Origin of the sequence: Marinobacter sp. (genome assembly GCF_040882185.1) — a bacterium.
Lineage (GTDB): Bacteria > Pseudomonadota > Gammaproteobacteria > Pseudomonadales > Oleiphilaceae > Marinobacter.
Window position 1 is genome coordinate 57,672 of the sequence record NZ_JBBEBW010000011.1, and the last position, 56,219, is coordinate 113,890.

The 56,219-nt window shown below is 55.0% G+C and carries 53 protein-coding genes, 5 tRNA genes and 1 pseudogene (1 of these 59 only partly in view); 25 read left to right on the forward strand and 34 right to left on the reverse strand.

Annotation, left to right across the window (positions count from 1 at the left end; genetic code table 11):
* A protein-coding gene (gene purE / locus WEB64_RS07690; protein ID WP_368058443.1) for a 5-(carboxyamino)imidazole ribonucleotide mutase crosses the window boundary here: on the reverse strand, window positions 1-219 show its start. It extends 273 nt beyond the left edge of the window; 219 of the gene's 492 nt are visible here — the first part of the coding sequence; its start codon is at window positions 217-219; its stop codon lies beyond the left edge, outside the window.
* A gap of 188 nt (window positions 220-407) precedes the next feature.
* On the opposite strand from purE, the gene WEB64_RS07695 reads away from it, so the two are divergent.
* From WEB64_RS07695 to WEB64_RS07715, 5 genes are all read left to right on the forward strand, one after another.
* The gene (locus tag WEB64_RS07695) at window positions 408-1,361 is read left to right on the forward strand and encodes a hypothetical protein (RefSeq protein WP_368058441.1); all 954 of its coding nucleotides are present in this window, start codon (window positions 408-410) and stop codon (window positions 1,359-1,361) included.
* 141 nt (window positions 1,362-1,502) lie between these two features.
* Window positions 1,503-1,709 carry a hypothetical protein gene (locus WEB64_RS07700; RefSeq protein WP_368058439.1) on the forward strand — a complete coding sequence of 69 codons (207 nt, stop codon included), beginning with the start codon at window positions 1,503-1,505 and terminating at the stop codon, window positions 1,707-1,709.
* Between the two features lie 152 nt (window positions 1,710-1,861).
* Window positions 1,862-1,937: transfer RNA gene (locus WEB64_RS07705), tRNA-Val, on the forward strand.
* Window positions 1,938-2,006: 69 nt separating this feature from the next.
* Window positions 2,007-2,083: transfer RNA gene (locus WEB64_RS07710), tRNA-Asp, on the forward strand.
* A 16-nt stretch (window positions 2,084-2,099) separates the two neighbouring features.
* A tRNA-Val gene (locus WEB64_RS07715) sits at window positions 2,100-2,175 on the forward strand.
* Window positions 2,176-2,300: 125 nt separating this feature from the next.
* Here the strand turns inward: WEB64_RS07715 and WEB64_RS07720 are convergent.
* On the reverse strand, window positions 2,301-3,710 hold the full coding sequence (locus tag WEB64_RS07720; RefSeq protein ID WP_368061191.1) for a 3-oxoacyl-ACP reductase: 1,410 nt from the start codon (window positions 3,708-3,710) through the stop codon (window positions 2,301-2,303).
* Between the two features lie 444 nt (window positions 3,711-4,154).
* On the opposite strand from WEB64_RS07720, the gene WEB64_RS07725 reads away from it, so the two are divergent.
* Window positions 4,155-4,231, forward strand: a tRNA-Met gene (locus tag WEB64_RS07725).
* Between the two features lie 248 nt (window positions 4,232-4,479).
* Window positions 4,480-4,896 carry a fibronectin type III domain-containing protein gene (locus WEB64_RS07730; protein WP_368061192.1) on the forward strand — a complete coding sequence of 139 codons (417 nt, stop codon included), beginning with the start codon at window positions 4,480-4,482 and terminating at the stop codon, window positions 4,894-4,896.
* Between the two features lie 49 nt (window positions 4,897-4,945).
* Here the strand turns inward: WEB64_RS07730 and WEB64_RS07735 are convergent, their stop codons facing one another.
* The 4 genes from WEB64_RS07735 to WEB64_RS07750 all read right to left on the reverse strand — a co-directional run bounded on the left by WEB64_RS07735 (window position 4,946) and on the right by WEB64_RS07750 (window position 12,264).
* Window positions 4,946-7,507 carry a CHASE2 domain-containing protein gene (locus tag WEB64_RS07735; protein ID WP_368061193.1) on the reverse strand — a complete coding sequence of 854 codons (2,562 nt, stop codon included), beginning with the start codon at window positions 7,505-7,507 and terminating at the stop codon, window positions 4,946-4,948.
* Between the two features lie 52 nt (window positions 7,508-7,559).
* On the reverse strand, window positions 7,560-9,206 hold the full coding sequence (locus WEB64_RS07740) for a FecR domain-containing protein (RefSeq protein WP_368061194.1): 1,647 nt from the start codon (window positions 9,204-9,206) through the stop codon (window positions 7,560-7,562).
* Window positions 9,207-9,210: 4 nt separating this feature from the next.
* A complete protein-coding gene (locus WEB64_RS07745) occupies window positions 9,211-9,933 on the reverse strand; it encodes a response regulator transcription factor (protein WP_368061195.1) in 723 nt (240 codons plus the stop codon).
* Window positions 9,934-10,122: 189 nt separating this feature from the next.
* Window positions 10,123-12,264: a DNA topoisomerase 3 gene (locus WEB64_RS07750; RefSeq protein ID WP_368061237.1), complete on the reverse strand. Its 2,142-nt coding sequence runs from the start codon at window positions 12,262-12,264 to the stop codon at window positions 10,123-10,125.
* A gap of 187 nt (window positions 12,265-12,451) precedes the next feature.
* Between WEB64_RS07750 and WEB64_RS07755 the strand changes: the two genes are divergently transcribed.
* Window positions 12,452-12,784, forward strand: coding sequence for a BolA family protein (locus WEB64_RS07755; protein WP_368061196.1), 333 nt, complete (start codon window positions 12,452-12,454; stop codon window positions 12,782-12,784).
* A gap of 21 nt (window positions 12,785-12,805) precedes the next feature.
* Complete coding sequence (locus WEB64_RS07760) at window positions 12,806-13,432, forward strand: L-threonylcarbamoyladenylate synthase (protein WP_368061197.1); 627 nt, start codon at window positions 12,806-12,808, stop codon at window positions 13,430-13,432.
* A gap of 8 nt (window positions 13,433-13,440) precedes the next feature.
* On the opposite strand, the gene WEB64_RS07765 is transcribed toward WEB64_RS07760, so the two are convergent.
* From WEB64_RS07765 to WEB64_RS07810, 10 genes are all read right to left on the reverse strand, one after another.
* Window positions 13,441-14,082 carry a hypothetical protein gene (locus WEB64_RS07765; RefSeq protein WP_368061198.1) on the reverse strand — a complete coding sequence of 214 codons (642 nt, stop codon included), beginning with the start codon at window positions 14,080-14,082 and terminating at the stop codon, window positions 13,441-13,443.
* A gap of 118 nt (window positions 14,083-14,200) precedes the next feature.
* Complete coding sequence (locus tag WEB64_RS07770) at window positions 14,201-15,328, reverse strand: lipocalin-like domain-containing protein (RefSeq protein ID WP_368061199.1); 1,128 nt, start codon at window positions 15,326-15,328, stop codon at window positions 14,201-14,203.
* Window positions 15,325-17,541: an FtsX-like permease family protein gene (locus WEB64_RS07775; RefSeq protein ID WP_368061200.1), complete on the reverse strand. Its 2,217-nt coding sequence runs from the start codon at window positions 17,539-17,541 to the stop codon at window positions 15,325-15,327. Before WEB64_RS07775 ends, WEB64_RS07770 begins: the two co-directional genes overlap by 4 nt.
* Complete coding sequence (locus WEB64_RS07780) at window positions 17,538-18,254, reverse strand: ABC transporter ATP-binding protein (RefSeq protein WP_368061201.1); 717 nt, start codon at window positions 18,252-18,254, stop codon at window positions 17,538-17,540. The genes WEB64_RS07775 and WEB64_RS07780 overlap by 4 nt, the downstream gene beginning before the upstream one ends.
* A gap of 42 nt (window positions 18,255-18,296) precedes the next feature.
* The gene (locus WEB64_RS07785) at window positions 18,297-18,785 is read right to left on the reverse strand and encodes a DUF6231 family protein (RefSeq protein WP_368061202.1); all 489 of its coding nucleotides are present in this window, start codon (window positions 18,783-18,785) and stop codon (window positions 18,297-18,299) included.
* Entirely contained in the window at window positions 18,782-19,192 is a 411-nt protein-coding gene (locus WEB64_RS07790; RefSeq protein WP_368061203.1) for a YkvA family protein, read from the reverse strand. Before WEB64_RS07790 ends, WEB64_RS07785 begins: the two co-directional genes overlap by 4 nt.
* Before the next feature lie 91 nt (window positions 19,193-19,283).
* On the reverse strand, window positions 19,284-19,562 hold the full coding sequence (locus tag WEB64_RS07795) for a YebG family protein (RefSeq protein ID WP_368061204.1): 279 nt from the start codon (window positions 19,560-19,562) through the stop codon (window positions 19,284-19,286).
* 183 nt (window positions 19,563-19,745) lie between these two features.
* Entirely contained in the window at window positions 19,746-20,363 is a 618-nt protein-coding gene (locus tag WEB64_RS07800) for a TPM domain-containing protein (RefSeq protein ID WP_368061205.1), read from the reverse strand.
* Window positions 20,364-20,460: 97 nt separating this feature from the next.
* Window positions 20,461-21,231, reverse strand: a complete 771-nt coding sequence (locus WEB64_RS07805; RefSeq protein WP_368061206.1) for a YgcG family protein — start codon at window positions 21,229-21,231, stop codon at window positions 20,461-20,463.
* Window positions 21,231-21,848, reverse strand: coding sequence for a LemA family protein (locus WEB64_RS07810; RefSeq protein ID WP_368061207.1), 618 nt, complete (start codon window positions 21,846-21,848; stop codon window positions 21,231-21,233). The genes WEB64_RS07805 and WEB64_RS07810 overlap by 1 nt, the downstream gene beginning before the upstream one ends.
* Window positions 21,849-22,011: 163 nt before the next feature.
* Here WEB64_RS07810 and WEB64_RS07815 point away from each other — a divergent pair, with 163 nt between their 5' ends.
* On the forward strand, window positions 22,012-22,815 hold the full coding sequence (locus tag WEB64_RS07815; protein ID WP_368061208.1) for a flagellar motor protein MotA: 804 nt from the start codon (window positions 22,012-22,014) through the stop codon (window positions 22,813-22,815).
* Between the two features lie 30 nt (window positions 22,816-22,845).
* Window positions 22,846-23,913: a peptidoglycan -binding protein gene (locus WEB64_RS07820; protein ID WP_368061209.1), complete on the forward strand. Its 1,068-nt coding sequence runs from the start codon at window positions 22,846-22,848 to the stop codon at window positions 23,911-23,913.
* A 30-nt stretch (window positions 23,914-23,943) separates the two neighbouring features.
* Here WEB64_RS07820 and WEB64_RS07825 read toward each other — a convergent pair whose 3' ends face one another.
* Complete coding sequence (locus WEB64_RS07825; protein WP_368061210.1) at window positions 23,944-24,564, reverse strand: flavin reductase family protein; 621 nt, start codon at window positions 24,562-24,564, stop codon at window positions 23,944-23,946.
* Between the two features lie 108 nt (window positions 24,565-24,672).
* Window positions 24,673-25,074, reverse strand: a complete 402-nt coding sequence (locus WEB64_RS07830; protein ID WP_368061211.1) for a hypothetical protein — start codon at window positions 25,072-25,074, stop codon at window positions 24,673-24,675.
* 228 nt (window positions 25,075-25,302) lie between these two features.
* On the opposite strand from WEB64_RS07830, the gene WEB64_RS07835 reads away from it, so the two are divergent.
* The 5 genes from WEB64_RS07835 to nhaD all read left to right on the forward strand — a co-directional run bounded on the left by WEB64_RS07835 (window position 25,303) and on the right by nhaD (window position 31,093).
* Window positions 25,303-25,635, forward strand: coding sequence for a hypothetical protein (locus WEB64_RS07835; protein ID WP_368061212.1), 333 nt, complete (start codon window positions 25,303-25,305; stop codon window positions 25,633-25,635).
* Between the two features lie 85 nt (window positions 25,636-25,720).
* Complete coding sequence (locus WEB64_RS07840; protein WP_368061213.1) at window positions 25,721-26,323, forward strand: hypothetical protein; 603 nt, start codon at window positions 25,721-25,723, stop codon at window positions 26,321-26,323.
* Between the two features lie 75 nt (window positions 26,324-26,398).
* Complete coding sequence (locus WEB64_RS07845) at window positions 26,399-27,820, forward strand: acetyl-CoA carboxylase biotin carboxylase subunit (RefSeq protein ID WP_368061214.1); 1,422 nt, start codon at window positions 26,399-26,401, stop codon at window positions 27,818-27,820.
* Between the two features lie 22 nt (window positions 27,821-27,842).
* Complete coding sequence (gene oadA / locus WEB64_RS07850) at window positions 27,843-29,639, forward strand: sodium-extruding oxaloacetate decarboxylase subunit alpha (RefSeq protein WP_368061215.1); 1,797 nt, start codon at window positions 27,843-27,845, stop codon at window positions 29,637-29,639.
* Window positions 29,640-29,698: 59 nt separating this feature from the next.
* The gene (gene nhaD, locus WEB64_RS07855) at window positions 29,699-31,093 is read left to right on the forward strand and encodes a sodium:proton antiporter NhaD (RefSeq protein ID WP_368061216.1); all 1,395 of its coding nucleotides are present in this window, start codon (window positions 29,699-29,701) and stop codon (window positions 31,091-31,093) included.
* Window positions 31,094-31,312: 219 nt separating this feature from the next.
* Here nhaD and WEB64_RS07860 read toward each other — a convergent pair.
* Window positions 31,313-31,510 (reverse strand): annotated as a pseudogene (locus tag WEB64_RS07860) (hypothetical protein); the annotation flags it as partial.
* Between the two features lie 33 nt (window positions 31,511-31,543).
* Here WEB64_RS07860 and WEB64_RS07865 point away from each other — a divergent pair.
* The 3 genes from WEB64_RS07865 to WEB64_RS07875 all read left to right on the forward strand — a co-directional run bounded on the left by WEB64_RS07865 (window position 31,544) and on the right by WEB64_RS07875 (window position 32,566).
* Window positions 31,544-31,900 carry a hypothetical protein gene (locus tag WEB64_RS07865; protein WP_368061217.1) on the forward strand — a complete coding sequence of 119 codons (357 nt, stop codon included), beginning with the start codon at window positions 31,544-31,546 and terminating at the stop codon, window positions 31,898-31,900.
* Window positions 31,901-31,968: 68 nt separating this feature from the next.
* Window positions 31,969-32,181 carry a hypothetical protein gene (locus WEB64_RS07870; RefSeq protein ID WP_368061218.1) on the forward strand — a complete coding sequence of 71 codons (213 nt, stop codon included), beginning with the start codon at window positions 31,969-31,971 and terminating at the stop codon, window positions 32,179-32,181.
* Window positions 32,182-32,245: 64 nt separating this feature from the next.
* Complete coding sequence (locus WEB64_RS07875; RefSeq protein ID WP_368061219.1) at window positions 32,246-32,566, forward strand: cytochrome c; 321 nt, start codon at window positions 32,246-32,248, stop codon at window positions 32,564-32,566.
* 103 nt (window positions 32,567-32,669) lie between these two features.
* Here the strand turns inward: WEB64_RS07875 and WEB64_RS07880 are convergent.
* Window positions 32,670-32,746 (reverse strand) — tRNA-Arg (locus WEB64_RS07880).
* A gap of 86 nt (window positions 32,747-32,832) precedes the next feature.
* Here WEB64_RS07880 and WEB64_RS07885 point away from each other — a divergent pair.
* On the forward strand, window positions 32,833-33,537 hold the full coding sequence (locus tag WEB64_RS07885) for a TIGR04283 family arsenosugar biosynthesis glycosyltransferase (RefSeq protein ID WP_368061220.1): 705 nt from the start codon (window positions 32,833-32,835) through the stop codon (window positions 33,535-33,537).
* A complete protein-coding gene (locus tag WEB64_RS07890) occupies window positions 33,521-34,174 on the forward strand; it encodes a TIGR04282 family arsenosugar biosynthesis glycosyltransferase (RefSeq protein ID WP_368061221.1) in 654 nt (217 codons plus the stop codon). The genes WEB64_RS07885 and WEB64_RS07890 overlap by 17 nt, the downstream gene beginning before the upstream one ends.
* Here WEB64_RS07890 and WEB64_RS07895 read toward each other — a convergent pair.
* Together WEB64_RS07895 and WEB64_RS07900 are read right to left on the reverse strand one after the other, a co-directional pair.
* The gene (locus WEB64_RS07895) at window positions 34,137-36,980 is read right to left on the reverse strand and encodes an insulinase family protein (protein WP_368061222.1); all 2,844 of its coding nucleotides are present in this window, start codon (window positions 36,978-36,980) and stop codon (window positions 34,137-34,139) included. The two genes, WEB64_RS07890 and WEB64_RS07895, sit on opposite strands and share 38 nt — an antisense overlap.
* A 34-nt stretch (window positions 36,981-37,014) precedes the next feature.
* Complete coding sequence (locus WEB64_RS07900; protein ID WP_368061223.1) at window positions 37,015-37,314, reverse strand: hypothetical protein; 300 nt, start codon at window positions 37,312-37,314, stop codon at window positions 37,015-37,017.
* 382 nt (window positions 37,315-37,696) lie between these two features.
* Here WEB64_RS07900 and WEB64_RS07905 point away from each other — a divergent pair, with 382 nt between their 5' ends.
* Window positions 37,697-39,682, forward strand: a complete 1,986-nt coding sequence (locus WEB64_RS07905) for an SDR family oxidoreductase (protein WP_368061224.1) — start codon at window positions 37,697-37,699, stop codon at window positions 39,680-39,682.
* Between the two features lie 71 nt (window positions 39,683-39,753).
* On the opposite strand, the gene rnt is transcribed toward WEB64_RS07905, so the two are convergent.
* Window positions 39,754-40,410: a ribonuclease T gene (gene rnt, locus WEB64_RS07910; RefSeq protein ID WP_368061225.1), complete on the reverse strand. Its 657-nt coding sequence runs from the start codon at window positions 40,408-40,410 to the stop codon at window positions 39,754-39,756.
* Window positions 40,411-41,472, reverse strand: a complete 1,062-nt coding sequence (gene pyrC, locus WEB64_RS07915) for a dihydroorotase (protein ID WP_368061226.1) — start codon at window positions 41,470-41,472, stop codon at window positions 40,411-40,413.
* 201 nt (window positions 41,473-41,673) lie between these two features.
* Here pyrC and WEB64_RS07920 point away from each other — a divergent pair, with 201 nt between their 5' ends.
* Entirely contained in the window at window positions 41,674-42,582 is a 909-nt protein-coding gene (locus tag WEB64_RS07920; RefSeq protein ID WP_368061227.1) for an OmpA family protein, read from the forward strand.
* A gap of 7 nt (window positions 42,583-42,589) precedes the next feature.
* Here WEB64_RS07920 and WEB64_RS07925 read toward each other — a convergent pair whose 3' ends face one another.
* The gene (locus WEB64_RS07925) at window positions 42,590-43,516 is read right to left on the reverse strand and encodes a histone deacetylase family protein (RefSeq protein ID WP_368061228.1); all 927 of its coding nucleotides are present in this window, start codon (window positions 43,514-43,516) and stop codon (window positions 42,590-42,592) included.
* A 216-nt stretch (window positions 43,517-43,732) separates the two neighbouring features.
* Between WEB64_RS07925 and WEB64_RS07930 the strand changes: the two genes are divergently transcribed.
* Window positions 43,733-46,477: a GNAT family N-acetyltransferase gene (locus WEB64_RS07930; protein ID WP_368061229.1), complete on the forward strand. Its 2,745-nt coding sequence runs from the start codon at window positions 43,733-43,735 to the stop codon at window positions 46,475-46,477.
* Between the two features lie 27 nt (window positions 46,478-46,504).
* Here the strand turns inward: WEB64_RS07930 and rdgC are convergent, their stop codons facing one another.
* From rdgC to WEB64_RS07970, 8 genes are all read right to left on the reverse strand, one after another.
* Entirely contained in the window at window positions 46,505-47,434 is a 930-nt protein-coding gene (gene rdgC / locus WEB64_RS07935; RefSeq protein WP_368061230.1) for a recombination-associated protein RdgC, read from the reverse strand.
* Between the two features lie 65 nt (window positions 47,435-47,499).
* Complete coding sequence (locus WEB64_RS07940) at window positions 47,500-47,700, reverse strand: DUF2788 domain-containing protein (RefSeq protein WP_368061231.1); 201 nt, start codon at window positions 47,698-47,700, stop codon at window positions 47,500-47,502.
* A 27-nt stretch (window positions 47,701-47,727) separates the two neighbouring features.
* Window positions 47,728-48,504: a peroxide stress protein YaaA gene (gene yaaA / locus WEB64_RS07945; RefSeq protein WP_368061232.1), complete on the reverse strand. Its 777-nt coding sequence runs from the start codon at window positions 48,502-48,504 to the stop codon at window positions 47,728-47,730.
* 62 nt (window positions 48,505-48,566) lie between these two features.
* Window positions 48,567-48,803, reverse strand: a complete 237-nt coding sequence (locus WEB64_RS07950; RefSeq protein ID WP_368061233.1) for a glutaredoxin family protein — start codon at window positions 48,801-48,803, stop codon at window positions 48,567-48,569.
* A complete protein-coding gene (locus tag WEB64_RS07955; RefSeq protein WP_368061234.1) occupies window positions 48,803-49,552 on the reverse strand; it encodes a YciK family oxidoreductase in 750 nt (249 codons plus the stop codon). Before WEB64_RS07955 ends, WEB64_RS07950 begins: the two co-directional genes overlap by 1 nt.
* Window positions 49,553-49,689: 137 nt before the next feature.
* Complete coding sequence (locus WEB64_RS07960; RefSeq protein WP_368061238.1) at window positions 49,690-50,358, reverse strand: HAD-IA family hydrolase; 669 nt, start codon at window positions 50,356-50,358, stop codon at window positions 49,690-49,692.
* Between the two features lie 5 nt (window positions 50,359-50,363).
* The gene (gene ubiG, locus WEB64_RS07965) at window positions 50,364-51,137 is read right to left on the reverse strand and encodes a bifunctional 2-polyprenyl-6-hydroxyphenol methylase/3-demethylubiquinol 3-O-methyltransferase UbiG (RefSeq protein WP_368061235.1); all 774 of its coding nucleotides are present in this window, start codon (window positions 51,135-51,137) and stop codon (window positions 50,364-50,366) included.
* 53 nt (window positions 51,138-51,190) lie between these two features.
* Entirely contained in the window at window positions 51,191-52,531 is a 1,341-nt protein-coding gene (locus tag WEB64_RS07970) for a TRZ/ATZ family hydrolase (RefSeq protein ID WP_368061236.1), read from the reverse strand.
* Between the two features lie 217 nt (window positions 52,532-52,748).
* Here WEB64_RS07970 and mtnA point away from each other — a divergent pair, with 217 nt between their 5' ends.
* Window positions 52,749-53,774: an S-methyl-5-thioribose-1-phosphate isomerase gene (mtnA, locus tag WEB64_RS07975; protein WP_368061239.1), complete on the forward strand. Its 1,026-nt coding sequence runs from the start codon at window positions 52,749-52,751 to the stop codon at window positions 53,772-53,774.
* Window positions 53,775-53,826: 52 nt separating this feature from the next.
* Here the strand turns inward: mtnA and WEB64_RS07980 are convergent, their stop codons facing one another.
* Window positions 53,827-56,001: a carboxy terminal-processing peptidase gene (locus WEB64_RS07980; protein ID WP_368065552.1), complete on the reverse strand. Its 2,175-nt coding sequence runs from the start codon at window positions 55,999-56,001 to the stop codon at window positions 53,827-53,829.
* Window positions 56,002-56,219: the final 218 nt, after the last annotated feature.

The following is a 56,219-nucleotide window of genomic DNA, read 5'->3' on the forward strand; positions in this document are numbered from 1 at the left end:
TCCTGGCAGATGAGCAGCGCCGCCAGCTCCAGCTATGATGACCTTCAGGCCCCGGCCTGCCGCCGTTTTCGCGTAGTCAAACAGAAGGTCAGGTGTGCGGTGTGCGGACACCACGCGAGTTTCGTAGGGCACGCCCAGTTTGTCGAGCATCTCGGCGGCATGTTCCATAGTCGGCCAATCCGATTTGGAACCCATGATAAGGCCTACAAGCGGCTGCATAAGCGACAATCCCGAAAAGTTTAGAGAAAGCCCGCCATTGTATGGACTGCCCGGGATCCATGCAAATGGCTGGGGCTGGCTGGCATCTCGGCTCTCAATCCCCCGTGCTGCATTTGGTGGCATGAAGCGGAACCGGTATTATCAAGTCACCAAATTGTTCACGTCTATATCTATCCGAGGTTATTGAAATGGAACCCATTCGTCCTGATGACGATGAATTAAGGGCAGGCACTGCCCAGGCCGGTAGACCGGAAGAAAGAAAAGTCCAGCCCGAGCGCTCAGCCCCGCCTGCGCAGCCCCCCAGGAGACCGGAGAGGAAACAGCCTGGAAGCCCACCCCCGCCACCCTCCGGCAAAGGCTCAGGAAAGCTGGTGGGGCTACTTTTGGTGCTGTTGGTGCTAGCCGTTGCAGCGGGTGCGGGCATGGTTTGGCAGCAGACCCAGCGCCTGGAGGTATTGGAAGAGCAGGTGGAGGAAGCGGATTACTGGGTGCGTCAGAGCAAGCTCGCGCTGGCGCGCTTTGAGGGCGAGTTGACTGAAACCGGCGAAAGTCTTGAGCAAAGGGGCTCGACAACAGAACAAAGGCTAACCGAGCAAAACGCTCAGATTGAGACGGCCAATAGCGAGATCCGTAAACTCTGGGTGATTGCCAACGAGCGCAATAAGAAGTCGTTAGAAGAGCAAGCTGGACAAATTGCAGCCCTGAAGACCGCGTTGGAGGATCAGGCAAACACGGTGGCTTCGCTCAATGAGGTTCAGGATGGCGTTCAATCGGAAATTGGAACCCTCAATGAAGCAGTGAGCTCCCTTGATAGTAGGGTCAGCACCCTGGCAAACATCGATGACCGACATCAGGAACAGCTTGAAACACTGGCGGCGGAGATCAATGCGCTCGACACCGACGTGGAGCGAAGCCTGCAGCGGTTCCGGCAGGAGCAGGGGCTCACCATAGAGGGTATCGAAAGCCGTTTGAGCGCCTTGGAAAGCGCCCAGAAAAGCGTCTCTGAAGCGGCGCCGCGGATTAACAAGGCAGAAGCAAGGATTGCCAACCTCGAGGAAACCATTAAATCCATTGATGCCTCCCGCGCTCAGTTAACCTCGCGCCTGGTGCGCTTGTCCGAACAGGTGGATGCTTTGCGGTAGCCGTTCAAGAGAGATGCCCCGGCTTGTAATGCTCGCAGTTCTGAGATTATTTATCAGCGCTTCGTTGAGTTTGTCGAGACCGAAAGGCGCAGCTAGACTGGTCATAAATAATGATCTATAGCCAATCGAGAGGCATCAGATATGTCATGGAAAGATAGAATCGAAGCACAACTCGCGAAGCTTCGTATAAGGCTGGACGCCTTCAATCAGTCGCTGGCTTATAAAGCATTGCCGGAGGATCGAAAAAGTCGGGTAGGCAAGCTTTCGCTAGAGCAGAAGGCGTCGGCGGCGGGTCAGAAAGGGCGCAATCTAAGAACAGTAAAAGGTGGCAGGCGGGCGAAGCAGTAAACAGCTTGAGTAAAATCCAACCAGCCAAAAGCTTTGCTTGGTCATCCTGCTGAAAAAAACCGGAAAAGATTTGACAGCGGGGGCCAAATGCTTAAAATGCGCCTCTCACTTGATCAAGACAGCAGTGCACAATTGATCAGGTAGCTGGAAGTGGGTGGTTAGCTCAGCTGGGAGAGCATCGCCCTTACAAGGCGAGGGTCACTGGTTCGATCCCAGTACCACCCACCATTTTCAGCCTTCCGAACTTCCCCGGTTCGGTTGAGTGTTTGACAGGCCAGCGTGCCTTGAGAACGATGCGGAGCGGTAGTTCAGTTGGTTAGAATACCGGCCTGTCACGCCGGGGGTCGCGGGTTCGAGTCCCGTCCGCTCCGCCATTTTTGATGTCCCCCAGGGTGGTTAGCTCAGCTGGGAGAGCATCGCCCTTACAAGGCGAGGGTCACTGGTTCGATCCCAGTACCACCCACCATTTCGCATTGCATCCTCTATCAGTCGTCGTTCAGCACCTTTTCGTGGTGCTATTTGCGTGCGCGCAAAAAAAACTCCGATGCTAACCGGAGCTGAAGGTTTGCTTAAGGTTCTAGGCAATCAGGATCAGCGTCCGACCAGCGACTGACCACAAACTCTGACGGTGTTGCCATTCACGCCCGCTGAGGTGGGATTGCAATACCACGCAATGGTTTCTGCAACATCGATTGGCAACCCGCCTTGTGAGAGACTGTTCATGCGTCTTCCTGCTTCGCGAATGGTAAAGGGCATGGCAGCGGTCATTTGGGTTTCAATGAAGCCCGGGGCGACGGCATTGATGGTTCTGCCATCTTTCAACTGTTTCGCCAGTGCCTCGACATACCCTATAACGCCACACTTCGACGTAGCGTAATTGGTCTGGCCAAAATTGCCGGCAATCCCGCTGATGGATGATACGCAGACGATGCGGCCATTTTCCCGCAACAGCTCCCGATTGGTCAGCTCCTCGTTGATCAACTCCTCAGCGGTCAGGTTAACGGCAATAGCCATATCCCAGAAGTGTTCCGGCATGTTGCCCAGGGTTTTATCCCGGGTGATTCCGGCATTGTGCACAATGATATCGAGCCCACCGAAGTGTTCTTGCACGAAATCTGAAATAATCTGCGGCGCCTCAGTTGTTGTGATGTCGCAGGGCAGGGCTATGCCTTTGATCCGGCTGGCCACGATTTCCAGTTGTTCCATCGCGGCCGGTATGTCCAGGGCGATGACGGTGGCCCCATCCCGGGCAAGAGTGTCGGTGATTGATTCGCCAATACCCCGTGAAGCGCCGGTGACCAGGGCTACCTTATCTCGCAGGGGCGCAGCCGGGCTCACAGCGTTGGTCCCCTTGGCGGATTTGGTTATCCGCACAAACTGACCAGAGACATAAGCGGATCGTGGTGACAGGAAAAATCTGACCGTTGAGTCCAGCTGCCCGCTTGCCGTCGGCGCCATCCATATCAGGTTTGCGGTGGCTCCCTTTTTGCCAACTTCCTTGCCTACGCTACGGACAAACCCTTCCAGCGACCTTTGAGCGGCTGCCTGGGCGGGGGTTTTACAAATGGCTGGATCAAGCCCAATGACAAGCACGCGGCCATCGCTGGCGAGCTGGCGGATCGTCGGGTGAAAGAAATCATACAGCGCCCGCAACTGTAAAGTATCTTTGATGCCGCTGGCGTCGAATACGAGGGCCGAGAACTTCAGGCGCAGTTCAGTTGTCAGGTCCAGCGGGATGGCTTTAGTACCGGCGCGGGCTGAGTCCGTGAGCCTCGCGGTGTTACTGGCATGATGAAGCATGGCTGCGCTGGCTGAGAGAGTGCTGCCGAGCTCCGTGATGGCTTTGCCGCCCGAGGCACACCCGATGAGAATATTCCCTGCAGTGAAAGGTTGATCAGTTCGGGTCCAGCGTTTTAGAGGAGTAGGCGATGGCAGTCCCAAGGATTGGGCAGCGGTTTTACCCAGCGACGTGTTGACGAGTTTGAGGTACAGGTCTGACATAGGGAAATCCTCTCCTCCTCGCGCCGCAGCGCGCTTGTTTGGACCAGCATGGCGACAGCGACGCTCAATGTTAGTGAGAGGTCTCGAAAGTCGCTGGCAGCATATGGATTAACTCGGTGCACCGGGCACCGGGTTAGGGATGCCAGTGAGCAAATACACTAGCCTTATTAGGAAAAGCCCTCATGATACAGACAAAAGGCTCCATAATTACAGGAAAAACCTTCTTTCCCGTTGACTTAGCCAGGATCGCTCCGTAAGATGCGCGCCACGTTGATCGAATGAGCCAGCCAGAGCCTTCGGTACACGAAAAGTTTGTTGCGGGGTGGAGCAGTCTGGTAGCTCGTCGGGCTCCCCACTCACGAAAGCCGAAGGGAGTCACCGACCTTCGGATTATGAGGCCGACTCTTCAGGACCTCAGATGATAGAGGTGAACACAAAGTTTGTTGCGGGGTGGAGCAGTCTGGTAGCTCGTCGGGCTCATAACCCGAAGGTCGTAGGTTCGAATCCTGCCCCCGCTACCATATATTGAAGGCCGGTCTATGACCGGCCTTTTTTATTGCAGTCGAGTCAAAGCTTTTTCCTTAATCTGGTCATACCTACCCCACTTTAAACTCCGTTTTATTCTCAACGCCGCGTCAGTTAGTTTTAACTCAGTTTCACAATGACAATAAAATGACTATTTTAGAACAATAATGGCGACGTAATACACGCAAATAATCGAGCGAATTTTGTAGACTCACTACAATTCGACGATTATATGGTGTGAAAAATGTTGAAATGCGGCAGTAAAAAATCAGTGACGGTATTGGCTGTGGTATTTATGACAGCTTTACTGACCGCATGTAATGAGGGAACCTCAGGAGGTACGCTCGAGTCAGCCGCGGGAGGTTCTACGAACAATTCTACAAGTATCTCGCTGATCGCCAAAGAAGCTTCTCTGAGCTGGAATGCACCCGCTACGCGAGTGAACGGCGAAGGGCTCGCAATGGGGGAGCTGCAGGGATACGTTATCCTCTACGGGAAAGAGTCTGACAATCTATCCCAGCGAGTTGAAATCGCCAGCGCGAGTACAATGGATTACATCATCAGCAATCTGGACCAGGGCGAATGGTTTTTCGCCATTCAGGTGATTGATGTCAATGGCTTGGTGAGTCCCCCCTCAGAGATTGTTAGTAAAACAATATAACGGGTTTCGAATTTAGTCTTGCAGGCTCGAGTGCCCAGGGAAGGGCGCGTCAAACCGGATTGATTACCGGTAGTTTGATGGTAAACGCCGATCCAGCGCCTTCTTCCGATACGACATTAATTTCTCCCCGGTGCTTCTCGACCACCACACTGACAAATGAAAGGCCAAGGCCCGCACCGTGATTTCGTGAAAGCTCACTGCTCTTCTGGCGTCGGAAGCGGTCAAACAGATGAGGTATTTCGCTCTCGGCAATGCCTGTTCCCTCGTCACTAATTGTCAGACAGGCCTGGTGGCCAGCCTGGAAAGCCTGGATCATAATGACTGAGCCGTCAGGGCTGTACTGGACTGCGTTGGTTAGCAGATTGATGACGGCACGCTCCAACAATTCCGCATTCCCGTTTAGCCAAAGGTCTTCATGTCCAAGTAGTTGAAGACGAATACCTTTCTCTGCAGCCTGCTCGCTAACGCTGTCCCTCGCATTCTCGACGATGGCCAGGAACTCGCATTCGTAAAATCTCGTTTCGGTGAGCTGTTCAGCCCGGGCAAGCTGAACAAACTCTTCTGCCAGCTGGTAGCTTCGGCGAGCCAGGCGCCCCAGTTGATCCAGTTGTTCCGGCTGTATCTCTCCAGGCCTTCTTTTCAACTGCTCGATTAAAGCAAGCTGCGACACCAGGGGCGAGCGCACGTCGTGAGAGATGAAGTCGATGGCTTCACGATGTTGTCGCTGCTGCTCTCGCAGTTCCGATATGTTCGATATATTTGCAATGATGCCGCTTTGATTGCTGTCTGGCAGTTCAAAGGGTGCCAAGTGAATGAGAAAATCCAGACTCCTCACTTGTAAATCGACGGTCCGGCTTTGGGAGAGCGTCAGCGTTTCAGCTACCGTTTCCGTCCAGGCCGGAGATTCTCGCGGGTCGTGGCCATGCAGCAGCCGGACCAGAGACATGCCGATCAGGCTGGGACGTGGTTCTCCAAACCATTCTTCGATGTGCCCATTGACGAATTGGATGATGCCCAGTGAGTCAGTTACTACGATGCCGTCCGGCATCTTCTCAAAACTGCGGCCGATAAAGGCTTGCATGCTGTGTAGACGTTCAGTCGCGAGCCTTACACGCTCTATTCGGGCTGAGATGTTTTCGCGCCTCGTGTGAGAATCGGTCTTGCCGGGAGTGACCGCCAGCGCGAGCCGCTGCAGGTAGCGCCTGTTAGCTTCTCTGGTCAGACTTGCCGGTAGCATCAGGCCGAGGTGGTAAATGCGCTGGCCGCGGGTAAACTTCAGCCAACTTTGACTATCAATGTGCGTCCAATGCCCCTGTACTAATGCCGCTGGTTGATCAGCCCTGGTCAGTTGTCGTGCAGCCAACACTTCCTCGTCCACGGATAGCCACCAGCCTTTGGCTTCAAGCAGCGTGCTCAAGTGCTCCAATAATTGCGTCGGGTTGCGCTGAGAAGGCTCTGCCAAATGTAGCTGATGTCCTCGACCGAGTTCATCCAGTTGACGGTTGAGAAAACGATTGGTCATCGCCAGCCGGCGGGCGCTCCAAAGCGGAAAGGCCATCAGCGGAACCAGTAAGGCGTTTGCCACCGGCAACCACAGCTGCATCCCGACCAGCAATGTGCCAAATGCCAGGGTTATCCCTGCCAGTGTTCCGGCGCATAGCAGAGCTGTCCTTGCAGGCCGAAGGCGAGGCATAAAATAGGCTAACAGCAGGATGACAGCCAGGGGTAGTAGCCAGGTGGCAACGCTGTCTACAGGCCGGACCAGCTTGTCGTTGATTAACGCTGAATATCCGTTGGCGTGAAATTCCACACCGGACATCGGAGCGGTGAGCCCCGAATACGGCGTGGGCAGAGTGTCTCCCAATCCTGCAGCGGTAGCGCCAACAAAGACCGTTTTGCCTTCGAAAGCGCCAGCCTTCGCAGAGCCTGTTAGCACATCGGTAAAGGAGTAGGTGGGTATGGTCGGGTCATGCGCTGGCGGTGGTACCATGACAAAATCATGGCGAACATTGATATAGGGGGCGACGGTTACGTCACTGGGCACCTGTCGGAGGTTCGAATCCTCACCCGAGGCCGCGGCTGCAGCCGAAGCCAGGCTGGGCCAGGACTCCTCTCCCAAGCCATTGAACAGGTACAGGCCTCGGGCCAGGCCGTCAGCATCAAGTTCCACGTGAGCGTGCCCAATGCCCGCAGCTACCTCAAGTAGCGCAGGCACTGGCAGTTTTTCAGCCATCAAACTGCCTTCGGGCGCGGTGGACAGGTGCATGGGCAATACGGCATTGCCGTGAGCGACCAGGGCTGCTGCAAGTTCAGCATCATCGGAGGAGGGTTCGGGGAAGAGCACGTCGTAAACGATAGTGCGGGCGCCTGACTGATCGAGTTTCCTGATCAGCTCAGCGTGTATAGCTCGCGACCATGGCCATCGTCCCAGGCGTTCAAGACTTTTGTCGTCAATGGCAATGAGTACGACTTCGTCCGACAAGGCGCCTGGATAAGCGGCGATCAGGCTGTCGTACAGCCAGAAATCCAGGCGCTGGGGCAGGGAGGTTGTCTGCAGGAGCAGAAGCGCTGCGACCAGCGGCAGGGCGAGTCTCCAGGATGTGTGTTTCAATGAGTGCCAATCCGGCGTCATGGGCGCTGCTTCATTATTGTAGAAGTCTGGATTACTCGATAAACAACTCCCTGCCCGGTCCCCAGCGGCTTGCGAGGGGCCCGTCAGAAACTGCCTTCACCCGCACAAAATAACGTCTACCGGGAATCAGACGCAAGGCTGCGGTGGTATCGTCAACACTGGCCTCCTTTACAATTCGCTGGAAATTTGGGTCTTCTGATAATTGCAGCAAATAATCGCTGGCGGTATCAACCTGTTGCCAGAGGATGCGAACCTGGCTGTCAATATAATTGATATTGATGATGTTAACCGGTGGCAACGTGCCGTTGACGATGAGTGTCCGGGCGTTGCTGGTGGCTACGGAAGTGCCGCCGGCCTCCGTGACGACTCGCCAGTAATACTGCCCGGGGCTCAGTGGTCTGGATGGAACAGCGCTTTCATCGGGCGCCCATTCACTGGTCGCTACAAGCTCTGAGAAGGCATCGGTTTTTGCAATCTCTATACGCCCCACTTCATTTTCACCACGATAAGTCCAGGTGAATTCCGGCATATCGTCATCCACTTTGGCGCCGGGCGCTGGTGAGAGATTGTTGGCGGCCAGGGCCTGTAACTCTATATCCACGGTCTGATGGCTGGGTAAGCCTGCGACACCGCGATCAGTAATGGCCGAGACCTGTATGTCGTAACGGCCGTTGTCCAGATAATCCAGGGTAAAATCCGGCTCAGAAGTTTGTGTGCGAGTCACCCTATGGCCGGTTTCCGCGTCAAAGATATCCAGTTGGTGCCGAGATGCTCCATCGGGCGTCCAGCCAAGCTTGATCGGAAGACGTCGAATGCTGTCGGGTAACCGAGTGGTTTCGGGTACCTGGGGGAGGCGGCGGATATCAACCGTGCTGCGGGCCATAATGTTTACAGTTGCGCTGTAGCCTGCCGGAACACTTCTTGTTTTGCCTTTGGGACCAAACATCACCATGCCTTCACTCACTTGAAGTTGAGTGATGCCAGGCGCGCTTTGGATCGCAAACGCCGTGCCCCGGACGGCTGCGACGGCAGAGGGGGTTTCAATTTCAAATCGTGAACCGCCTTCAACCAAGGGTTCAACTTCCGTACTGACTTCGCCGCGTTCGAGTCTCAGGCGAGTATCCACCATACCTGTACGCCCAAACTGGGTGAGCCGGTTGAATATCAGTTGTGAGTTCTTTTCAATCCTCAGGAGTGACCCGTCCGCCAGGCGAATGGTCGCTGAACCACTCTGGGTAGTTATTTCGTCTCCAGCCCGTAATAGCATTTGCGCTTGTAATGGCGCCCGATAGCCGGAACTCGGTACACGCACCTGGCCCTGGCCGGTGACGGCCATCACGGTGGCGGGCTCGGGTTGGCGTTTCAGCCAGTGCAAGGGAATACGAATGGCATCGCCAGCCCTGACCGTCCGGATATCGGAGATACGGTTGTAGTTAGCCAATTGCAGGGCCGTTTTACCGCTTTCCAGAAGTTCTAAGGCCGCCTGTTCGAAATTTTCATCCGAGCGCAGACTGTAACGCCACTCTGGTGCCGGGGATGAGTCCGAATGAGCCGTGGCTCCTTGTGAACCCAGCGTAACGGAAAGTTCCGCTGAAACGGAGCTGGCTGTCAGGCACGTCAAAGCGAACAGGGAAAGAGCAACAAGTACCCGGGAATAGCGGGCGACTGACACGTTCATTGAATTAATGGGCTTCGAGTCGATCTGGATCTGCCGGTGTACTGACCAGCATGGCTTCGAGCCGGTAACCCCGTTGATAGATGGTCTTGATCCGGTAGCCGTTCTCCGGGTTCAGGCCAAGGCGTCTTCGCAGACGGCTCATATGGGTATCTACGGTGCGGGTATTGATATCCCGGGTGACGCCCCAGACTCGTTCAAGCAGCATTTCACGGGTCAGCAGTCGGCCCTGGTTCTGGAACAGGAAGAGTGCGAGGTCGAAATCCTTATCCGTCAGCGTTAACACCTCACCGTTCAGCTTGATGGTGCGCTGCTGGGTATCAATCCCGAACGCTCCGAAATTCAGCAGTTCTTTTTCGTTCTCAGGATTGATGCGACGTACCAGGGCTTTGATTCGTGCCAACAACTCGGCAGGCCGTGCGGGCTTTGCAAGGTAGTCATCTGCGCCGGCATCAAGCGCCTGCACGATATCCTGTTCACTGTCCCGCTGGGTCAGGAATACGACTGGAATTGGCCAGTTAAGCTGGGCGCGTACCGAACGCAGAACGTCAATGCCTGTCATGTCGGGGATTTGCCAGTCCAGTATCAAGAGGTCATAGCTGCGGTGCTGCACAGCGCTCATGAACGACTGGCCGGTCTGAAACGTGTCACATCGATTGCCAGGTTCAGCGAGTATCAACTGAATGTTCCGGGCCTGTTCAAGTTCATCTTCCAGCAGTGCGATACGCATCTCAACTCTCCTGCAACCGTGGTCAAGCCCGGTCGTGTTAACTACATAACAAATCGGGCTTCCATAACCCGCACTGCATTGTGACAAAACGGTAAGCCTTGTTCAGTGTTGTTATGTAGATTTCCGTAACGAATCACACTGTTGAAGTCATGCCTTTCAGACGCTTACACGGCTGTTCTGGAAGAAAACCTAAAGATCGGGCTTGCCGTTTTTGTCGCCTACTGTTTGTCGGCAGCCGGGATAATTACTGCAGCCCCAGAACCAGCCTTTTTTGCTCTTTCTACGCACCAGAGGAGAGTAGCAATGCGGGCAGGGTACGGGCTTTTGGTTGGTGCCGTCGGTTGGCGGGCCATCTTCGAGGGGGCGGGTGCCTTTGCACTCAGGAAACCGGGTACAAGCGAGAAAGGCGCCGAATTTTCCGCTTCGCTGCAGCATGGGCGCCCGGCACTTCGGGCAGTGGATGCCGGTATTGCTTTGGGGGGAGGCCGGGCGCTCGCGGGCGTCCTTGAGAAAGCCGGAAATCTGTTCCTTGAGTCGATCAATGAACTGGCGCGGGTCAGCGTCACCCTGACGGATGCTTTCCAGAGTGGCTTCCCAGAGAGCGGTCATATCCGGCCGATGAATGGCGTCAGGCAAGGCCTCAATCAGCACTTTGCCTTTTTCGGTGGCTTTGATAAACCGGCTGTCGCGATAGAGATAGTCCCGCTTGAACAGGGTTTCGATAATGCTGGCCCGGGTGGCTTCGGTTCCGAGCCCGTCAGTTTCTCGCAGGGTTTTTCGGAGCGCAGTATCGGAGACAAACCTGGCAATGTTGGTCATTGCAGAAAGCAGCGTTGCGTCAGTAAAGTGGCTCGGCGGCTTTGTTGTCCGCTCCTGGACATCGGTGGATTCGCAGAGTACCGAGTCGCCTTTCGACAGCCGTGGAAGCGGTACCTTATCGGTCTCGCGCCCGTTTTCCCGTTGGCGTAACTCCAGGTTCTTCCAGCCGGGCTCAAGCACGGCGGTTTCGGAAGCACGAAAGCCATGTGGTCCGATCGTCAGCGCCAGCTTGCCCTCCCGGTGGATGGCCTCCGGGCAGAACTGCATAAGATAGTAACGGCTGATCAGCTCATAAATGCGGGCCTCTTTCGGGCTGAGTGCGCCTGATGGCCGGGAGCGTGCGGTGGGGATTATGGCGTGGTGAGCGTCAACCTTTTTGTCGTTCCACACTGTGGACCGGCGAGTGAGATCCAGAGACTCTATTGGCGGCGCCAGTTCAGGGGCCACCCGGGCGATGGCATGGGTCACAGCCCTACTTTGCTCGAAATGCCCTTCCGGAAGATAACGGCAGTCTGACCGCGGGTAGGTGATCAACTGATGTCGCTCATAGAGGTGCTGGGCCGTATCGAGCACTTCTTTGGCGCCCATCTGGAACAGGCGTCCGGCTTCAATCTGCAGCGTTGAAAGTGAGAACGGCAGCGGCGGTGGCTCTTTTCGGTCCCTGAAGCGAGCCTCGGTGATCCGCCCTGGCCGCCCTGTCACTTCATTGGCGATTTGTTCGGCGATGTCCCGGCTGAGCAGGCGGTCTTCTTCGTCGAGGTGATCACGAAATTGTTCATCCGGTAGCCACCGGGCCTTGAAAGCCGGCGCTGTCTCCGATTCCATATCCCGACAACGGGCGGTCAAGCGGAAAAAGGGTTTGGGCTCGAAGTCGCTGATGGCGTTATCACGGGCGACGACCAGGCCCAGAACCGGCGTTTGTACCCGGCCGACCGAGTAAACCCCTTGCTCTCCCTGCTGTCGGTAGCTGAGGGTATATAACCTTGTCAGGTTGATGCCGTAGAGCCAGTCTGCTCGTTGGCGCGCCAGGGCAGAGTGGGAGAGGCGTCGGAATTCGCGGTTATCTCGGGGCGCTGTTACCGCGCGTCCGACGGCTTCGGGCGTCAGGTCATTGATCAGCACCCGTTCGACCGGGCACTTGGCGCCGAAGTAACGGATAACTTCGTCCACCAACAATTGGCCTTCGCGGTCGGGATCACCGGCGTGTACGATTACCTCGGCTTTGCGAATCAGGGAAGCCAGTACATCCAGCTGTTTGCGGGCGCTTTCCCTTGGCATCAGTTTCCAGTGATCGGGGAACACCGGCAAGTCACTCAGGTTCCAGTGTTGCCAGCGCGGGTCGTACTCCGCAGGTTCTGCCGGCTCCAGCAAGTGACCAATGCACCAGCTCACTACCACGGCGTTATTTTCGGGGCCGCAACGCAGCCAGCCCGGGCCTTTCTGTATGGGGCCGGGCAGGGCGGCAGCGATGGCGCGCCCGAGGCTGGGTTTTTCGGCGATAAAAAGACGCATGTTTCGGGTATCACAGAGTGCTTGGGGTGAAGGACGATGGCGAATCGGGCCTGCGCTGTCAAGCAGTTGGCCCAAGGGTGGTGTACACTGGAGCCAACGCCGCTGGTGCGTTGGAGGCCCATGAATGAGGTGCCACTGACAGGATTTCGCATCAGATTCTAGTTGGTCACAGGAGCAGGGTTCGGTTATGTCGATCAAGCAATCGATAGAGCAAAAACTGACAGAAGGTTTCCCGGTGGTGCATCTGCAGGTGGAAAATGAGAGCCACATGCACAGTGTACCGCCAAACTCGGAAACCCATTTCAAAGTCACGCTGGTTTCTGGCGAGTTTGAAGGTACCGGCAAAGTTAAGCGGCATCAGACGATTTACAAAGTGCTCGCTGCTGAAATGGCTGGCGGTGTTCATGCATTGGCATTGCACCTTTATACCCCCGATGAGTGGGTGGCCAGACAGGCCCCGGCTCCGGATTCTCCGAACTGTCTTGGTGGTTCAAAAAGCGACCCGGCCAATCAAGCCTGAATAGAAACAACAGGAGACGCTATGAGTCAGTTTTTCCAGATTCATCCTGAAACACCCCAGAAGCGTCTGATAAATCAGGCGGTTCAGATCCTTCGCCAGGGCGGCGTCATCGTTTATCCGACGGATTCCGGTTACGCTCTTGGCTGCCACCTTGGAGACAAGGCAGCGGCTGATCGCATCAAACGCATCCGTCGTCTGGACGACAAACACAACTTCACTCTGGTGTGCCGTGATCTCTCTGACGTGGGTATCTACGCCAAGGTGGATAATACCCAATACCGCCTCCTCAAAACGTTCACGCCGGGGCCTTATACCTTCATTCTGGATGCCACCAGCGAAGTCCCGAGACGGTTGCTGCATCCCAAGCGCAGGTCTATAGGCTTGCGGGTGCCGGATAACGCAATTGTCCAGGCGCTTCTGGGCGAGTTGGGAGAACCCATTATGAGCAGTACGTTGATACTGCCGGATGAAACCGACCCAATGGTCGATCCCTACGACATTCGGGGAACCCTGGAACATGAGCTCGATCTGATCATCGATGGCGGCTTTTGCGGAATGGAGGCAACGACAGTCGTGAACATGTGCGGCGACGTACCGGAGGTGACCCGGGTAGGTAAGGGTGACCCAACGCCGTTCCAGCTCGGGTAATTAATCGTTCAGGCATGAGTATTAAGGTTGAACGCATAGTTGCGCTGCTGGCCAGCCGCCTCGATACGTTCAGCGCTTAATGTTTGTCGCAGGCTGTCGTAACGGTGCACCAGATCACCGAGGCCGTTGAACTGTTGGTTGTCGCTTACCAGAGTGTCGAGCAGGGAGTTGTTGACGCCGTACGCCTTATTGAGTTTCAGGGCAGTGTCGACAAACGCCAGCGTGGGCTCATTGACGCTCAGACGCCCGAACGCTTCTTTAAAACCTTTGTTGTTGTTAAGGTCCTGTTCGACTTGCAGACGGAGGTTCTCGGGTATTCGGGCGTTGAGGCTGAGTTTTCCGCCCTCGGATTTTTGCACCGCCAGCCGTGTTGCCGGATTTAAATTATACTCGGCAAGCTTGTGCCGCAAGGTTTCCCGGACAAAGGCAGAATCCTGCCCCACATCCGATTTGTAGCTGTCCATCGCAAGTCTTGTCGATGCTTTCGGGCGCACCCCTCCGTTCAGAGTGACGCTGTCATCGTTTTTGCCAACGGGCTCCGGCTTCGACCCGGCCTGAGCACCTTTCTGTGCAGGTTGGACGGCGCTGCGGCTCTCCGCCGTCTGCTGAAATCCGGCACCTAAACGCGCTAATGATGAAAGTAATGACACCGCGATGCTCCTTCTCGATTGACCCGGTTCGCCACCGGAGCCGACGTTTTTTCAACGCTCTGCAGAAGGTTAAGCATGATTGATGCCATCGCTGCGCTGTTGGTAACTGGCGTACTTTTTATTCCTGATAGCCAGTCAATTCCAGGTAGCCGACCCCCTTATGAGTCCCCTCCGCTGAGACCGGGCTCTCCCAGTAAGGGAAAACGCCATTGTTCCAGTAATCTCCGGGGGGCACGGTCACGGTGATGTCCAGGCCTTCAGATGGAATGCTCAGTTGCCATTGCTCAGGCAGACTGCCGGCGCGGGTATCGCGAAGACGACCGGGTTCCAGTGATAACTGGTCGGGGGTCAGCGCTCTGACCTCGCCCGTCGGGCTGACCCAGGTGCCGGATTGATAGAAACCATCGCGCTCTCGAAGTCGGAACGCCATCACTTTGGCGCCACTGTCGAGGTGAAGCGCCAGCCAGTCCCAGCCGTCCTGGTCGGCCCTCAGAAACTGGCTGCTCCACTCACGGTCAAACCAGCCCTGGCCGGAAACGGCGTAGGTTTCGCCATCCAGGGTGACGTCGCCCTCAATCGCCAAATCAACAAAACTGAAATACATGGAGCCCTGACCATCGGCGGACTTGGTGCTGAAGCCGTCCTGGCCATGACGCACGATGTCGCGGCGGGGAGCAATCAGCAGGTTGTAGCTCCAGTTGTCTTCCGTCACTGTCAGTTGCCATTGTTCTTTGGACCCATCGACCTCACGGAGCTGCCAGTCATCAAGCCAGACATTAAACGGTTGTCCGGTGGCCCCGGCCTGCCTCGTACCGCCTCGGGCCAAACGTTCGCTGAAGCGGTGTTCGCCGTCCACAGAGACTGCTGCGTGGCTCATCCAGGCCGCGTTCATGTTCCAGTCCGTTTGAGGCTGGTCAACACTAGCAGCAGCTTTTAGGCCTCGACGGAATTGAGTCCACTGCAATCCCAGGGAGCGGCCATCCGCCGTCTTCAGGTTGGCCGTGAGATACCACCACTCAATGCGATGCTGAGGGTGGACGCCAAGGTCCTGAGGTAATGAAATGACGTCATCAACTGAAGGCTGCCGGAAGTTATCTGATGAAGTTTCGCCCAGCCCCGCAAATCCGGCGTCCGGCGTGGAGGACGAATCTGAACAGGCTGACAGCAGAATGGTCAGGGCCATCAGAACGGTCGGCACGACCCTTGAGATTGATATGACAGGTACGACAGCCCGGTTATTTATCATCCACGCCTCCCGGCCTTCAGCGCTATTTGCGGCGCCAGCAGGCTGGCCAGTATGAGTCCTATCGTAAGGCATAGTCCCAGGATGACTAGCCAAAATACCGGGAACATTGCCATAGGAAGCGTCCAGCCGAAGGCCAGCGGATTAATGCGGGCGACCAGTACCCAGGTCAGAAAGCTACCCAGGGGCAGCGCTGTGACACCGACGGTACCGGTCAGTAGCGTACTGTGGCGCATCAACCAGAGTTTTACGTGACGCTTCTGCATGCCCCAAAGCTGGAGTTTCTGATAATACTGCTTGCGAGCGCCAAACATGGTGAGCGCCATCAGTAACAGGGCAAAGCCTGCGAGCGCGAGTGTCAGCGCGCTGATGGCCCGGGTGAGAGCAAAGGTCTGGTCGAAGATGGTTACCGCCAGGGTGCGGATTTCCGAGTTGTCCCGGATGGTCAAGCCAGGGCTGCGCCAGGCCTGTTCGATCTGCTGCTGAAAAGCCTGTATGCCACCGGAGGCCAACCTGATGGAAAAGCTGAGGGAGGAGTAGGGGGCCTCTGGCGGCCAGAGTTGCTGACTGATCAGAACTTCACTTGCCGGTCGGCCGTAGTCTGCGTAGATACCTGCAATCGTTCCGGTGTAAGGGGACTGCCGGGACTGCCCGATATCAAAGGTAAGTTGCTCGCCAACCGTAAGCTGTTCCCGACGGGCCAGTTGCTCATTTATCAATATCTCGCCCGCGGCCACGGCACGCCAGACGTCGCCGGGTGTTTCTTGGGTACTGGCCAAAAACGTCCAGGGCTGCAACAAGGGAGAGGCAGGATCGACTGCTGTAATCTCCACGGAACCATAAGAGGTCTGTGCTTCACCTCTTAGGACGCCATGGCTAGCCTTTACAGAATCCAGGCTGGTCAACGTCGCATTGGCGCTTGTGAGGTCAAGATCTGGTGGTGCCTGCAGGTATACGTCTCCCTGCAGACGTTGATCAAGCCAGTCATAGAAGGTGTTTTCAAACGTACCGACGAGAGCATGGACGGCAATAACGGTAGCGGCCGCAAACTGTAAGGCCATCAAAGGCAGTGAGAGCTGGCGGATCATGACGGCCAGCTCGCGCCAGGACCATCCGGTTAACGGTTGGGTGCAGGTTTTGGCGAGTTGATTCAACAGCCAGGGCAGCAAAAGTACCGTGAGCCAGCCGAAACCCGCCAACGTCAGGCCGATGGCGACAAACTGCCAGGCCAGCGAAGCCGATAACAGACTCGAGCCCACCCCAATCACCAGCACAGCTGAGGCCACCAATACCAACAGGCGATAATTGGTTTTCAGCTTAGCGAACAGCACGCGATCTGCCACTGCCCAGATCATAACCAGTATCAAAACCAGCAACGGCGCCAACCAAGTCCACCAGGTCGTTTGCTGTGCGTACAACCTGACTCCGAATAACCCTGACAGCGCCTGGTCGAAACCCTGGCCAAAGCCGTTCGCCAACACTTGGCCAAAAACCAGTCCCAGTCCGCCACCGATCGCAGACAGTACGGCCAGCTCAATAATCAGGTGGAACTGTAGCCGCCCTGGGGTCACCCCGAAACGATTTAATAGCGCCAGGGAAGCCTCACGTTGGGCCAGCCCCAGCAGAAAGACGCTACGCACCAACAAGGCCGAAATTAACAGGACCAGGGCACAGAGCGCATCCAGGTTCAGCAGAAAACTGTCGGCCAGTTGGCCAGCTCCGACACCGCTGAATAGGCTCGCGATGCGGTATGCCGAAGGTAAGTCAGAATACTCCCGGGGGGCGAATAATGTCAGTCTTGTGGGCCATTGGCCTGCGGCCAGCTTTTCAGCTTCGCCAATATCAACAAAGGCGCCGGAGTTTCCGGAAGGACTCTCTTGGGGCACGTCACTAAAGCAACGGAGCGACAGGGCGTCAATACCAATAACCCGACCTTTCGGCGCAGGCCGTTCTACGGTTAATTGCGGACTGACGCAAAACCCTAAACGGCGCAGAGTGACAAAGTCCTTTACGGTCACCGGGCTAGCATCCTCGCGAACTACGCTGAAGCGTTCTTGCAGTGCCGCATCATTGCTCGTAAAACTGGCTCTGGCCTGTTGAGAGAGTTGCCAGACGCCGCTCCAGAGCGCCGTAGCCACTATCAAAATCAGCAGCAATGCCAGCAGCTGCCAGGGATGGCGACGGTAATGACTCAGCAGGGCACTGGTAAGGTTCACTGGCCACCGTCGCTGCCATCGCCTGGAGTGCCAGAACGGTCTGCGGGGATATCCGCACGGGCCAAACTGGCCAGCGCCAGAATGTCATCACAGCGCGCGGCGAGGGCGGGATCATGGGTGGACAGCAACATCGGGCAACCGGTCTCGTGTTGATGATGAAACAGAACATCGGCGACCTGAAGAGCCGTTGCCCCGTCTAGGCTTGCTGTAGGTTCGTCTGCCAACAACAGCCCCGGCTGCATGGCAAAAGCCATGGCAAGCGCCGCCCGCTGCCTCTGACCACCGGAAACCTGATTGGGGAAACGGTGTCCGAGCTTTGCCAGACCGAGGATGTTCAGCCAGTGTTCGACGTCGACGTTCGTCTTACCCGCAAGTTGTGCGCGCAAGCGGATGTTGTCGCCGAGGGACAGGGTAGGCATCAGGTTGTCATCCTGAAAAACGGTGGCTATGCGCTTGCCGCGAAGTTCTGACCAGCCCGCCGCATCCTGGTTGCTGGCGGATTCGCCAAACAGCCGGATATCGCCGTCATCTGCAGGTTCGATACCACTGAGAATATTGATCAGAGTGCTTTTGCCGCTGCCCGAAGGCCCCATCAATGCCATTGACTGCCGATGGGTGATGGAAAAGCTCAGATTGCTGAGAACGCGAACCTGTTCGGTGCCATCGATATAGCTTTTGGAAAGATCGCAAACATCAACGACAGAGTCCGGCACGAACGTTTGCCTCGCTTCGGGAATTGGGAGGTGTAAAGTGCATTACCAACGGGCTTTATCCCACATTTCCGGATTGGCCCAATAACGGGCGTTATTCCAGTCCCGCTTGTGATTGTAATTGGCGATGTTATAGACATAGAGCGTTTGGGGTGGACTGCCGTCGAAATGCTGGAGGCGCTTGAAACCCAGGCCGATAAAATCACGAAACTTCCAACTGTCCGGGTCCGCCACTAATACTGCTATCTGATGAGTACCAAAATTCCTCAATTGCCCAAGCAATAAAGCGCCTTCGACTTGCGGTAAGTTATCGAGAGAATCTGTGATCAGCGCCAGGTCGACGGCATGGGATAATGGAAACCCGTCATTCGGTCTTTCCGCGTCCAGTTCAAGCAGAACGGTCCGGGCATGGGTTTTTCTCCAACTTTCGCCGAGCATTCGAGCGCGATCACCGCAAACCAGCAGCGTTGTCGGGTCACAGGCGTTGACCAGGCCCGACAACACCTCTTCCGGCCTGGCAATGCTGGCTGTCATGCACCGACGCTCCCGCCGTCCTGTTGCGCTTTCCAGACTTCATAATCGTGGAGATCGGATTCCACAATGGTTAAACACGCTGCAAGTATGGCGGCATCATCCAGGAAACCAAAGCCGATAATCAGGTCCGGGATCAGGTCAATCGGGTTCAACACATAGAGCAGGGCACCGGCGATAGCGGCAATGCTTTTCCAGGGTACCGCCCGGTAATTGCCTTTCCAGTAGTCCCTGAGCATCGAAAACATCACGCGGATGTCACCGATAAAGCGCCGCAGTGGGCCCTTCTGGCTGGCTTTGGCCTCAATGGCCTGTTGTTTCGACAGCACTCTTCCGAGACCGTCTTTGTCTATATCGCCGGACCGGGCTTTCAACTCGGTCTCAGCTTGTTCTCTGGTAATCGTGGCCATAGGGCTCTCCTAGTGTCTATACGCCCTCAATCTACCATATCGATCACTTCATGCTCACGGAGCCAGCATGAATACACCGTAACCTGAAACTTCAGGCCTGCTCCTCTGGCGCATTCAGTACAGATGGTTTCTTGAAAGCTTTTTTGAATAGTTCGGCATGTTCGGCGATCGCCATGGCACAGGCTTCTGCCGTTTCTTCATCAATTTTTTTAATCTTGGCTTGCAGGAACACGCTGATTTCTTCCGACAGTTCAAGAATCCGGTCTCTGGCATCTGCGTCGGCTTTGCTTGAGAAAATCATGGTATCCGGATTTTTCAACGCCACGTCCAGCCCGTCCTTTTCCGAGTAATACAAGGTTTGTACCGCCATGCAGCAGTTACTCCTGAATAGTATTCGTTAAATTACTGTTTGGATATACAGTATGACTTGGCTGGCTTTGTCCATCAAGGGGCGAGCACCTGCTGGCCCCCTATGATGAGTAAACGCGGGCTGAATCGAGTCCGGAAAACAAAACCGAACTAGATGGAAACCGAACTAGATGGAACTGCCAGTTCAGGACAATACAATCAGATGATTGGGTAGCTCATTGCGTTCGTGAGTAGCAGGCACCGCAGTTTTAAGATGCTGGCCGCAGGCTTCAATGCAATTCAGGAAACCCTGGAGAGTCTCGCCCTGTTTCACTTTTTGGGTGAAGGCGGTCACGATGCTTTCCCAGGTGGCGTTATCAATGCGGCTGGAAATACCCTGGTCCACCAGGATTTCCACGTACCGCTCGGCTTCTGAGACGAAAATCAGCATACCAGTGCCGCCTTCGGTGTGATGAAGATTCTGTTCCAGGAACTGGCGTCTCGCCAGATTGGAGGCGCGCCAATAACGTACCTGCCGGGGTATGAGTCGAGTGTTGATGGCCGGCAGCCTGAATATCAGGCTAAGCACCGCAAAGGTCGTCCATTGGACCAGCATCAGCACGTCGGCACCGAACCAGCCAAGAAAATAATTCAGCACTCCCGGCACCAGCAGTGCGAGAATCCCCGCCCAAAGTAGCGGGATATACGTGTAGTTATCAGACTGCGAGGTCAGGACAGTCACCAGTTCTGCATCAGTGTCACGCTCTACGGCGCTTATAGCAGCGGTGACCTGACCCTGCTCTTGTTTGCTCAATAATGTCATGGGTATCGTTTCTCTCTATTGGGTAGCGGGCTACTTCGCAACGGGTTACTTGGCTGCGCGCTGTACTTGATTGTGTCGGCGGTATCGAAGGGCTGGGCTACCAGCCGCCGGAAGCACCACCGCCGCCGAAGCCACCACCTCCGCCGCCGAAGCCACCACCACCGAAACCGCCGCCACCACGGCCACCCATGCTGGCGCCCAGCAACGCACCGCCTAACAGAGCTGCTGCACCGCCACGGCCACCTCGGCCCCTGCCGCCGCCGACAAAGAAAATTACGGCCATCACGATAATGAAGAACAATGAGGCCAGACCAAGGCTTGGTTTCTCCCTGGCCTGGTCTCGGGAAGGCTGGGCGGGAACTGCCAGAGGTTCGCCTCCCAACACCTGAACCATTGCGGCAGCGCCATTCATAATGCCGCCACTGAAATCACCCTGGCGGAATGCAGGTGTAATGATCTGATTGATGATGGTGGCGCTGTTAGCGTCCGTCAGTCGACCTTCTAACCCGTAGCCAACTTCTATACGCACCGTGCGTTCACTCTCTGCCACTATCAGCAGGGCGCCGTTATCCTCACCTTCCTGTCCAATTCCCCAGTGGCGTCCAAGCTGATAGCCAAAATCCTCAATGGCATTTCCCTGCAGGTCCGGCAAGGTGACAACGACCACCTGCTCAGTAGTTGCTTCCTCGTGTGCCTGGAGCATCTGAGTGAGTTGCGACTCGGCGGCTGCATCCAGCATATTAGCCTGGTCGACGACGCGTCCCGTCAACTCGGGATATTCCGGGCCTGACTGGGCCAGAGCGACCTGACTCTGCAGCAACAACAGGCAGAGAGCGGCAAAAATACCGGGTTTCTTGAAATAGCTCATCAAAACTCCACACTTGGTGCATTTTCGGCATCCTCTGCGGTCGCTTCGAAGTTCTCACGCAAGGGCATATCGCTGTACATCAGGCTGTGCCAAAGCCGGCCGGGGAAGGTGCGGATCTCGGTGTTGTAGCGTTCGATGGACTGGATAAAATCGCGCCGGGCAACAGCGATGCGGTTTTCCGTGCCTTCAAGCTGAGACTGCAACGCCAAAAAGTTCTGGTTCGACTTGAGGTCCGGGTAGCGCTCTGAAACCGCCATTAAGCGACTCAGCGCGCTGCTCAGTTCCCCCTGCGCTTGCTGGAACTGTTGCAGCTTCTGAGGGTTGTTCAAAATGCTTTCGTCAACCTGAATAGACGTTGCTTTGGAGCGCGCTTCAATTACGGCCGTTAGCGTCTCTTGCTCCTGGGCTGCGAAACCTTTCACGGTTTCCACCAGATTGGGGATCAGGTCGGCGCGTCGCTGGTACTGGTTCTCAACCTGGGACCAGGCAGACTTGACCTGTTCGTCGTAGGTGGGGATGTTGTTGATACCGCAACCGGACAAGAAGGCAGCCAGCATCACAAGAAGTGACAGTTGCCAGTAAATCCTTTTCGGTGACTGAGTCATTTTGGTTCCCATGAAGTCGGGTTTCCTGAAGGTAAGTGACTGAAAAATAGATGATGGACCGCTAGAATCGGTATTCAGTATTGATGGTGCCGAATTCCGAGGTTTCAACCGTGTTCGCTTATCGCAACCATGTGCTACTGTTTCAGTCTGTTTCCGGGCTAAACGGTGGTAATTGATGAGTAATCCCAAACACACGCTTTTCTGGATGACGCTGTTCCTTGCAGTGGTTCTTGTGGTCTGTGCTTTGATTTATGGCCCGCTCCAGACAGCTTTTATGGCGAACTGGGTGTTTAACCTGCTGATTGTTTGTGTGCTTATCGTAGGTATTGGCCTGACCTATCGCCAGGTGTTTGTCCTGTTTCCCGAAATGCGCTGGATAGCCCAGTTTCGCACCGGGCACTCCGGTCTCTCCGTACTGCAGGAGCCGAGATTGCTCAAGCCTCTTGCCCGGCAACTGGGGGACGATTACAAGAAGGATCAGTTTTCGCTTTCAACGATGTCTCTGAGGACGGTGCTGGATGGCATTCATAGCCGTATGGATGAGCAGCGGGAGATCACCCGTTACTTTATCAGCTTATTGGTTTTCCTCGGGTTGCTCGGCACCTTCTGGGGTTTGTTGGGCACGATAAACTCGGTCGGCGCAGTGATTGTGAACCTGGACATGAGCCAGGAAGATTTCGGCAAGGTATTTGCTGACCTGCAATCCGGGTTGTTAACGCCGCTGGAGGGCATGGGTACCGCGTTTAGTTCATCTTTGCTGGGTCTCGGTGGGTCGCTGATTCTGGGCTTTCTGGATATCCAGGCGGGCCATGCCCAGAACCGGTTTTACGACGGTCTGGAAGAGTGGCTGACCGGCGTCACCAATCTGATCGATAACGTTGGCAATCGCCCCGATTATGACCCTGAGGCCCGTGAGGAGCTTGCACGCCTACTGGGTGAAAACCAGGAGTTGAAAGACCAGCTTGCGAACAGGGAATGACATAATGCTGAAGCTCGGGAATAACCGCTCATGATCGGTTCCAAACGACGTAGCCGCAGCAATATCAATGTCTGGCCTGGTTATGTAGATGCGCTGTCAGCCTTGTTGATGCTGGTGATCTTCATGCTGCTGGTTTATGTGGTGAGCCAGCTTTATCTGTCTCAGACGCTTTCAGACCGCGAATCGGAACTGGCACGCCTGAACCAGAGCCTCGCGGAGATATCGCGGCTGCTGGGGCTGGAAGAACAGAAAACCGACGCCCTGGAAGAGCAAATGGTGTCGGTTCAGAATGATTACAGCGACAGCCTTTCGTTGACGGCAACCCTGCAGGAGGAATTGAATGAAGCCGACGCCCGGGCGCTGCAACAAAGGTATGATGCCGAAGCCCAGAATAGGCGTATTCAGGAACTGTCCTCTGCCATTGGTGAAACCGGAGATGCGTTGGAAGAGCAGGAGATGCTGTCGGTTTCTCAACGAGCCATCATAAAACGCCTTTCAGATCAGATAGCGGCACTTCAGGGTCAGCTCAACCGAATCAGTAAGGCATTGGAGCTGCAAGAGGATATTTCGGCCGAGAAAGACGCCAAACTGGCTGAAATGGGTCAGCGGATTAACATGCTGCTGGCAGAGCGAATAGACGAGCTTGAGCGCTATCAGTCCGAGTTCTTTGCCCGCCTGAGAGATATTCTGCAAGCGAACGAGAATATCCGGATTGTAGGTGATCGCTTCCTGCTTCCTTCAGAGCTTCTTTTTGCGTCAGGTTCGGCCAGCCTGGGCGAGGCAGGTAAGTCAGAACTGGACAAGCTGGCAAACGTGCTGCTTGATGTCGTGGAGAAGATTCCCGAGGATATCGACTGGATACTCAGAATAGACGGGCACACGGATAAGGTGCCCATTAATACCCCGGCTTTCCCGACCAACTGGGAACTCTCAACCGCTCGCGCCGTGGCAGTCGTTCGCTATCTGGCAGAGAAAGGTGTGCCACAGGATCGTATGGCGGCTGCGGGTTTCGGAGAATTTTTCCCCGTCGCCACCGGCAATTCGGAGGCGGCGCTGCAGACAAACCGGCGCATCGAAGTCAAATTGACAGATCGATAACCTGAACCCGGATGTTCCGGCCCAGCCTTCCTACTTGGGGCGAAACATCCGGAAACGCTGCTCCTCGCCAAACGTGAAGTAGTCGGCGGGCCCACCACTTCGCATCACAGGCTGGGCGGCAGCGGTGTCGTAAACACCGTTTTTCAGGTACTGATTGTCAATATGCACGCCCACCACCTCGCCAAGGGTCAGCCAGGTATCGGCTTTGCGACCATCTACACCCTGCAGTTGAATAATCTGCGTCACCCGGCATTCAAATGCCACGGGACTTTCCTGCACATAGGGTACTGAAATAACCCGCGGTTTCGCCGGTGTCAGTCCTGCCAGCGCAAACTCGTCCACGCTGGGATCGACCATGGCGCAGGTTTCGTTCATCGCTTCCGCAAGTGGCTGGCTCACCAGGTTCCAGCAGAATTCCCCGGTGGCTTCCACATTACGAAGCGTATCCTTGTAGCCGATACTTGAAAAGCCAATAATAGGAGGTATGTAATTGAATGCATTAAAAAAACTGTATGGCGCCAGATTGAGAATACCGTCCGCATCCCGGGTTGAAATCCAGCCGATGGGCCGGGGGGCCACCAACGCATTGAATGGATCATGAGCCAGGCCGTGGCCTTTGGCCGGTTCGTAGAAGTGAGTGTCGGTAGTCATATATTCGCCTCTGAAAGGATGACAGTGTAGCGGAGACGTCGTGCGCAAGGGGCAGATCGTCGACAAACAGAAAATAGTGGCTACCTGGCAGTTGGAGTTAGGCAATTATTATTGTTGCGTCCGCATCTCGTTCCAAATATTGAATTCGCGCTTACTGACGCGCAAGTCGCGGTCTGCATCCATGAGGTCAAGGATGAGGGCGGTTCTGGTTGATGCTTCCAGACCTCGTTCCTCAGCATTTTTCACGCATTGATCCCGGCCTTCAAGCTCACCTTCGGACAGATAGCCATCTTCATCCTGATCCATACAATCGAATCCCTGCAACGCTTCCTCGTGCAGGGGGTCCACATCGGTTTCGAAGTCCGTGTGCTTGGATTCGTCAGGGTGGAACAGGTATTTGTCTTCTGATTCCTTCTCGCCCGAGGGCTCTGGCTCAGCGAACGCTCCCTGAGCAACGGCCATGACGCAGGATAAAACAAGATAATGCAGAGTGTGTCGCTTCATATTCATGGGTAAATCCTGAGGGGCTTGCGCCGTTTAGACCGTCGCGCATAGAATTTATCAAACGGCATTTATCAAATCGTAATTATCAAATAATCATCATAGCTACATGATAACGCGACCGGACACCTCAATAAAAATGACCTGGTCGTAATCCACCCTTTGGCGTTTGCGCGGCTGCGAACGGGATGGTAATTTACTCAGACTGGCCTGAAGTGGGCAAATAAAGGTAAAACCATGAGTTTTCGGCTCGATGACAAAATCAACCTGACACGCAACCTCGCTGCGTTGTTGGCGTTTGTCTTTGTGGTCTGGACAGCCGGAGCCCATGCATTTCCTGCCTACGAAGACACATCAGCGTCCTCGGTACTGGTCGACTGGCACGGACTTTCAGACTCTTCTTCCGACGGTTCATCCCCCATTGGGGATGCGCCATTACAACTGTTCAAATCCGAATTTCCTCCTTTAAACCTCACTTCTCGCGCACGGGTGCAACTGGCCTTTGACGGACCACGTTTAAGGTTGATCAGTTATCCAGGCCTGTCTCAGGGGCCTCCCTCCCTGCTTTAGAACATCCATAACATCCCGGGCTTCCCATGCACTGCATTTTACAGGGAAGTCTTGGTTAGATGATCTTTAGCAATGAGGAAATGCCATGAGCAATCCATTACGTGTACTGGCGGCCAAACCACTGAGTGGTGTATTCCGGCTCGCTTCCCGTCCCGATAAAGAATCCGTTACCGGCGATGATTCAGCGACAGAGTTGCTGACAGATTTTATCAGCAACAACCCGCTTACTATTCGATCGGCTATGGGGCTCCAGGAGGTGAAAGATAAGCTTTACACCTCTGGCGAGACATTTGCTGTTGTTATTAATCGCAATGAAGAGGTCGCCGGAATATTGGCCTTGAAGGATCTGATTGGCTCGTGGCCCCTGAGTCTTGCGAACCAACGAGGTAGTTCCATCGCCGATATCACGGCTCGGGATGTTATGCGTCCAATCTGGAGTTTGCCCGCGATCACCCACAGCCAACTTCAGGACCTGAAGATTGATGAGCTGGTGGCGATATTCAACGAAATCCACACCGACTATCTGTTAGTGACTGATGCCAGTGCCGCTGGTGTGAGTGAAAGGTTTGTTCGCGGGCTGTTGTCCGCCGATGAGCTTGGCCAGCAACTTGGCATTCAACTGAATCAGGACCCCCGTCCCGAATCATTCTCAGACATCGTTCACGCCGTCAGGGGAAAATCTGGCTAGAGCGCTCAAAACCGCAATCAGCTTATGCCGGTTGCGGTTTTCTTCCTGTTCGACTGTTAACTGTAGGTAGAATCCATGCCGATCAAAAAAGTACTGATCGCCAATCGTGGCGAAATTGCGGTTCGTATAGCCCGAGCCTGCAAAGAGCTGGGTGTCCGTTCAGTCGCCGTTTTTTCAGAGGCTGACCAGTATTCACTGCATATAAAGAAAGCGGATGAGTCGTACCGCATCAGCAAAGATCCGCTCAGTGGTTATCTCAACCCCCATCATCTGGTGAATCTTGCGGTGGAAACCGGTTGTGATGCGTTGCATCCCGGCTATGGTTTTTTGTCCGAGAACGCCGAATTAGCCGCTATCTGTCAGCAGCGAGGCATTACGTTTATAGGGCCTTCGGCTGAGGCAATCACCGCCATGGGTGACAAGACGCAGGCGCGTCAGACCGCAACGGCCGCCGGTGTGCCGGTCACGCCCGGCTCTGATGACAACCTGTGCGATGTAGAAGATGCCCTACGCCAGGCTGAGAAAATTGGTTATCCGATCATGCTCAAAGCCACTTCAGGTGGCGGCGGAAGGGGAATTCGTCGCTGTGATACGGAAAAAGAGCTGCGCCAGAACTACCAGCGAGTGATCTCCGAAGCGACAAAGGCGTTCGGCAGTGCTGAGGTGTTCCTTGAAAAGTGCATTATCGAACCGCGCCATATTGAGGTCCAGATCCTGGCTGACAGCCATGGCAACGTGGTGCATCTGTTCGAGCGGGACTGTTCCATCCAGCGGCGTAACCAGAAGCTGATTGAAGTGGCACCATCCCCCCAGCTCAGTGAGGCTCAGCGGGAATCCATTGGTGAAATGGCGATCCGCGTAGCGCGCCAGTGCGGTTACGTCAACGCCGGCACCGTAGAGTTTTTGCTCGATCACGACGACAGTTTTTATTTTATGGAGATGAATACTCGAGTGCAGGTGGAACACACCATCACAGAGGAGATTACCGGTATAGATATCATCAAGGCGCAGATTCGCATCGCTGCTGGAGAGCCTCTCTGGTTTGGTCAGGAGGACATCAGCTACCGTGGCTTCGCCGTGCAATTCCGGATTAATGCAGAAGACCCGCAAAACGGCTTTCTGCCCAGCTTTGGGCGCATCAGTCGCTACTATTCTGCCGGTGGCCCGGGAGTGCGTACCGACGCTGCCATGTATACCGGTTACGAGATCCCACCTTACTACGATTCGATGTGCGCCAAGCTGATTGTGTGGGCGCTCGAATGGTCGGAACTGGTCGCCCGTTCCCATCGGGCACTCAGCGATATGGCGATTTACGGCGTGCAAACCACCATTCCCTACTACCAGCAGATACTGAACCACCCTGACTTTCAGGCAGGCACGTTCAACACCGGGTTTGTCGAGCGTAATCCCCAGTTGCTGGAGTACAGCAACAAGACCCGACCCGAATCCATTGCCACGGCAATTGCCGCAGCCATAGCAGCGCAGGCCGGCCTCTAATCGAAATACTGGAGACCCTTTAATGAAACACCGAAAAATTCACATCACTGACGTTATCTTGCGGGATGCTCACCAATCCCTGATTGCCACTCGCATGCGCACGGAAGATATGTTGCCAGCCTGCGAATGGCTCGACCAGGCTGGCTACTGGTCTCTGGAATGCTGGGGCGGCGCGACTTTTGATGCCTGTGTGCGATTTCTCAAGGAAGACCCCTGGGAGCGGTTGCGGACCCTGCGAAAGCACCTGCCCAATACCCGACTCCAGATGCTGCTGCGGGGCCAGAATTTGCTGGGCTATCGTCATTACGGAGATGACGTGGTGGAGGCGTTTGTCGCGAAAGCTGCAGAGAATGGCATTGACGTGTTCCGTATTTTTGATGCACTGAATGATGTGCGTAACCTGGAAACCAGCATTCAGGCGGTTAAGAAGGCTGGCAAGCATGCCCAAGGCACGCTCTGTTACACCGTCAGCCCGGTCCATGACACCGATACGTTTCTGGTCCAGGCAAAGGCTATGGCAGACATGGGGGCTGACAGCATAGCCATCAAGGATATGGCTGGATTGCTGACGCCAGCTGTCACCGCGGAGCTGGTCAGTAAACTGAAGTCAACACTCAACCTGCCCGTATTTTTGCATTCCCACGCGACCTCAGGCATGGCGCCCATGTGCCAGTGGGCGGCCCTGGAACCCGGGGTGGACCATATCGATACCGCTTTATCGGCGTTTGCCGGTGGTACCAGTCATCCGCCTACGGAATCCCTGGTGTCGGCATTGCACGATGCCGGTCATGACACCGGCCTGAATCTGGAATTGCTGGACAAGGCCACTCGTTACTTCCGGGAGGTGCGTAAGAAGTATCACCAATTTGAAAGTGACTACAACGGGGTGGATACGTCGGTGCTCTTGTCTCAGGTGCCTGGAGGCATGATGTCCAACCTGGCCAACCAGTTGAAAGAGCAGGGTGCCCTGAACCGTATTCAGGAAGTGTTCGAGGAAATTCCCCGAGTGCGTAAGGACCTCGGCTATCCGCCTTTGGTGACACCCACCTCGCAGATAGTCGGAACCCAGGCGGTCATTAATGTGCTGGCAGGAAAGCGCTATGACACCGTTACCAACGAGGTCAAGAAATATCTCCAGGGTTGGTATGGTGCGGCGCCAGCGCAGGTGGATGCAGAGTTGCAACGTCGGGCCGTGGGGAAGGAAGATCTGATCGACGAGCGCCCGGCCAACCTGATTCCGAGAGAGCTTTCCGAGCTGCGCAAGGACATCGGAGATCTGGCTGAAAGCGATGAGGATGTGCTCACCTACGCCATGTTTCCGGATCAGGCGCGTGCCTTTTTACAACAACGCCGTGATGGCACCTTGCAGCCAGAACCTCTCGAGCCCGTTGCCAAGGGGCGGTCCGCGGGCAGCGTTTCCACTCAGTTCCAGATTACTGTACATGGCGAGAGCTACGATATCCACGTCACTGGCGCTAACCCAGTCAGCGAAACCGAACGTCGTTTTTATATGACAGTCGATGGTGTACCTGAGGAGATTCACCTGGCATCCCTGGGAGACACCTCGGAAGGTGCCCGCTCGGGCGGTCGTGCAAGAGCCTCCGGCGAGGGTCAGGTCACCACCAGCATGCCGGGCAATATCGTTGATGTACTGGTGAAGGAAGGCGATCAGGTTTCTGCCGGGGACCCCGTACTTATCATCGAAGCGATGAAAATGGAAACCGAAGTCAAGGCGACGATTTCGGGTGTGGTTAAAGCCGTCAATATTGCGAAGGGGGACCGTGTTGCCCCCGGCGAGAGTCTGATCGAAATCGAATAACCTCACTTCCCCGGGGCGCTTTGCCCCGGGCTTTCCGCTTCTTTGGGAGTATCTTCTCGATGAGAGTAATTGCTGTGCTGTTGACGGCGGTGTTGTCGTTGGCGCCTGGGCTGGTATGGGCAGCCCCGGACTTGAATCTGGTTTCACATCCCATCGGCTACGCCGCCATCGCGATTTTCGTAGTCGCTTATATTCTGGTGATGTTGGAAGAAAAGATTCATCTCGCAAAATCCAAACCGATGCTGATTGCGGCGGGGCTGATATGGATTCTGGTGGCATGGGCTTATCGTGCGGCGGGCGCAGATGGAGAAGTGGAAGCTGCCATCCGGCACAACTTCCTTGAATACGCTGAGTTGTTCTTCTTTCTTCTGGTGGCCATGACCTACATTAATGCGATGCTGGAGCGGGGTGTTTTTGATCAATTGCGTATCTGGTTACTGGGTAAGGGCTATGGGTACCGCCAGTTGTTCTGGATCACTGGCGTACTGGCGTTTTGTATTTCACCTGTAGCGGACAACCTGACGACGGCGCTGATTATGTGCGCCGTGGTAATGGCCGTGGGGCGGGAGAGCGCAGCATTTGTATCGCTTTCCTGTATCAATATCGTTGTAGGAGCAAACGCGGGTGGCGCCTTCAGTCCATTTGGCGACATCACAACACTAATGGTCTGGCAAAAAGGCATTCTGCCATTCCAGGACTTTTTTCGGTTATTCCTGCCGGCGGTGGTCAATTTCCTTGTGCCTGCGGCTCTGATGCATTTTGCATTACCGAAAGGTAAACCGGCCCAGCCCGAAACTTATAATAAGGTGATTCGTCCGGGTGGGCTGGTCATCTGCGCGTTGTTCCTGGCGACGATTGCCACTGCGATCTCCTTCCATCAGTTCCTTCATATTCCGCCTGTCTTTGGCATGATGACAGGGTTGGGTTACCTCAAACTTTTCGGCTATTACCTGAAGCGGCACGAGGAATACCACTGGAATGAAAGTTATGAAACACCTCCGGGGGATCGCTCTGAAAGCCGGGTTTTCAATGTGTTTTCCCATATTGCCAGGGCGGAATGGGATACGCTGTTCTTTTTTTATGGGGTGATCATGGCTGTGGGTGGACTGGGCTTTATAGGCTACCTGGGCATGATGTCAGCAACACTTTACGGAGATCTGGGCCCCACATTTGCTAACGTGATGATCGGTGTGATCTCCGCGTTGGTGGATAATATACCGGTGATGTTTGCGGTACTGACCATGAACCCTGCTATGCCGGATTACCAATGGCTTCTGGTCACGCTTACAGCTGGAGTTGGCGGTAGTCTGTTGTCGATCGGGTCGGCAGCCGGAGTCGCGCTGATGGGGCAGGCGAGAGGACAATACACGTTTCTCAGCCACCTGAAATGGACTCCGGCCATCGCCCTTGGTTATGCTGCGAGCATCGGAGTGCATCTTTTGATTAGTGGCTGAGGTTGTTCAGTAAGCGCCATGTTTCTGATGTCCCATCTGGCTAATTCGCAGTAGGTCAACGAATTAGCCAGATGGGACACTAATTACGTGGCGCGATTGATTAAAAAAGCTGAAAGAGTGCAAACAACTCGCGAAGCCTGGCCGCAGGAGAGGCTTGGCAACGTAAATCCCGTCAGGGTGAAGATGTTTTGGCCTGTATTACCCCTGCATTGGTTCCGATCAAAGCATTTTTTTCAATTGACCGTAGTCTCCATCGGTACGAAGTATCAGCGTAACGTCGTTATCGTTCCGATTACGGAAGAGCCAGCCATGGTTGCCGGTGAAGGCAGCCTCAAACTCGCCCTCATCTTCTGAGACGCCCCCGCCTTTTTCATAGGAAACAGACTGTCCGCCACCATCACCGTGAGTATCAAAGTTGGTAGGGGAGCAGGTCACAGGAGCAACAGGCTTGTGATTCAGTATCTTATTTCAGAAGCCGTGCTGTTTCGAAGTCCGAATGTGCGCCATGCAGTTGCGACCACGGGAGAGTTCCGGACACGAGAAAATAAACTGGAAGTTCTGGCGCTGCCCCTGAAAGGTGCGGGGCTATTGATTGTCGGTCAAGGTAATGCTATGCCTTCAGCCAGTGAATTGAGTTCGGATTTGAGTTCATCAGGTGCCGTCGGGCTGCCCCGAAAAGAAGGCGTCGTGGCAAAGGATGCATTCAATACCTATCATTGCCGGGACAGACCGGTAAAAATAACAAAGGAGATTCACTATGCCACTGACAGATTCTACTCTGGAAGATGCTTCAGTGTTGGCCCATAAGACCGGTAAAAGCTTGGCGGTGTCAACCCGGTGGCAGGAGTTGATGTCTCCATCGATGGCGGCAAAACGTGGAAGCCGCCCGTTTCCTTGGGCCGGACATGGGGCGTTATGCCTGGAGGCCGTTTGTGCTGGCAACTGACCTGAGCTCCGGCGAGTACCGCATCGTCAGCAGGGCTACCGACACTGAAGGCAACACTCAGCCAGCTAATTGGACTGAAAACGAGCGCGGCTATGGCAATGCCAGTTGGACCGATCATGGCGTCACCATAACCGTTAGCTGACGTATATCTCCCTCGCTGAAGCCGTAACTGTGGCGGGTGCTACTGATATTATTAAGGAATTTCTATGGTTTTACGTATCTCTCTGGTTGCTGCTTTGTTAGCACTGCCGGTTACTGTCGTTTTTGCAGATGAGAAGTTTGAAGCCGGGAAAAAGGTCTTTGTGGAGCAGGCTCAGCCCTCATGTACCGTTTGTCATGCCCTGAGTGAGGCGGGCTCTACCGGCAATATCGGGCCTAGCCTCGACGAACTCAAACCCAGCTCGAAACAGGTAGCCGACGCAGTCAGAGGAGGCGTAGGTATCATGCCTGCGTTCGAAGATAGCCTTACCGAGCAACAAATAGACGCTGTGGCCTACTATGTGGAAAAGGTAAGCACTTCAGAGTAACGCGTCCAGGGATAGTGCTCCGAGCATTGTGTTGCAGAAGATCATACACAAGTCGGGTTCAAGGAAGTTTGCTTCGACGAGAGGTTTGCGGGGTTTGACGCAATGGTGCCCCAGGCAGGACTCGAACCTGCTACCTTCCCCTTAGGAGGGGGACGCTCTATCCAGATGAGCTACTGGGGCAATTTACTTGCAGCGGCGGTATGATAGCGATACCCGCCGCCTGTCTCAAGGCGTGACAGCTGTTTGATATGGTATTGTCCTGTTTTATGGCCCCTACGTACCCTGTAATCAGTGTGATTATTCCTGTCTGGCAGGAAGCTGCAACCATTGTCGCCACCCTCCAAGCTCTGAAATCGGTTAGACACTCCGGGCATGAGGTCATTGTGGTTGATGGTGGCAGTGATGATGGCACCTGTGAGCGGGCTGCCCGTTATTGCGACCGTGTGTTCGTTGGTGAGCAAGGCCGGGCGGTTCAAATGAATAAGGGCGCAGCGGAAGCCAAGGGTGATGTGCTGCTGTTCCTTCACGCTGATACCCAACTGCCGTCGAACGCCGCCGATCGTCTGGGTGAGTTCTTTCAGAGTTCCCGACATTGGGGCCGGTTTGATGTGCGTCTCAGTGAGGAAAGAGCGCTATTCCGGTTGGTTTCCTGGTTGATGAATCAACGCTCTTGGCTGACCGGCATCGCGACTGGAGATCAGGCGATGTTCGTGCGACGCTCCACTTTCGAGGATCTTGGCGGCTTCGCGAACATACCTCTGATGGAGGATGTCGAATTCTCAGGCCGGTTAAAACGGGTTTCCCGACCTTACTGCATCTCCGATCCGGTGGTCACTGACAGCCGCCGCTGGCAACGCGAGGGGGCGTGGCGAACTATCTTGCTGATGTGGCGACTGCGTTGGCGCTATTGGCGCGGCGAGTCCCCCGATCAACTTGCAAAGGTATACCAATCCGATGTCCGAAAACCCTGAATCGAAAGTCCTATTGATCCAGTTTGCCAAATGGCCAGAGCTTGGCCGGGTTAAAACCCGTCTGACTCCGGCGCTGGGCGAGCAGGGCGCTTTAGCAGCGCATCAGCGCCTGACCCTGGCGGTTCTGGACAACTTGTTGGTAACAGGGCTGCCGGTGCAATTCTGGTGGGATCGACCCCTGACGGAGCCGCCAGCGTCGGCTCTGCCTGTGCTAGAGGAAATCCATAGCGGAGGCGCCGTGCAACGTTTTCAACGGGGCACGGACCTCGGAGCGAGAATGCAACAGGCGTTGGCGACGGGACTGGAGGATCACCATAAGGTACTGATTATTGGTAGTGATTGCCCCGCGGTGGAGGCCGGTTACGTGGCGGAAGCTGTGGCGGCGCTGGACCAGGCCGATGTAGTCATCGGGCCGTCCGACGATGGAGGCTATGTTCTGATAGGCGCCAGACGGACCACTGCCGGTATGCTGGATGGTATTGCCTGGGGAAGCCCGCAGGTTCTGGAGCAAACCTGCGAAAAACTGATAGAGGAAGGTTTATCCCACCGCCTATTGGAGCCGCGGTGGGACGTGGATGAGCCAGGGGATTGGGAGCGCTTTATTCGACTGTCGGGCGATCACGAAGCTGCTCAATGACCGCCTCCATATTGCCGGGTTCGGCGCCCGTGATTACTTTTAGAGCTTGGCTGCGTTTGATAACGGCGGATTCATAACTGGCGATAAGGTCATCATGACTCACCTTGCGGACGGCGTCTGCCAATTCCTCACGAGAGTTGAAATCGGTTTGGCCACGGTCAATTTCACGCCAGAAGCGCTCCGAAATCTCCCCCAATGACCGTTCACGTTCAAGCAATCGGCTGATAACAGCCTGCTTCTCGCGCTCCAGATCCGCTTCCGTCATGTTCTTTAACGTATCAGCAAATGTCTCACTGAACTTCTGCGTGGCCGTATCAATTTCTTCAGCCGTTGCACCCGGTGATTGCACAATAAACCCCAGGGCCGGTGTTTCCAGTATTTCGTAGCTGGTCGCGTAGACAACGTAGCCAAGTTGCTGCTGGGTGCGAATCTGCTCATAGAATGGCGCGCCGACAATCTGGGCGAGAAGACTGTATTTGGCCCGTTCCGCAAAGGTCTTGTTGTCGCCCTGCATGTACAGTGCGTAACCGGTATCCGGATGGTCCACCTGCAATTGGATGTTCGTTAAACCGGAAGGCAACAGCCGAACGCCGCTGCGCGGCACCTCAACCGGAGCGCTTTCCTCGAGGACCAGAGCTTCTGCAAACCGCGCCAAGTTGAGCGCGGAGGCTTCGGTGAGGTTGCCATGGGCCAGCATCACCGGATCAACCTGTTCCAGAAGTTTGTTTGCAAAGCGCTTCAGCTCATCCAGAGTGACCGCTTCCGCGGCCGCCAGTTTTTCCTCGACAGTCCACGCGCCTTCGATCAGCGCACCCTGGAGCACGGTGGAGGCTTGTTGCACCGGTCGCTCAAGGGACTGGTTCCTGAGTCCGTCTATCAGTTGACGGCGGGCGATATTGAAGCGTTGTTCCGTAATCGTTGGCGAGGGAAATTGGCTCAGAATCCGGCTCATCAGCAAGTGCAGGTTATCGCTGTAACCGCCCACCCGAATAGTCACACCGCGCAGGTGGTTGTAGACCGCATAGTCCAGGCCAGCCAGCTGCGCTGGATAGGCCCAGGCGTTGAGATTGGTGTTGATGGCGTCCACCAGTAACTGGGTCAGAACATTGCTGCGGGCGGAGGCGCGGGCACCAGGTGATCGCAGGCTGAGGTAGACGTTGGCCCGGGGGGTGTTGAACTCGGTATTGCGTGCGTACCAGAGTTCGATATCGCCGGCCTGGCCGCCTTCCGTCAATTGCACCGGTTGCTCCATGGTGTCGCCCGCTACCATGCTTAGTTCATCAGGAATGAACGGATTGGTGTCTGGCAGTGACAACTGCTTGGCCAATGCTTGCGGGGCGGTGCCAGTAACGGTTTCTGGCGTAACACGGGTCAATGTATAGACCGTGTCATACCAGGTGGTTCGCTCAACCTCGGATGCTGGCTCGTCCGGCGATACGACAGTAATCAGGACGTTGTCAGGGGTCAGATGATTCAGCAGTTCCAGGGAGCGGGCGGGGGCATAATCTTCCATTACCCATGGCCCCCGCAGCACATCTTCCGGTTCTACATGATGCAGTTCCATGGAAAGACGGCTAACCAGCTGGATCGGATTGGGTTGTTCGCGAAAACGGAAACTGATCTCTGCCAGCTTTTGCATTTCCTCGAAATACTGCCGGTTGATGCCTTTTGATTTTACCAGTGCGATGTAGTCAAAGGTCAGCGCGAGGATGGCATCCCGTTGCTCTATACCCTCTGGTGTCAGTGTCATTGAGATTTCAAGCGTGGCGTTGCTGCCGGTATCCATGCCTACGCCTGCCGATAGACTTTCTACCAGCCCCTGCCGCTTCAGAACATCCAGCATGCTACCCGGGCCTTCGTGGCCCAGCAGGTTGGCAACATAATGGTCAGGCTTGCTTTGATAGTTGTCTTGCTGGGAGGGAATCGGGAAGGTCAGAGTTAACTGACGGATATCCTTGAGCGCCTGTATTTGCAGGAGGGATGGCAGGTTTTCACGTTTGAACAGAGGTGCGGTGTGGTCTTCAGGCGCGAGGTTCCTGTTTTCAATCTCGGAAAATCTAGGCCTCACCATAGCTTCCAGTTCATCCAGAGGCTGCGGCCCCAGCACGACCAACGTCATGACGTTGGAGGAATAGTGATTCTGCCAGAAGGTGAGCAGATCCTCCCTGAGGGGTCGTTCGTCGGTGTCATCAAGAGTAGTGAGATTGCCAACAGCGAACTGACTGAAAGCATGCTCAGGATTGGCTGCGGCTTTTTTCGCTGAGTAGATCCGCCGACCGTCATCCTTTAAGGATGAACTGTATTCCGAGTGGACGGCGCGACGCTCCCGTTCGACCAGTTCGGCGGTAAACAGGGGCGAGGAGAACTGCTGCGCAAAGCGATCAAGGGCAGGCTCGAGGTGTTCTGCCTGCACATCGAAGAAGTAGTTGGTGTCCTGAAACGCTGTAAAAGCGTTATGACTGCCGCCATGGCTTTTAATGAACTGCTGGTATTCCCCGGCATCCGGGTACTTCTCGGTGCCCAGAAACAGCATATGTTCGAGGAAGTGGGACAGGCCTTCCCGCCCGGCAGGGTCATCACCGCTGCCTACCGAAACATCCAGTGACGCCGCAGCCATGTCCGCGTCGGGGTTTGAAACAAGCAACACTTTCAGCTCGTTGCCCAACTCGAGATACCGGTAGTCGCTTTGATCATTAGGGCTCTTGACCGGGGAAACCGCTGCCTGTATCGCGACGTGGCCCAACAGGAGAAAGCAGGCCAGGGCGGCTTTGGCCCAGGCTGAGTTGTGTACTGCGTGGTTATACATGCGCGATGTCCTTCATAAGAAAATAGAACCCGTCTCAGTGAACCACGGAATCGCGAGTACTGGCAGGTTGCTGATCCAAGGTTTTCCTGGCGAGGCTGGCGGAGCCATCAGCATCCAGTTGGCCGCTGGCGATACGTTCCAATACGGACGCCATTACTGCAACGGATTGCCGGTATTCTGAGAATTCTTCCTGAAAAGCAGTATCAATGGCTTCGTATACCGCTTGGATTTTTTCTTCTCTGGAGCCTTTTTCAGAAGCTGTTTCATTAATAGCCTTCAAGCAGGCGCGAGCAATGGAAATATAGCGTTCTGCATTAGCGTTCTGGTTGGCCATGACAAGTATCCGGTTCGAGCAAATGGAAGGAGGTTCTTGATGAGCATGATTATGTCACCGGCGATGGCCTATTTCATGTCCATCTTTTAATCATTGGATATGGATTGGCGAAAGGACGTGTCTGCTCACAACGCAGTGTGTCAGGGCTGTGCTAATCTCAAAACATGCTGGCTTTGAGAACAGTTCGTCGGCGCTATTGTCCGAATATCTTTTTAGAGTTTTTACTCAATAAAAAACAATGAGTTAAAGAGTAAAAGCTCTAAAAAACAACAATACATGAGAAAAACAATTAAGTACAATTCGCCACGCTTTGAGGGCGTGCCGATACGGTATGCTGCGGCCAAACGCAGGAAATCACAATGACAAGCAGGATGAGGTATTCATGAATTACTTTTTGACGGGTGGAACCGGGTTTATTGGTCGTTTTCTGGTAGAAAAGTTGCTAGCCCGGGGCGGCACCGTTCATGTGCTGGTGCGGGAGCAGTCCCTGGCCAAGCTGGAGAAGTTGCGTGAACGTTGGGGCGCCACCGATGATCAGGTCAAGGCCGTGATCGGTGATCTGGCAAAGCCCAAACTCGGTATCGATACCAAAACCCTCAAAGCGCTAAAAGGCAAAATTGACCACGTATTCCACCTGGCTGCCGTTTACGACATGGACGCAGATGAAGAGTTCCAGTCGGTAGCAAACATTGAAGGCACCCGTAATGCCGTTGACGCTGCGACGGCTATGAAAGCTGGCTGCTTCCAGCATGTTTCATCCATCGCTGCAGCGGGCCTGTTCAAAGGTACCTTTCGTGAAGACATGTTCGAGGAAGCTGAAAAACTTGACCATCCTTACCTCAAAACCAAGCATGAATCTGAAAAAGTCGTGCGTGAAGAGTGCAAGATTCCGTTTCGCATCTATCGCCCGGGTATGGTGATCGGTCACTCCAGGACCGGTGAGATGGACAAGGTCGACGGACCCTATTATTTCTTCAAGATGATCCAGAAGATTCGCAACGCGCTGCCCCAGTGGGTGCCAACCGTCGGTATCGAAGGTGGTCGACTGAACGTGGTACCGGTGGATTTTGTTGTCAACGCTATGGACCATATCGCTCACCTTGAAGGGGAAGACGGAAAATGCTTCCATCTGGTGGACTCCGATCCCTATAAAGTGGGCGAAATCCTTAATATATTCGCTGAAGCTGGCCATGCACCTCGTATGGCGATGCGCATTGATGCCAGGATGTTCGGCTTCATTCCGCCCTTTATCCGTCAAAGCGTTAAAAACCTGCCCCCGGTGAAACGTCTCACCAGCGCCATTCTGGACGACCTGGGTATTCCGTCTTCGGTGATGTCATTCATAAATTACCCAACCCGGTTTGATGCCCGGGAAACCGAGCGCGTGCTGAAAGACACTGGCATTATCGTTCCGCGTCTGGAGAGCTACTCGCCGATTATCTGGGATTACTGGGAGCGTCACCTGGACCCGGACCTGTTCAAGGATCGTTCCCTGAAGGGGACGGTAGAGGGCCGCGTTTGCGTGGTGACCGGTGCCACTTCCGGTATCGGCCTGGCTACCGCCCATAAACTTGCTGAGGCTGGTGCTATTCTGGTTATCGGTGCACGCACCAAGGACAAGCTGGACGACGTAGTGGCGGAACTGGAGGCCAAGGGTGGTAACGTTCACGCGTACCAGTGCGACTTTGCAGATATGGAAGACTGCGACCGCTTCGTAAAGACCGTATTGGATAACCACGGCCAGGTGGATGTGCTGGTCAATAACGCCGGTCGCTCGATTCGCCGTTCGCTGGCGTTGTCTTTTGAGCGTTTCCACGATTTCGAGCGTACCATGCAACTGAACTATTTTGGCTCGGTGCGGCTGATTATGGGCTTTGCTCCCACTATGCTGGAGAATCGTCGGGGCCACGTCATCAACATATCCTCCATTGGCGTACTGACCAACGCTCCCCGTTTTTCGGCCTACGTTGCCTCGAAGTCAGCACTTGATGCATTCAGTCGTTGTGCCGCGTCGGAATGGTCGGATTACAACGTCAGTTTCACCACCATTAATATGCCGCTGGTTAAAACACCGATGATTGCGCCCACCAAAATCTACGATTCGGTGCCGACGTTAACACCGGAAGAGGCCGCCGATCTGATTACTGATGCGATTGTCTACCGGCCAAAACGCGTGGCGACACGTCTGGGGATTTTCGCTCAGGTACTCCACGCCATTGCTCCGAAAATGGGCGAGATTGTGATGAATACCGGATACCGCATGTTCCCGGATACACCATCACTTGGAGGCGTGCGTAAGGGCGAGAAACCCCGTGTGTCCACCGAACAGGTGGCCTTTGCCGCTATTTTGCGAGGTATTCACTGGTAATCGGAAGTTTCGGGTGCGGGCGCACCGTTTGCCATGGAATCCCCGCCTGGTGCGGGGTTTTTTTGGGCTGTTTACTCTTCGCTATCAGCAATAACAGGGGGCGGAAAGCCACCGAGTTCCTTCCACCGGTTGACAATACCGCAAAACAGATCGGCGGTTTTCTCAGCATCGTAGGCGGCAGAGTGGGCTTCCTTGTTACTGAACGGAATGCCAGCAAGCTTGCAGGCCTGCGCCAGAACCGTATGGCCGTAGGCAAGGCCAGCCAATGTCGCGGTATCAAAAGTGGAAAATGGATGGAACGGGTTGCGCCGAATGTCTGCCCGATCCGCCGCTGCAAACAGAAAATTATGGTCAAAGGTGGCGTTATGGCCGACCAGAACCGCACGTTTGCAGCCCTGGGCTTTGACTGCCTTGCGGATAGGGCTGAAAATTTCACTCAAGCCTTCTCTCTCTGGCACGGCTTCACGCTCAAGGTCCCAGGGGTCGATGCCAGTAAAATCAAGTGCCGATTGTTCAAGGTTAGCGCCCTCAAACGGATCAATATTCTGAACGATAGTTTCCTGGCGACGTAACCAGCCATCCTCATCTATCTCCAGAATAACGGCGGCGACTTCCAGCAGGGCATCCGTACGACAATTGAATCCACCAGTTTCCACGTCGACCACCACCGGGAGGAAGCCGCGGAATCGGGCTGCCATTGGGGACGGCTGGGTTGTTTCGTCAGTCACTCAAACTCCTTGGGTAGTATTGGTCTGGTCGTCCAGGCGCCAGCGAATGGTCTCACCGGCTCTCAGCGGTACAATGGTTTCAGTACCCAGGGGCAATTCGTCAGGCACTGACCAAGGCTTTTTAACCAATGTAATGGTTTGCTGATTTCGGGACAGACCGTAGAAATCCGCGCCGTTAAAGCTGGCGAAGGCTTCGAGTTTGTCCAGCACCCCTAAATCCTCGAAGACTTCGGCATAAAGCTCGATGGCGCCGAACGCAGAGTAGCAGCCTGCACAGCCACAGGCGGTTTCTTTGCGGCCGCGACTGTGGGGCGCTGAATCTGTTCCGAGGAAGAACCGGTTATCGCCACTCACGACCGTATCCTGAAGTGCCTGTTGATGGCGCTGACGCTTGAGTATTGGCAAGCAATACAGGTGTGGGCGAATGCCGCCCACTAACAGGTGGTTACGATTGTACATGAGGTGTTGAGGCGTAATGGTGGCAGCCAGGTTACCGGCGATGTGTTGGCGTACAAAACTGGCTGAATCCGCAGTGGTAATGTGCTCCAGCACAACTTTGAGGCGTGGAAACTGCTCGATGGTTGGTGCCAGCACTCGTTCCAGGAATACTTTTTCGCGGTCGAAAATATCAATGTCTGTATCTGTCACTTCACCGTGAACCAATAACAACATGCCGCAGTCCGCCATGGTGGCCAGGGCTTCACCAATATGACGGATATCTTTGACACCGGAGGCTGAGTTGGTTGTCGCGCCCGCAGGATAAAGTTTGGCGGCTAATATACCTGCCTTGTGAGCTTCGCGAATATGTTGCGGCGTGGTTTGTTCCGTGAGATAGAGTGTCATCAGGGGCTTGAAGTTCTGATGGTCGCCGCGAGCGGCTAGTATGCGATCACGGTAAGCCATCGCATGGGCGGCGGTGGTAATCGGTGGCGTCAGGTTAGGCATCACAATGGCCCGGCCAAAGCGACGGGCAGTGGCCGGTACAGCGTCGGGCAGTATCTCACCGTCGCGCAGGTGAAGATGCCAGTCGTCGGGTAGGGTAAGGGTCAGTCGCTCGGTCATGCGGCGGCAGTTCCTGGTTACGGGGGTCAGAATATCGAGAAGTCAGGAGTATACCAGAAGCAGTATTTCATGGGTGATCGACGGGTGTTAAAGAATACACCCTGCCTGCCGTTAAACCGTTTATGAGTATTTGCGCATTCGCTTTTTGAACGCGCAAGTTATCCAGGTACGAAAGATTTTCTAGCAGACGGACGTGAGGCGATGATCCACAGTTTTTTCAGTAGATTACCGGCAATACTGGCGCTGACTCTGGTTTCAGGCTCTGCGTGGGGTATTCGTTATGGCGCGGGCATAGAAAATAGTCAATGGTATTTGTCCGAGTCGGTTTTCGACTGTACGTTGACCCACGAAGTTCCCAGTTACGGCAAGGCTGTTTTTCGTCACCAGGCGGGCGCAGAGCTCTCTTTCTATCTGGAATCCCATAACCGTTTGATGCGTCCCGGACGGGGCTTGCTGGTCGTTGAGGCGCCCGCCTGGCGACCGGGGTCCAAATCCCGTCCGGTCGGCTATATCGATGTAGATGAGAGCCATCGGCCAGTCACACTGGATGCCAGGCGCTCAATGATAATGATCAGCGGGCTGCTTGAGGGAATGGCTCCGACCCTGACCCGACGAGCCTGGTACAGCGACGAGCCGATCCGTATCAGCCTATCCAATATTAATTTTGCACGCTCGTTTGAGGGTTATCGTGGCTGCGTCGCCAGCCTGCTGCCGGTTAATTTTGATCAGATAAAGCGATCGCGGATTCCGTTCAACTCCGGAAGTACGCAGTTGTCGAGTGCTGATTACAAATTGCTGGATTCAATTGTGCTTTATGTGCAAGCGGATTCAACCGTGGAGCGGGTTTTTGTTGACGGCCACTCCGACAGTGTGGGTAGCCGCATTAATAACCGGGCTTTGTCGGAGCAACGAGCCAATATCGTCGCTGAGTATCTCATTGAGCAGGGTATACCGAAGGACCGAGTGACCGTTCGGGCCCACGGTGATCAGTTTCCCGCTTCACGTCGAGCAGCAGACAATCGTCGCACTACCATCCGCCTGCAACGTCAGGGCGAGCGGCCAGCATTGCAACGTGCCAATAGCGCCTATGCGGAGGATGCCAACGGTTAGTCAGCACTTATCGAACGGCCGTCAGGCCCTCCAGGTGGGCGCCAACGCTCTCTGCCAGGGCTTTTAGATGATAGCCGCCCTCCAGAGTGGAGATCAGTCGGTTATTGGCGGAATCCCGGGCCACGCTGGTGAGCATGTCCGTCAACCACCGATAATCTTCGGCTTCCAGGTTGAGCTCTGCGAGCGGGTCTAGCCGGTGTGCATCAAAGCCAGCTGAAATCAGCACCAGTTGAGGCTTGAAATCCTGCAGTTTGTGTAGCCATTGAGTTTCAACAATCTTGCGATAATCTTTAGCAGACGTACCTGCGGTGATGGGGGTATTGATGATGTTCTCGGCCTGTCGGTGAACGTGGGAGTGAGGATAGAACGGGTGTTGGAAACTGGAACACATTAGAACCCGCTCGTCGCCCTGTACGGCGTCCACAGTACCGTTGCCCTGGTGTACATCGAAATCGACAATGGCAATTCGCTCAAGGCGGTGAAAATTCAGCGCCCGCGCTGCTGCCAGAGCCACATTATTGTAAAAGCAGAAACCCATCGACTTGGTGCGTTCGGCGTGATGGCCTGGAGGGCGGGCGCAGATAAACGCGTTAGTCATCTGGCCACTCATTACCATGTCCACCGCTTGAACGTTGGCGCCGGCAGCCAGCCGCGCGGCTCTCAGTGTATCCGGCATCATCGCGGTGTCCGGGTCGGTAAACACCCGGCCCCGGGTAGGCTGCATCAGATCAAGCTGGTGTAAATAACGTTCAGGATGAATTGCCAGTAACTGATCCCAGGTGATCTCTTCAGGCCTGACCCAATCCAGTGTCTGTTCCAGTTCGGTGCCAGCGAGATAACCGATAATTGCAGCCAGCCGTTGGGGCGATTCCGGATGCTCTGGCCCCATGGTGTGTTTTTGGCAATCATCATGTGAAAAAAACGCGGTGGTCATAAAACATCCAATTCCGGGCCGGCTCAACAGATCCGGGTTACTGTTATTTGATTAAAATTTTATCAGGGATGACAGCATACTGCTGCGTCTCTTTGGTCGAAGTCTGCCAATATCCTTGATTGGCGTTTTACATGACCCGTCAAGCGCCTAAGATGAGGTATGTACCTGCGGCTGGGGTAAAAGCGCCAGTCATTGCTTTTCGCAAGGAGACCTGATTTGGGTACCCGCTATCTCGAAAGTCTTTTCAACCCGGCATCGATCGTCATCGTAGGGGCCTCCGAACGCGCTGACAATCTGGGTGGCATGGTGCTCAGGAACATCATGGGCGGCGGTTATCCCGGCCGCCTGTTGGTAATTAACGAAAATGACTACGAGAATGTTCACGGGATACCGTGCGTGGGGCGGGTTTCCCGCATGGAGTTCAGCCCTGAGCTTGCCATTATCTGCACCCCGCCGGATACCGTTCCAAAACTGATCAGGAAACTGGGCAAAAGTGGTGTCAGAACCGCTATCGTAATGACCGGGGGTATGTCCCGGGCCCACAGCAAAACCGGGCAGCCTCTCATGTATTCAGTGCGGGACGCCGCCCGAGAAAGCGGAGTCCGTGTGCTGGGGCCGAATACCATCGGTCTGATGGTGCCAGGTCGTAGCTTGAATGCGACCTATGCCCATATGGGGGTGATTCCTGGCAAAGTTGCGTTTATCGGCCAGTCCGGGACTGTTGCGAGTTCATTGATTGACTGGGCGTTTGCCCGGGGTGTGGGGTTTTCATACTTTCTCACCCTGGGGGATGGAATGGACATCGACCACGATGATCTTATCGATTACCTCGCTCAGGACAGTCAAACCCGCGCTATCCTCCTGCACATAGAGAATATTCCTAACGCCCGACGATTCATGTCGGCGGTTCGTGTAGCCTCCCGCACCAAACCGGTTATTGCGGTCAAGAGCGGGCGTGTACCTGAATCCGAATGGTTTCCCTACAACCTGCCTGCGGGTATCAGCCGCAGTGATCCGATTTTTGATGCGATGCTGCAACGGGGAGGTGTGTTGCGGGTAGATGGGCTTGGCCAGATGTTTGATGCCCTTGAGACCCTCACCCGAATGCGGCCTTTACGTAAGGAAACCCTCGCCGTCATGGCAAACGGCGTTGGTCCGGGCGTGCTGGCGGTTGACAGGTTGTCTGCCCTTGGTGGGGAACTTGCCGCTCTGGCGCCGAAAACCATTGACGCTTTAGCGCAACATCTGCCGCCGTATTGGACCCGGAAAAATCCAATCGATCTGAACTATGACGCTTCGCCGGAACTTTACGCCAATGCGATCCGTATATTGGCCAAGGACCCCGGTGTAGCCAATGTGCTGATACTGTATGCACCAAGCCTGACCGAAGACAGCTTGCAGATTGCCGATGCGGTGGTGCAAGCGGTTAAGGGGACGCGATTGAATGTGTTCACCTGTTGGCTGGGCCAAAGTACTGTGCTGGATGCCCGTGATGAGTTCTACCGCGCGGGGTTGCCCTCGTTTTTTTCACCTGAAAAAGCCGTAAAGGCGTTTATGCAGCATGTGAATCATCAACGGGTTCAGCGTCTGCTCAAGGAAACCCCCGAATCCTTTACTGATCATTTCGCTGATCGCACCCCCACACGAAGACTGGTCCTGAACGCCTTGCGGGCGAAACGTCTGCATTTATCCAGTGAAGAAGCCCGGGCAGTCATACGCGATTACGGCATCAAGACTGTAGAGACGCAATACTGTGATGATGTGGAAGAGGTGTTGGAAGCCTTTGCGGTCGAGCGTCGGCCGATCAACGTTACCTTGATCCACGAAATGTCCTGCCATCCCTTCATGGAGCACAAGAAGGGCGGGGGCCGTTATCGAACGACTATTCAGGGGTTGAACAGTGAAAGTGCCATCCTGGATTCCTGCAAACTGCTGATGGAGGAATATCGACACAGCTATCCTGACAGCGGGTTTCTCGGATTTGCCGTGCAACACACCTATCAGCATGTTGGTGGTATCGAATTCAGCGTGGGTATTACCCGGGATTCTACCTTTGGTCCTTTGGTGGTTTGTGGTGCTGCGGGCGCCCATATCAACGTGATCTCGGACCGGCAAATCGCGTTGCCACCGCTCAATATGGTCCTGGCGCGGGAGCTATTGAAACGGACTTACATGTACAAGCTGCTGAAAGAGTTCAGCTTGAGGCCCGAGGAAGACATCCGGGCGATTGGCGAAACACTGGTCACGCTATCGCAGATTGTCATTGATATTCCGGAGATCAAAGGCCTTGAGATCCTGCCTCTGTTGTTTAACGATCAGGGCGCGGTGGCCGTGGATGTTGCGATCGACCTGTGCCGGGAACCCGGCCGCCCCATTATCCAGCCTTACCCCAGGGAGCTTGAAGAGTGGATCGTACTACCGAAGTCGGGGCGTCGGGTGATTCTCCGGGCGGCGTTGGCAGAGGACGAACCCGCTCACCGGGCATTCCACGAGTTGCAATCGCCGGAGTCGATCCGCTATCGGTTCTTCCAATACCGCAAGCATTTTTCCCGGGAAGACGTCGCCCAGATGGTGCAGATCGACTATGACAGGGAAATGGTTTTTGTCGCCAACGCTCCCCGCGAGGACGGAGAAGGTGAGGAAACTCTTGGCACCGTGCGGGTCTGGACCGACGCCGACAACCTGCGATGTGAGTTCGCTGTCATGGTGCATGACAAGATGAAAGGCGAAGGGCTCGGTATGACGTTGATGCAGAAGATGATTGATTACTGTCGTTCTCGGGGCACGGTGGAAATGATCGGTAACGTACTGCCCGATAACCGGCCCATGCTACAGCTGGCTGACCGACTGGGGTTTGAGCTGACATTTAATCGGGAAGAAGAAGTGATGGATCTCCGGCTCGTATTGAACGAACCGGAGAAAGCCTGGCAGCGGGAGAGACTCAAGTTTGTGCCGGATTAGAACCTCGGGTGAGGGCAGGGGTGTCGATCAGGCGGCATCAACAATAGCAGACCGGTCTTCGCCACCGAGCGCATCCAGCAACCCCGGAATCAGTCGCGCCAATTCAAGTGTCATTAGCGAGAACGCTGCGTCAAAGCGGGCGGCTGCATCGTCAGCGTCCACATCGTCCAGTTTCTCCTGAAGGGTCTCGCCGAATTTCAGCCGGCGAATACCCAGCTCCTCATCAAGTACGAACGAGACACTGTCATCCCAGGTCACGCTGAGCTTGGTCACCTGCATGCCTGCGTTCAAATGGTTGCGGATTTCGTCACCTTGCAGGTCGAGACCCTTGCAGCGCACAACGCCCCCCTCTTCGCCGGTATCTTTGAGCTCACACTCATCACCCAGCGTCAGGGTCGAGGGCAGGTCAATGGTCTCATTAAGCCAGCCGGTAAATGTAAAGGCTGGTGCCTGTTCGACAGCGGGAGGTCGAACCGGCAGCGAGCCGAGGCTTTTACGCAGGGTCGAAGCCAGATCCTCAGCCTGTTTGGCCGAGCCAGCATCTACCACCAGTACGCCGTCCTGGGGTGCCAGATAGGCATAACTACGTCGATTCTTGGAGAAAGCCTGGGGTAACATCTCAAGCAGAATCTGCTCTTTGATTTCGTCCTTTTCCTTTTTACGAACCTTGCGAGACTGTTCGATTTCAATAGCTTCCACGCGCTCGGTTACCAGCTCTTTGACCACGGAGCCAGGTAGTAATTTCTCTTCCTTGCGCAGGGTGATCAGATGGTAACCGTTGGCACTGTGAACCAGTTGTTCGCCGTGCTTGCCGAGCGGCGGCACCCAGCCTTGACGGTTGGTTTCCTGAGGGCCACAGGGCTTGAAACCGTCTTCCTGGAGCTTTTCTTCCAGCTGTTCAGCGGTGATCTCAAAAGGCTTGGTAAAACGAAAAACGCGGGCATTGCGAAACCACATGGGCGGTCTGTCCTTGTCATAGATCGGTTCAGAAAAGTGAAATTGAAGCGTTGGTCAGAACATGGTCAAAGTTGCATGACTTCGACCAGAACGGTTTTAATGATGAAACCGAAGACGCCAGCGCCCAGTACGATAAACAGGGCGATGGTGCCAAAACGGCCAGCTTTTGATTTTTTCGCCAGGTCCCAGACGATAAATCCCATAAAGCCGATCAGGGCGGTAAGAAATACCGCCATTGCTATCTGGGAGAAAAGCGCTTCGTTCATTGGGTTACTCCGTCAGACAGCCGGTTTTCAGGCTGTCTGTTCGTCTCTCAGGAATACCCAGGTGTCGCCATTGGACTGCTCGTCGCTGAAACGATAGCCCTCAAGGTTAAAACCTTTCAGGTCTCCGACCTGGGTGATTCGATTCTGGATGGCATAGCGGCACATCAGACCCCGGGCTTTTTTCGCATAGAAACTGATCATTTTATATTGCCCGTTCTTCCAGTCTTTGAACTGAGGGGTCACGATGCGGCCTTCCAGGGCCTTTTTCTGAATACTTTTGAAATACTCATTGGAGGCCAGATTAACCAGAATGCCGTCGTCATTGATCAGTTCGTCATTCAGGGTATCGGTTAACCTTTTACCCCAAAACTTATACAGATCCTTACCCCGGGTGTTTTCGAAACGGGTGCCCATTTCCAGCCGGTAAGGTTGCATCAGGTCCAGAGGTCGAAGTACACCATAAAGCCCGGACAGAATCCGCAAGTGGCTCTGGGCGAACGTAAAATCACCGGATTGGAAGCTCTCTGCGTCGAGACCGGCATAGACATCACCCTTGAAGGCCAACACCGACTGGCGAGCATTGTTCGGCGTAAAGGGGGTATGCCAGCTGCTGAATCGGTCGGCGTTCAGTTGGCCGAGTTTGTCGCTGATGCTCATCAGATTGCTGACCTGATGAGGTTCAAGCTTTTTCAGTTGGTCGATCAGCTCGCAGGCATCATCCAGAAACATCGGTTGGGTATGTTCCTCCGTGGCTAAGGGGCTTTCGTAGTCCAGCTTTTTGGAAGGGGATATAACCATCAACATGTAAGGCGTACCTCGTGAGATTATGAATGCGTCTGGATTTTACGGATCAGTTAACCGCCGGATCAGGGTGCCAGGAAGGCCAACAGCCCGTTCTGGTCGAAGGGCCAATCGAGCTCGGCGCCGGTGTCTTCCCGCCTCAGCACCGGTATGCGGGTGCCGTACTCTGCGACCAGAGCCTCTGATTGTGCGATATCAATAGCCTCAACAGGCACCGGCTTCGGTAAGGGCGTCTGGATAAGTAACGTTTCTGCCAGTTCGCAGAGCTGACAATGGGACGTGGTGAAAAACCGGAGTTCCATTATTTTGGCTGCGCGTCAATCTGTTGCCCGGTAATGCCCTTGCTATCCGGACCCATCAAATAGAGATAGCTGGGCATCAGCTCTTCGGGTGTGGGGTTGGTCGCCGGGTTCTCTGCCGGGTAGGCATGCGCGCGCATATTAGTGCGGGTTGCACCCGGGTTCAAACTGTTTACCCGAATATTCTGGCGTTCATCATCAAGCTCATCCGCCATCAGTTGGCTGAGGCCCTCAACGGCAAACTTGGATACTGAGTACGCACCCCAATAGGCCTTGGCCTTGCGTCCAACACTGGAGGCCGTGAAGATCACAGACGCATCCGATGATTTTCGAAGCAGAGGAATCAGCGCCCGGCTGAGTAAAAACGGTGCAGTGGTATTAACATGCATCACCTTGTTCCAGGTTTCCGGGTCATATTGTTCAACCGGTGTACGCTGCCCAAGAATGGCGGCGTTATGCAGCAAACCGTCCAGTTGACCAAAATTGTCTTCGATGGTCATGGCCATCTCTTCGTAGTCTTTGACTGCAGCACCTTCAAGATTAAGGGGCACGATCGCCGGTTTCGGGTGTCCGGCGGCCTCAATTTCGTCGTAAACCGATTCAAGTTTGGAAATGGTGCGGCCCAGAAGAATAACCGTGGCACCGTAAGCGGCGTATGTTTTCGCAGCACTGCGTCCAATGCCACTGCCAGCGCCCGTCACCATGATGATCCGGTCCTTCAGCAGGGCGTCCGGGGCGTTATAGTCTTGCATGGGATTTTTCTCCGGGTGACGTCGGTAACATGTTCATCAGGGCCTCTATTGTAACGGCTGCGGCGATCAGAAACAGGCCTGATTTAAAGACGGTTAAAGGCCAGAGCATAGTGCATAAATAGTACTTAAATAGTGCCTTAAAGCGAGACCTGTAGCCTCTCCAACAAATTTGCCAACTCATCGACAGTATCGACAATGTAATCGGCATTCCATTCGTCGACTTCGCCAGGCTCGTTTATATAGCCGTAACGGGCGGCAACGGTCGTCATACCGGCGTTGCGACCAGCTTCAATGTCGCGCAGATGATCTCCGACGTAAATACCTGCGCCGGTTTCCGCCTCAAGTTGTTTGCGGGCCAGATAAAGTGATTCCGGGTGGGGTTTACGCTGGGCAACGTGGTCCGGGCAGACAACAACAGAACAACGCTTGTCCAGTGCCAGTGCGGCGAGCAAGGGCGTCGTGAAGCGCACCGGTTTATTGGTGACGATACCCCAGGGAATCCGGGATTGCTCCAGCCAGCGCAGGACATTGTCCATGCCGGGGAAAAGCCGCGTTTCCTGGGCGACGGTGGCTTCATAAAGGTCAAGAAATGCCGTATGCCTTGGCAGGTAATCGGGGTGATCCGACGTGAGCCCGAAACCGGTTTCGATCATTGCTCTGGCGCCGTTGGAGACCGAAGGTCTTATCGCTTCCGGCGGCAGAGCTGGCAAACTATGACGCTCTCTCAGCTGATTGACGCAACGGATAAAATCCGGCGCGGTATCGAGCAACGTGCCGTCAAGATCGAACAGAACAACGGAGAGCATTTGATTCACTGAGCCTGACTCTTATTTTCAGGTTCGGCGGCGCTGTCAACCCCTGGCTCATCCAGATCTCCACGATCAACCGTTGCGTGCATCATGTAATTCACATCCACGTCACGACCGAGCCGGTAGACCTTGGTAATCGGGTTATAGGTCATGCCGGTGAGCTCCTGCACATCAAGGCTGGCATTGCGGAGATGGTTGGCCATTTCCGAGGGCCGTATGAATTTTTTCCATTCATGGGTGCCCTTGGGCAATAAACGCAGCACATACTCGGCGCCCACAATCGCAAACAGGAACGATTTGGGGTTGCGATTGATGGTTGACACAAAAAGTGATCCGCCCGGTTTGAGCATTTGGGCGCAGGTGCGAATAACCGACCCCGGGTCTGGCACGTGTTCGAGCATTTCCAGGCAGGTCACGACGTCGTATTGTCCGGCGTGCCCCGATTCTTCCAAAAGCGACTCGACGGTGATTTGCCGGTAATCGATCTTGATTCCGGATTCGAGTCCATGGAGCCTTGCAACCGCCAGCGGCGCTTCACCCATATCAATTCCGGTGACATGGGCTCCCCGTGAGGCCATGGCTTCTGACAACAGGCCACCGCCACACCCAACATCAAGCACCTTCTTACCGGCCAGAGGCACGCGCTCATCGATGTAATTCAGCCTGAGCGGATTGATGTCATGCAACGGCTTGAACTCACTACCCGGGTCCCACCAACGGCTGGCGAGCGCCTCAAACTTGGCAATCTCGTTTCGATCTACGTTCTGGTTGCTCATGGTGTTGGTTCCGCCTGGGAAGTCTGATTCAAGAGAGTTTACGGTATTAGAGCTCATTCAGACGAGCCTGCGCGAATACGTTCGGCCCAGGCGCCTACCCTGAGCATCAGGTCCGGCACATCGACCCGCGTCAGGCGGCCGTCCTGTAATTGCGGCACTCCGCCAATCCAGCTGTGGCTGACGTCACGGCCGCGATCGGAATACACCAGATGCGAGGCGGGATTGTAGATCGGTTGAGCAAAAGGATCACTCAGGTCAATCGCGATAATATCCGCGAGCTTGCCAGCCTCGAGGGAGCCGAGTTCGTGCTCCCGGCCCAAGGCTCTGGCACCATGAAGTGTTGCCATCGCGAGCGCCTCGTGGGCGGAGAGGGCAGTCGCATCCTGGGATACCGCCTTGGCGATCAGGGCGGCGGTATTGAGCTCACCAAACAGGTTGAGGTCATTATTGCTGGCCGCGCCGTCGGTGCCGATGGCGACATTGATACCGGCTTGCTGCATTTTGTGAACCGGACAGAACCCGCTGGCCAACTTGAGATTGGACTCCGGGCAGTGAATCACATGAGCGCCGGAAGTCTCCAGGTGGGACATATCCGTGTCATCAATCTGAGTCATGTGAACGCACTGGGTGCGGGCGGTAAGCAGGCCCAGGTCCATCATTCGGGTAATAGGGCGCTTACCGGTTTTCTCGACGGCATCAGCCACTTCGAATGCAGTTTCATGAAGGTGCAACTGGATTCGCGCGTTCTTGTCATTGGCCAGTTCAATGGCCCGTTGTAGCGGCCCATCCGAGACGGTGTAGGGCGCGTGCGGACCAATGGCAGGCATGATGCGCGGGTCGCCCTGCCACTGGTCAATCAGATCGGCACCCTTTGCCAGGTATTCGTCGGGACCCGCCCCCCAAATAGTTGGAAAATCCAGTAAAGGGAAGCATATCTGGGCGCGAATCCCGGTATCGTAAGCGATCTCGGCGACAATTTCCGGGAAAAAATACATATCCGAAAAACAGGTCGTGCCCGAGCGCAACATTTCAGCAATGGCCAAACGGGACCCGTCCGCAATGAAATCGGCGTCGACGAATTTTCCCTCGGCGGGCCAGATGTGATCATTCAGCCAGGTCATCAGTGGCAGGTCATCGGCCAGACCGCGAAACAGTGACATGGCCGCATGGCCATGCATATTGATTAAACCTGGCATCACCACATGCGCGGGCAGATCAATGGTTTCACGGGCGCGGTAGCTTCGATCTGCCTCTTGCTGAGGAACAATACCGGCGATTCGGTCGCCCTGAATCAAAACGGCGTAGTGATCAAGAATCACTCCGGCGGGCTCGATAGGGATCACCCAGCGGGCATTGATTCGGGTATCTACCGCGATAATGGTTTCAGCAGTCATGCACTCAGCCTTCTGGCCCGTTTGAAAGATCGGAAAGTATAACGATCCGCCCTCCCATCGACTACCCTTGGCGCTCTGCGTAGTAATTTCCACAATTGCTTCGCGCGGGCTCAAAGCCGGTATACTGGCCCGGAATTCTGTTATCCCGTTACGGAGTGGATGCATGTCGGATTTATCTGTCCAGAGCTTTTCAGACCGTGCCCACGGAACAGTGTCCATGCGCTGGCATGACGATTTTCTTGAGCTATTGGACCAGCGGTTATTACCAGCGGATGAAGTCTGGTTGCCTCACACCACTGCTTCCGAGGTGGCCACCAGTATTCGGAATATGGTGGTGCGGGGGGCCCCGGCAATTGGCATCAGCGCAGCCTACGGCGTAGCACTATCGGCACTTCAAACTACTGATAATGGCTGGAAGCAGATGATCGAAGCGGACATGCAGGTGCTGGCAGAGTCCCGCCCCACGGCGGTTAATCTGTTCTGGGCACTTAACAGAATGCGCGAGGTGCTGGCCACCTGTGATACCCGCCATCAGGCTCAGCGGCGCCTGGCTGAGGCAGCTATTGGAATCCACGGGGACGATCTGGCCGCGAATCTGGCAATGGCGGGTCATGCCCTGACCGTGATGGATGACAGGGCGCCGTTCTCGGTGCTGACCCATTGCAATACCGGTGCGTTGGCAACCGGGGGCTACGGCACGGCCCTGGGCGTCATACGGCGTCTGCACGAAGAGAAAATGCTAAAGCGGGTGTACGCCGATGAAACCCGCCCCTGGCTCCAGGGTAGTCGCCTTACAGCCTGGGAGTTGGCAAGAGAAGGTATTCCGGTGACGCTCAATGCGGATGGTGCCGCGGCTGCCATTCTCAGTCGGGGTGAGGTTAAGTGGGTTATCGTGGGTGCCGACCGGATCACTGCCAACGGTGATGTCGCCAATAAAATCGGAACTTACAGCCTGGCTGTACTAGCTCGTCATCATAAGGTCAGGTTTATGGTGGTGGCGCCCGCCAGTACAGTGGATATGAGCCTGGAGTCAGGTCAGGAAATACCAATAGAGCAGCGTGACGGGCTGGAGATTTGCGAGATAAAGGGTATTCAGATTGCGCCGGTCGGGGTTGATGTTTTCAATCCGGTGTTTGATGTGACGCCTGCCAGCCTGATTGATGCCATTGTGACAGAGCGAGGTGTGATTCATGAGCCGGATATATCCGGTATGAGGACCTTGTTCAACGAACGTAAACCATAGCTGACCGAACCCGGCAGGCGTCCAACGAGCTGCCGGGCACAGCGGCTAATGACTACCGGCGAGCTTCTGCAGTAATGAGTTTGGGGTCGATGATTGACGCCATCCGGCGGTCAAGTTCCAGCATATCCGCCATGATATGGCCGCCTTCACGAACAATGAAATCGAGCCTCTCCTCATTACCATCCAGATCAGCCGCTTGCTGGTCCTGCCACTCTTCCAGTTCTTTCAGGGTGTCGAATGGCGTCTCGTTTTTTAGCTGGCGACGAGTGTTCGCAATCGTAAGCTGCCGCTCTTGCAGAGTCTCCTGGTAGGTCTTGCGGGTTTCCTCATTAAGGCTCACGGAAGTGATTTCACGCTGTTCCTTCAACAGGTCAATTTCCTGCTGGAGCAGTCTGAATTCCGGGCTCTTTGCAAAGCGGTCATCGTGATTTTCCCGCAGCTGATCAATGATGCTGCTGAAATCGTAGTAGCGAGTGTGAGGTACCGCTTCAATCTGATCCCAGGGTAGGGCGCGGTCCAGAGCATCTTCACCGATACGGGTTTTATCAATCCGGCTCGGAATATGAATGTCAGGCATCACGCCTTTGTGTTGAGTTGAGCCGCCAGAAACCCGGTAAAATTTGGATTGGGTGATTTTCAGTTGACCGTGATTCAGCGGGCGCACGGCCTGCACGGTGCCCTTGCCAAAGGTTTGAGAGCCGACCACTAGCCCCCTGCCGTAGTCCTGAATGGCACCCGCAAAAATTTCAGAGGCGGAGGCACTCATCCGGTTCACCAGCACAACCAGTGGGCCATCGTAGACCACTGACGGATCCTGATCGGTCAGTACCTGAACGTCATTGTCCGCGTTGCGGATCTGTACGGTAGGGCCTTCGTCGATAAACAGTCCAACCATATCGTTGGCCTCATGCAGAGCCCCGCCGCCGTTGTTGCGCAGATCCATCACGACGCCATCCACGCCATCGCTTTTGAGCTCTTCGATCAGGCGTCGTACGTCTCGCGTGGTGCTCTTGTAGTTGGGGTCGCCTGCCTGCATGGCTTTGAAGTCGGCGTAGAAAGTCGGAATATTGATAACGCCAATGGTGTAGGTGTCGCCGCCCCGTTCAAGATTAATGATGTCGCTGCTGGCGCTCTGTTCTTCGAGCTTGACCTTGTCCCGTGTAATGTCGATGGAACGGGTAAGGGTTTCGTCAGAGGCGCTGGCAGGGATCACCTCAAGGGTAACAGTCGATTCCCTCGGACCTCTGATCAGGTCGACAACCTCATCCAGCCGCCAGCCGATAACGTTTACCGGTTTGTCTTCGTCTTCCTGTGTCACCGAGACAATGCGATCTGCGGGCTTGAGCTGACCCTGTTTGGCCGCCGGACCTCCTGGAACCAATCGAACGACCTTGGTGTATTCGTTATCGGCCTGAAGTACGGCACCGATGCCTTCCAGAGACAGGCTCATATTGATATTGAAGTTTTCAGAGGTGCGTGGGGAAAAGTACGAGGTGTGTGGGTCCCAGATTCCTGTAAAGGCATTCATGTAGGCCTGGAAGGCATCTTCGCTGCGCATCTGGACGGCGCGCTTGCGCTGGCTCTCATAGCGACGGGTGAGAGACTCTTCGATAGCCTCGTCCTCACTGCCGTCCAGTTTTTGGGCAAGCACGGCGTTCTTGATTCTCTTGACCCAGAGTGCATCCAATGCGTTTCTATCTTCTTCCCAGGATGCTTCCGACCGATCCAGCGCAAGCTCCTCGTTGTTTTCAAATGTAAATTGGTCAACGCCGTTCTCCAGCAACTCCAGCGCGAAATCCAGCCGTTCGATAATGCGTTGCTGTACTGTATTGTAGATGTCGAATCCGGGCTGCAAACGCCCGGTTTTGAGCGCTGAGCCCAGGTTAGCGCGCACAGATTCGAAACGGTTGATATCCTGTTGTGTCAGGTAAATTTTCTGGCCGTCCAGGTACTCGAGGTAAGCATCGAAGACTTCGACAGAAAGAGTGTCGTCGATCTTCTGGTCACGGAAATGAGTGAACTGAAGCTGGCGGGAAATCAGAATGTTAGCCCTGGCCTGATCTACGGTCGGTGTAACTGGCTCAAAGGCGGAATCGTATTTGGCATTGGCAGCCAGGAGTGCGGGTGTGACCAGAAAGCCGAATGCCAGCGCCAGAGAGCTCTGTTTAAGCCTTGTCGTCAGTAATGAGGCTACCCGAGGCGAGGAAATGCGTTTCGCGTTGGTCATAATCGTGCTTACCCGGTTTTGGATGTATAAGTCATTGCGCATTGATCGTAGTGTATACGATACAGTGAATGCGGCGGACTGTCGGTTAATTTCATTGTAGGCAAGCGGCTGTCCGGTTGCCATAGGCTACGGGTTTCAGCTTGTGACAATCTGTCCACATAAATCCCAAGGTCTGGGGACGGCGGCGATTTGTGCGATGGGCGGGGGTCTGCGGCCCG

Bases quoted from the DNA above. Each gene is read 5' to 3' on its own strand.
- WEB64_RS07695 (WP_368058441.1), top strand. From the start codon at position 408: ATGGAACCCATTCGTCCTGATGACGATGAATTAAGGGCAGGCACTGCC.
- WEB64_RS07700 (WP_368058439.1), top strand. From the start codon at position 1,503: ATGTCATGGAAAGATAGAATCGAAGCACAACTCGCGAAGCTTCGTATA.
- WEB64_RS07720 (WP_368061191.1), bottom strand. From the start codon at position 3,710: ATGTCAGACCTGTACCTCAAACTCGTCAACACGTCGCTGGGTAAAACC.
- WEB64_RS07730 (WP_368061192.1), top strand. From the start codon at position 4,480: ATGTTGAAATGCGGCAGTAAAAAATCAGTGACGGTATTGGCTGTGGTA.
- WEB64_RS07740 (WP_368061194.1), bottom strand. From the start codon at position 9,206: ATGAACGTGTCAGTCGCCCGCTATTCCCGGGTACTTGTTGCTCTTTCC.
- WEB64_RS07745 (WP_368061195.1), bottom strand. From the start codon at position 9,933: ATGCGTATCGCACTGCTGGAAGATGAACTTGAACAGGCCCGGAACATT.
- WEB64_RS07750 (WP_368061237.1), bottom strand. From the start codon at position 12,264: ATGCGTCTTTTTATCGCCGAAAAACCCAGCCTCGGGCGCGCCATCGCT.
- WEB64_RS07755 (WP_368061196.1), top strand. From the start codon at position 12,452: ATGTCGATCAAGCAATCGATAGAGCAAAAACTGACAGAAGGTTTCCCG.
- WEB64_RS07760 (WP_368061197.1), top strand. From the start codon at position 12,806: ATGAGTCAGTTTTTCCAGATTCATCCTGAAACACCCCAGAAGCGTCTG.
- WEB64_RS07770 (WP_368061199.1), bottom strand. From the start codon at position 15,328: ATGATAAATAACCGGGCTGTCGTACCTGTCATATCAATCTCAAGGGTC.
- WEB64_RS07785 (WP_368061202.1), bottom strand. From the start codon at position 18,785: ATGACAGCCAGCATTGCCAGGCCGGAAGAGGTGTTGTCGGGCCTGGTC.
- WEB64_RS07790 (WP_368061203.1), bottom strand. From the start codon at position 19,192: ATGGCCACGATTACCAGAGAACAAGCTGAGACCGAGTTGAAAGCCCGG.
- WEB64_RS07795 (WP_368061204.1), bottom strand. From the start codon at position 19,562: ATGGCGGTACAAACCTTGTATTACTCGGAAAAGGACGGGCTGGACGTG.
- WEB64_RS07800 (WP_368061205.1), bottom strand. From the start codon at position 20,363: ATGACATTATTGAGCAAACAAGAGCAGGGTCAGGTCACCGCTGCTATA.
- WEB64_RS07805 (WP_368061206.1), bottom strand. From the start codon at position 21,231: ATGAGCTATTTCAAGAAACCCGGTATTTTTGCCGCTCTCTGCCTGTTG.
- WEB64_RS07810 (WP_368061207.1), bottom strand. From the start codon at position 21,848: ATGGGAACCAAAATGACTCAGTCACCGAAAAGGATTTACTGGCAACTG.
- WEB64_RS07815 (WP_368061208.1), top strand. From the start codon at position 22,012: ATGAGTAATCCCAAACACACGCTTTTCTGGATGACGCTGTTCCTTGCA.
- WEB64_RS07820 (WP_368061209.1), top strand. From the start codon at position 22,846: ATGATCGGTTCCAAACGACGTAGCCGCAGCAATATCAATGTCTGGCCT.
- WEB64_RS07825 (WP_368061210.1), bottom strand. From the start codon at position 24,564: ATGACTACCGACACTCACTTCTACGAACCGGCCAAAGGCCACGGCCTG.
- WEB64_RS07830 (WP_368061211.1), bottom strand. From the start codon at position 25,074: ATGAATATGAAGCGACACACTCTGCATTATCTTGTTTTATCCTGCGTC.
- WEB64_RS07835 (WP_368061212.1), top strand. From the start codon at position 25,303: ATGAGTTTTCGGCTCGATGACAAAATCAACCTGACACGCAACCTCGCT.
- WEB64_RS07840 (WP_368061213.1), top strand. From the start codon at position 25,721: ATGAGCAATCCATTACGTGTACTGGCGGCCAAACCACTGAGTGGTGTA.
- WEB64_RS07845 (WP_368061214.1), top strand. From the start codon at position 26,399: ATGCCGATCAAAAAAGTACTGATCGCCAATCGTGGCGAAATTGCGGTT.
- oadA (WP_368061215.1), top strand. From the start codon at position 27,843: ATGAAACACCGAAAAATTCACATCACTGACGTTATCTTGCGGGATGCT.
- nhaD (WP_368061216.1), top strand. From the start codon at position 29,699: ATGAGAGTAATTGCTGTGCTGTTGACGGCGGTGTTGTCGTTGGCGCCT.
- WEB64_RS07875 (WP_368061219.1), top strand. From the start codon at position 32,246: ATGGTTTTACGTATCTCTCTGGTTGCTGCTTTGTTAGCACTGCCGGTT.
- WEB64_RS07885 (WP_368061220.1), top strand. From the start codon at position 32,833: ATGGCCCCTACGTACCCTGTAATCAGTGTGATTATTCCTGTCTGGCAG.
- WEB64_RS07890 (WP_368061221.1), top strand. From the start codon at position 33,521: ATGTCCGAAAACCCTGAATCGAAAGTCCTATTGATCCAGTTTGCCAAA.
- WEB64_RS07895 (WP_368061222.1), bottom strand. From the start codon at position 36,980: ATGTATAACCACGCAGTACACAACTCAGCCTGGGCCAAAGCCGCCCTG.
- WEB64_RS07900 (WP_368061223.1), bottom strand. From the start codon at position 37,314: ATGGCCAACCAGAACGCTAATGCAGAACGCTATATTTCCATTGCTCGC.
- WEB64_RS07905 (WP_368061224.1), top strand. From the start codon at position 37,697: ATGAATTACTTTTTGACGGGTGGAACCGGGTTTATTGGTCGTTTTCTG.
- pyrC (WP_368061226.1), bottom strand. From the start codon at position 41,472: ATGACCGAGCGACTGACCCTTACCCTACCCGACGACTGGCATCTTCAC.
- WEB64_RS07920 (WP_368061227.1), top strand. From the start codon at position 41,674: ATGATCCACAGTTTTTTCAGTAGATTACCGGCAATACTGGCGCTGACT.
- WEB64_RS07925 (WP_368061228.1), bottom strand. From the start codon at position 43,516: ATGACCACCGCGTTTTTTTCACATGATGATTGCCAAAAACACACCATG.
- rdgC (WP_368061230.1), bottom strand. From the start codon at position 47,434: ATGTGGTTTCGCAATGCCCGCGTTTTTCGTTTTACCAAGCCTTTTGAG.
- WEB64_RS07940 (WP_368061231.1), bottom strand. From the start codon at position 47,700: ATGAACGAAGCGCTTTTCTCCCAGATAGCAATGGCGGTATTTCTTACC.
- yaaA (WP_368061232.1), bottom strand. From the start codon at position 48,504: ATGTTGATGGTTATATCCCCTTCCAAAAAGCTGGACTACGAAAGCCCC.
- WEB64_RS07950 (WP_368061233.1), bottom strand. From the start codon at position 48,803: ATGGAACTCCGGTTTTTCACCACGTCCCATTGTCAGCTCTGCGAACTG.
- WEB64_RS07955 (WP_368061234.1), bottom strand. From the start codon at position 49,552: ATGCAAGACTATAACGCCCCGGACGCCCTGCTGAAGGACCGGATCATC.
- WEB64_RS07960 (WP_368061238.1), bottom strand. From the start codon at position 50,358: ATGCTCTCCGTTGTTCTGTTCGATCTTGACGGCACGTTGCTCGATACC.
- ubiG (WP_368061235.1), bottom strand. From the start codon at position 51,137: ATGAGCAACCAGAACGTAGATCGAAACGAGATTGCCAAGTTTGAGGCG.
- WEB64_RS07970 (WP_368061236.1), bottom strand. From the start codon at position 52,531: ATGACTGCTGAAACCATTATCGCGGTAGATACCCGAATCAATGCCCGC.
- mtnA (WP_368061239.1), top strand. From the start codon at position 52,749: ATGCGCTGGCATGACGATTTTCTTGAGCTATTGGACCAGCGGTTATTA.
- WEB64_RS07980 (WP_368065552.1), bottom strand. From the start codon at position 56,001: ATGACCAACGCGAAACGCATTTCCTCGCCTCGGGTAGCCTCATTACTG.